This window comes from candidate division KSB1 bacterium, from assembly GCA_034506335.1.
In the GTDB taxonomy this organism is placed as follows: Bacteria; Zhuqueibacterota; Zhuqueibacteria; order JANLFK01; family Oleimicrobiaceae; genus Oleimicrobium.
The window spans coordinates 230,687-284,019 of record JAPDPR010000001.1 but is presented as its reverse complement, the minus strand read 5'-3'; the positions used below and the strand labels follow the sequence as shown (position 1 = coordinate 284,019).

The following is a 53,333-nucleotide window of genomic DNA, read 5'->3' as shown; positions in this document are numbered from 1 at the left end:
TGGACCTGGAGCCCACGGCTATTGCCGACCTTGAGGTCATCACCGGCACCTTCAACGCCGAGTACGGCAGGGCAATGAGTGGCGTGGTCAATGCAGTGACCAAGGACGGTGGGAGCGAGTTACATGGTGCCCTCTCGGCGGATTTGGCCAACTACCTCACCTCGCACAAAGATATCTTCATCGGCCTTCGTGATGAGGAGCTGACGCGCAACCAGGACTACAAGGCGCAACTGAGCGGTCCCGTGTTCAGCGACCGCTTGACCTTCCTTGCTGACTTTCGTTACCAAGACAACAAGAATCACCTCAATGGCGTCCGCCGCTTCCGTCCATCCGACTACAGTAATTTTGAGTCGGACAACCCGGCCCTGTGGTACTCTGAGCATACCGGCGACAGCGCGTATGTACCCATGAATCGGAGCAAGAACCTCTCCCTTATGGGCAAGCTGTCCTGGCGCCCATCGGCGAACTTGAAAGTGGGTCTGCTCTACACCCTCAATCGTGACGAGTGGCACGACTACAATCATGCTTTCAAGTACAACCCCGACGGCATGGCGGCCACCCACCGCGACGCGCACATGGGGGCCCTCCAGCTGAACCACATGCTCTCGCCGCGTCTCTTCTACGAACTCAAGTTGTCCGGTGTCTACCATGACCATGGCTGGTATGTATTCAAGAACCCTCTGGACAAGCGCTACGTACACGACAAGTTTCTTCGGGACACCGGCCCTGGCTTTTACACCGGCGGACAACAGAAGGGACACGACGAGCGCTTGATGCGTGAGCAATCGGTCAAGTATGACATTACCTATCAGGCCACCGCGCGCCATAGCCTGAAGAGCGGTTTTCAAGTGACCCGTTACGACCTGCACAACCGCTACAAAGAAATCCGCAACCTTTACTACAACACCGATTTGGAAAGCCAACTCTATGTGCCGGTCGTACTCCCTGATTCCTCCATCTACAGCGACTTTTATCGCGTCAAGCCGCTGGAGTTCTCGGCGTACGTGCAGGACAAGATGGAGTTCGACGAGATGGTGATCAACCTGGGGGTACGTTATGACTACTTCGACCCCAGGACGGTCTACCCTTCGCAGCCTCGGAATCCTGCAAATCAGCTGACCTTCGAGGATCCCTCCCGGCAATCAACGTATCCCAAAGCAGACCCGAAGGTACAGGTGAGCCCCCGTTTTGGGCTCTCTTATCAGTTGGGCAAGACCGCCCTCCTTCGCTTCAGCTACGGGCACTTTTTCCAGATGCCACCGCTGTATGCCTTGTACCAGAACCACGACTTTCGCGTAGCCCCCACCGATTTTGTCACCGTGATGGGCAACCCGCAGCTCAATGCCGAGAAGACGGTGCAATACGAGGTGGGGCTCTGGCAGGAGCTCATCCCGGGCATGGGGATCGAAGTGGCCCTCTTTTACCGCGACATCTATAACCTATTGAGCGCGAAAGTAATCACCACCTTCAATCAAATTGAATACGGCCTGTACAGCAACAAGGACTATGGCAATGCCAAAGGGCTGGAGGTCAAGTACGATTTTCTGCGTGGACCCCTTTCTGCCTACCTGAACTACACGCTGCAGTACACGCGAGGCAATGCGGACTATCCCACGCAGACTTTTGATCGCGCCGGCAACAGCATGGACCCTGTGGTGCGACTTATTCCCATGAGCTGGGACCAGCGGCACACGCTTAACGCCACCGTGGGCTACAACACGCCGCGTTACGGTGTGACCCTGACCGGCTATTACAACTCCGGTGCCCCCTACACCTGGGAGCCCTTGCCGGAGAGCATGTTGGCCCGCGTCAACCTTTACCCCAACAATGCCTGGCGCCCGGCACGAGTGAGTGTCGATATGAGCAGCTTCTACACCGTTCCGCTCGGCGCGGGCGTCCAATGCCGTTTGACCCTGAATGTGTACAATCTTCTGGACCGATTGAATGAGGTGTGGGTGAACAGCCAGACCGGGCGCGCTTACACAGCGGTGGTTCGCCCATCGGACATTGCAGGGCACCGGAGCGACTTCAACGACTACATGGACCGGGTGCACAACCCGTCGATGTTTGCGCCGCCACGACTGGTCAAATTCGGTCTGGGCATCGTGTTCTGAAGGCGCGGGGTTGGCGCACCGCGATTGGCTCATGAGGCGTCCTTCCAAACAACGAGGTGACGGTCACATGCAGAAAGCAGTAAGGCTGATGGTATTCCTCCTGGCATTGGGCTGGGTGTTGAGCGCTGCGCTCTTCGCCCAGGGGAGGAAGTACGAGGGCCCGGACGATCCCGCCGGCGACATTGCCGCCATTCGAGAAGGTTACATGACTGGCAATAGGGTGTACATCTATTTCAAGAACACCACCGAGCTTGCGAAGTGGGTGTCCGGTGTGGTGGGTTCGCAGTGGTCGCGCTGGCCGAACAACATGAGTGGCGTGCGCATGACCGACGGCGTTGGTCTGCTCATCGGCGCGCGTGTGTATGTGGAAAACGACTCCATCCCGGTCACAGACCCCGTGCAAATCAGGACCCGGACTGACCTTGACACGCTCTACTTCTTGCAAACCAGCTACCGTGAGGAGATGGACCGCGACCCCACCGGCACCATCGAGTGGGGACTGTACCCGGTGTTTGGCTACTTCAACGAAGCGGGCGAATACCCGGCAATGAGCAATCGCCCAGAGTCATGGCCGCCCGAAGGGTGGCCCTACACCGGGCGCCTGCTGCACTGGCCGGGCGAATGGGACGGACGTTTTGGCCGCGGCAAGATGGAGGCCGATCTGGAGACTTACTTTGTTGCCAATGATGCCCAAGACCAGGAGTACTTAGGGCCCGAAGACCGGGTCAAGTACTATCCCCGACCTGGCGTCCGAATCGGCGACATCCGTCCGCAGGTGACCATTCAAAAAGGCAAGCCTTGGGGGGGAATCGGCATCCGCGTCGAGCAGCGCGGCTTCCAGTGGAACAACCCCCAAGCACGGGACGCCATCTTTTGGGAGTACACCATCGCCAACATCTCTGACTATGACCTGCCAGAAGTGTGCTTCGGCTACTGGGTGGACAACGCCATCGGCGGGGAAAGTGACGATGAGCTGGGGTTCTTCGACAAGAAGGTGGATATGGCGTACTCCTGGGACGTGGACGGCATCGGCCAGGGGGGCTTGCCTACCGGGACCATGGGGTTCGCCTACTTGGAGAGCCCGGGCATCGGCTGGGACGGCGTGGACAACGACGAAGACGGGCTCATTGACGAGCGACGGGACAACGACGCCACGCGTCTCATTGGCCCTACGGAAGGCATTGCCAACCTCAACGCCTTCCTGTCGTTCTACAACCTGAAGGTAGATGACCTGCGTCCCCACTGGGATGCGGACGAGGACCAGGACTGGCAGGACGGGGAGGACCTGAACGGGGATGGTGTGTACCAGATTACGGAGAACCCGGGTGACGATGTGGGGTTGGACGGCGTGGGCCCGGCTGAACTAAACTACACCGGCCCAGACGAGGGGGAGTGCAACCACCGCCCGGACCGCGTGGAGGGGCAGTCCGAGCCCAATTTCGCTGAGACGGACGTCTCCGAGTCAGACATGATCGGCCTGACGGCCTTCCTCATGTTCCCCGTGCCCAGCCACGCCTCCGACTATCGCTGGTTTCGCGGGGACAAATCCATGTGGGAGATCATGGCCTCCGACACCCTCGTAGAATACTACGGCAAGATCTCCAACCTCATCGAGGTCTTCGCCTCCGGGCCTTTCCCACTCTACAAGGGCCGCACCGAGCGCATCTCCATGTCGGAGTTGCACTCCTACGACCCCTTAGAGGGTCTGAATTCTGCCACGCACAGTGCCCCGGCGCTCTTTGAGGTCAAGCGCATCGTCCAGGTGGTTTACGAGAGCGACTACCGCTTCGCCAAGCCACCGGAAATGCCCACCTTGAAAGCGACGCCCGGCGACGGCTATGTGATCCTGACCTGGGACAACGTGGCCGACACCCGGACCCGTGACCCGTTCCTCAAGAACGTCAACGACTTCCAGGGCTACAAGCTGTTTCGCGCCACCGATAAGAAGCTCTCTGACTGCGAGGTCATCACCGATGGCTACGGCACGCCCATGTTTCGTAAGCCCATCTTCCAATGTGACTTGAAAGACGGTAAGCGCGGCTTTACCAACTACGGCCTTGTCAACGGGGCAGGCTACTACCTGGGCGACGACACGGGCATCACCCATTACTTCATCGACCGCGAAGTTCAAAACGGCCGCACTTACTACTACGCGCTGGTTGCGTACGATTCCGGCGCGGTGAACATCGGTCCGGGCATTGCCCCGTCGGAGAATAGCATTTACATCGACCTTGATGAGGCAGAGGAGGTGCGCGCCGTCGGCAAGAATGTGCAGATTGTGACCCCACACCAGATGGCTGCTGGCTATGTGCCTCCTACCGTAGGGAGCCAGAGCGAAGGCGTGGTGTTCGGGTGCGGCTCTATCGCACCGGAAATTCTGGCAGAAAAGAGCCTCAAGCCGGGCCACACGTACAAGGTGACCTTTAGCGTCGACACGCTCACCGCGGTGGAGGGCTATGCCCACGGGCTTCTCTACACCACCAGCGGCCTGCACGTCTACGACGCCACTGACGGAGGGACGCTGGTGTATGAGGAGACCCCGCTCCGTTTCGCATACAACAACATCGTGCGGGTGGACACCGCCGGGAGCCATTTCTCCCATTTTGTGGTGGGCAGAGAGATTTACACGGACATCTTTGACGGGGTACGCCTCAAGATGCTCCATCCGGTGCTGACAGCGGAGTTGGACGGCGCGCGGAGTGGGTGGTTGGTGGGCTCGAGCCCCATGCGGCTTGTGCAGACCCCAGAAAGCAGTACATTCCCTTGGGACTATGAGATCGTTTTCACAGGCAACGACTCGGCATACGTGGGCAGGGTGAGTACCAAGACAATGCGGGACGAGACCGGCCAGCGCATCAGCCGTTCGGCACTCCTAGTCAACCTCCCCTTCAATTTCTACGTGGTTAATCGCTCGTTTGCTGGTGAAGGCGGTGAGCCGGAGCTTTTGGACCTTGTAGTGCACGACAGGAACGCAAACCTGCGCTTTGACATTCTCCAGGACCGCGTGCTGGTGGGGCCCGTCACAAGCGACAAAAAGTGGGCCGGCACCGCCTTCATCCTGGATTTCAGCGCCGCGGGCGATAGCAGCAAACTCCCCAAGCCCAATGATGTGTATCGGGTCACTTTCAGGCGTCCGTTCTTCTCTGGTGACACCCTTCGGTTCACCATCAATGAGGCAGGTCCCTTGGATGTGGCCGCACTCCGGGAGACGATGCGCACTATCAAAGTGGTCCCCAATCCGTATGTGGCCACCAACGCCATGGAGCCGGCGGTGTCCAACTGGCGCTTGAATCAGCGCCGCCGGCTGATGTTTACCCACGTCCCGGCTAGATGCACCATCAAGATTTTCACCGTCAGCGGCGTGCTGGTGGATGTGCTCGAGGTGGACAATCCCATCGAGAACGGCACTGCCCACTGGGATCTGCTCACGAAGGAGGGTCTGGAAGTGGCCGCCGGCATGTACATCTATCATGTGAAGGCGCACGCCACTGGTGATGAACAGATGGGCAAGTTCGCGATTATCAAGTAACCCATGAGCGTATGGCAACCCAAGCAACATACGAGGGTAGCACGATGAACAGCAAATGGCAATTGGTGGCGGCGATGGCGGTAGCGCTGGCTTGTGTCGCAGGGGTGAGGCCCTCCCACGGGCAGAGGCCCCATCGAGCTGGTACCACCGCCGCCAACTTTTTGGAGATCGGCTTTGGCTGTGCCGGCAGCGCCATGGGCGATGCCTACGTGGCAGTGGCTAAAGACCTTTCTGCCACCTACTGGAACCCCGCAGGCCTTGGGTATATGGAGCGCAGCGAGGCACAGTTCACCTACCAGCCATGGCTTCTGGATATCAATACCTCCGCCGCGGCTGTTGGCCTGGTGTTACCTCGCCTGGGGACTTTTGCCCTGAGCCTTTACCACACGGGCTACGGCGAGATGGAGGTCACTACGGTCGCCAGCCAAGAGGGCACGGGCGAGACCTTCAGCGCCACTGATTTCGCCTTCGCCTTCTCCTACTCCCGACGGCTGGCACAATGGTTCTCCTTCGGCGCCTCGGCCAAATATGTCTCCTCGCAGATCTGGCACGTGGGTGCCTATGCCGTGGCGGCGGACCTGGGCGTACTCTTGAACACCCACTTCTTCTCGCCCACCGGCGACCGTGCCGATGGCATGAGTATCGGCATGAGCATCTCCAACTTTGGCACAAAGATGCGCTACGACGGCATGGACCTGCTTCAGCCCATCGACATCCTCCCGCTGGAGCAGGGCAATTACCGCGATGTGCGCGGCCAGTTCCGCCTCGAGGCGTGGGAGTTGCCTCTGCTGTTCCGCATTGGGGTGGCCGTGCACCCCGTGGTGCGCGAGCGACATCGCCTGAGCCTGGCCCTGGACGCTCTTCACCCAAACAACAATAGCGAATCGATGAACATTGGCGCGCAGTACCAGTATATCCTGCCCACTACCGGCTCCTTTTTCCTGCGGGCCGGCTACAAGGCCCTGTTCATGGAGGATTCTGAGTACGGCTTGGCCCTGGGCGCGGGCGCCACGCTGTACATGATGCATAACACAGCTCTGAAGATTGAGTATGCCTACCGGGGTCTGGGCATTCTGGGCAAGGTGCATGCGTACACGGTAGGAGTTCTGTTCTAGTGACGCTCTGCATGGCGAGAAAAAGGCAGGTGCTGGGCGTCGTTGGCGTAAGTACGGCAGCCGCGCGAGCCTCCCTGTGGATCGTCGTAGTGCTGACTTCGTTCGTGATCCTAACCTGCAGCAGGCAAAAAGAAGAGTCGCCAGGGGAGATCTTGGCTCGTGTCGGGGACAAGGTCATCACCCTGGATGAATTCCTGCGTCGCGCTGAGTACACGCCTCGTCCCGCCTACTGTCGGGGCGACAATTACATCCACCGCAAGATTGTCCTCAACACCCTTATCGCCGAAAAGCTGCTGGCCATGGAGGCTGGCGCTGACGCTGAGCTGCTCCACAACGACCACTTCCGCGCCTATCTGCGCGGCCGCCAGGAACAAGCTATGCGCCAGTGGCTGTTCTACAAGGACTTTTATGCCAAGGCCAGGCCCAAGCCGGAACAGGTGAGGGAACGTTTTGGGCTCACTACGCGAACCTATCGCGTTGCCTACTACTCATTCAGCGGGGACAGCCTGCTGGCCTTGGTCAAGGACAAACTGTCTGCTGGGGGTAACTTCGCGGAGGGATTCCAGCTGATAGGGGGCATCGGCCAGGCACCGGAACGGGAGGTGGCATGGAATCAGGCCGAACATGAGGCAATCAGGCGAGCGCTATTCTCACGGCCGCTCGCCAAGGGCCAGATCATCGGCCCTGTTGAGGCTGAAGACGGTCTCTACACCGTCATGCAGGTGCAGGGATGGACTGAAAAGGTTCTCCTTTCTGATACCCAGCAGCGCCAGCATTGGACGGATGTGGAGGCCAGCGTTCGGCAGGAGCAAGCTGAGCAGGCCTACCTCAAGTTCGTGCAGCGTCTCATGAGCGGCAAGAAGATGGTTTTTGTGGAAGATACTTTCTACCGGTTGGCCGCAACACTTGCCCCACTCTTCCTCGCAAGCCCCCAGCAGAAGAGGCTCGTCTTCAACCGTTTCTTCTGGCAAAAGGACAGCGGGGATGTGGTGCTGGACCACGACCCGATGCAGGATATCGGCCGACTTCGCACCATGCCCCTCATGCAGTTGGACGGACAAACTTGGACTGTGGCAGACCTGGAGCAGGAGCTTGAGGCGCACCCGCTGGTCTTCCGGACGCGCCACATTAGGAAGGGAGAGTTTGCGGCGCAGCTGAGGCTTGCAATCGCGGACCTCATCCGGGACAAGTACATAGCCCAGGCCGCCTACAAACGCGGCTACCACAAGGCATTGCCCGTGCGTCGCACCGTCCAGATGTGGCAAGACCACATTCTGGCCCTTCACCAACGCAATCAGTATTTGCGCTCCATGGGCCAGGACGTCGAACTCTCCCGCGTGGATACAAGGGTCATTGAGCGGTACCTAAACCCCTACATTCGAGAGCTGCAACGTAAGTACGGCGACCAGATTGAGATCAACATGGACCTTTTCGAGCAGACAAAGCTCTCGCGCATCGATATGTTGGTGCTGCAGCGTGGGGCGCCATACCCGGTGGTGGTGCCCATGTTCCCTTTGCTCACCACTCTTCACCCAATAGACTACGGCCGAAAAGCGGGCACGTAGGAGCCTGTTTCGCGGGTTTTGCCCCAGGCAGGACGGGGATGAAAGCAAGAGTTCTACCGGTCGTTGCCATGCTCTGCCTCTTGGTTGCTTCAGTGGCAGCCAAGAACTACAAGGGGGCAGAACTGCGCACACGCGAGTCTTTTCTCTACGGGCGCTTTGAGGCGCGCTACAAGGCATCCGCGGGCGACGGGCATGTTTCCACTTTCTTCACCTACAATGATATCGATCCGACCGCCAACTGGAACGAGATTGATATAGAAATCCACGGCCGCTACACAGACGACGTGCAGGTGACGACCATCACTCCCCGTCAGATGATCCACCTCCGTCACCAGTGGGTACCCTTCAACACGCACGTGGATTTTCACGTGTATGCCTTTGAGTGGACTCCGGACTATGTGGCGTGGTTCGTGGACGGCGAGGAGGTGTATCGGCAGACCGAGGAGCATGTGCTGACCTTGCGCCGCCCGCAGAAGATCATGATGAACATTTGGAATCCTGCTTATCACGACTGGGTGGGGCCTTGGTCAGACGCCATCTTGCCTCGATTTGCTTACTACGACTACGTGAGCTACGCCTCCTACACGCCGGGCGCGGGAAACACCGGCACAGGGCACAATTTCACTCACCAGTGGACCGACCATTTTGACACCTGGGACCAGTCGCGGTGGGAAAAGGCCACCCATACCTTTCCTGGCAACGACTGTGACTTTGTGCCAGAGAACGTGGTGTTCAAAGACGGCGTGATGATCCTCTGTCTTACCGACCCGACCAATCTGGGCTATGTGGACAACAGACCGCCTTCGGTACTCTGGGCCAGGGCTGAAACCGGCAGGGTCGTGGTCCGTTTTTCGGAGGAAGTGAACAAAGAGGACGCCGAGAAAGTCAGCAACTACCTTATTCCGGGTGCAAACGTCACCCGGGCGGTCCTCAGCGAGGACCAGCGAACGGTCGTTCTCGAGGTAGAGGGGCTTGGGCTTAGCACTGGCAGTTTGGTCGTTATGGGGATCAGGGACCGAGCGCCCCTGCCTAATCGCGTCACTGGCCAGGTGGTGAACCTCATATTCGGTGCACCTCTGCCCCTGCCGATCAAGGTGAACGTTGGGGGGAGTGCATTCGGGGACTTTTTGCCCGACCAGGAGTGGAATGAGCGTAGCGAATATGGGTACACCGACGGCAAGCGTGTTGAAGAGCCGCCTTCTGTGCCGATTGCACAGACGGATGTGCCGCCAATTTTCCGCGCGCAACGCCACGGGTTAGTGCGCTACTGCATTCGTGTCGTGCCTGGGCGTTACAGTGTCACCCTTCTATTCGCCGAGCCGCGCTTCAGCATGCCTGGCCAGCGCCGATTTGACGTTGTGGTGGAAGGAAAGACAGCGGCGCGAGAGCTGGATCTCGCGGAGACCGCAGGCCTGCGCACGGCCTTTGCCCTGCTCAGCGAGGACGTGCCGGTGACTGATGGAGTGCTCGATATCCACTTTGCTGCTGGCCGCGACTCCACCCTTCTCTCCGGTGTAGTCGTGGAGCAGTCCACTAGCTCCTTGGGCAGGGGTCACGGAGTTCCGCCAGCAGAGGAGCTCCTTTGTGCTCCTCACCCGAACCCATTTGTGCCCCCCACGACCATCCGCTACGTACTCCCCAGAGCTGGGCCGTTCCGTGCCGAGATCTATGACCCGCTTGGGAGGATGGTGCGTTGCCTTTTCGACGGCCAGCACCTCAATGGCGCCCACGCACTTCTGTGGGACGGCCTGAGCTCGGAAGGGATTGCTCTTCCGAGCGGCGTCTACTTCCTTCGCCTGAAAACCCCTACATCGAGTACCGAGAGGAAGCTGACGCTCGTCCGGTGAGAGGGGGGCGGAATGGACACCCGGTTTTGTCTCCTCCGATTTGACTCCAAAGGGAGTGGGGCACCTAATGCCAACGTGGGTTCAGCAGCTGCCAGCGGAGCAAGGGGAACTGCTCAGGGGTGAGGGCTGCGCGGGAGGCACACTAGTTGTCGCCCCTCCAGGGGACTTTGACCATTTGCTCTTCTCCACAACCTCCTGCCAGGAGAATGACGTGCATTCTTTCATCGCGCTTTTTCTGCATGGCAAAATCCAGAGGTCGGACACAGAGGCCCTTGCCGATCAAGGTTTGAAGCCGCTATCGCATTGTCCCGGGGAGGCTCGCGTGTGGCGCCAGGGGATGCCAGCCGCAAGCCACCCCAGGCTAAGGGTCCCCAGACTGGCCCACAGCGCACCGGTAGGGTAGCGCGTCTGGAGGTAGACCGACCCCTTTCCTACCACAGCCCTGCTCGGGGGACCATACGGGAGACCATAGCGGGCGCAGAGCTCTCGGACCCCAGGCAGGTGAGTGACCGGCACGCCGAGGGCAAGGAACCGATGGGCCACACCGCAGCAACCGATCGGGCGATGGATGGTTGGCAACACGAGCCCAGGGCGCAGCGTGTGAGCACAGCAGGAGGGCCCCACATTCGCCTGGCTGCCGCCCACGTTTACAAACGCCTTGATCTTGCCCGCGGCTTGATAGCGCCGCAGGCGCGCGGCAACGCTTGCCTGCAGTCCATCTGGCAGAAGCAGCTCCACATTGGTGCGCCTGGCTGCTTCACGGGCCATGGCTCGCCCCTGGTCGCTGAGCCCTCCGCCGGTGTCCGCTTCCGCCCCAATGGTGGCGAGCACCAAACGTGTGGCAATCAAGCGGTGCTCCCATAGAATTCGCTTCATGTCGCGCCAGGTGAGGTCCGGGCGATTCGCCCCCCAGCTTGAGGCGCCCAAGCTGCTGCTCACCACCGCGCGCACCTAGAGCTTCGGTGCCGGTGATGGCCGCAATGCACAACGCGGGGAAGGAGCCGGAAAAGCCCATTGCCACCACGTTCCCGGAATCGACCCCTGCCTGCCGCAGGAGGCGCACGATCGGGGCCGCAAAGTGAGGATTGGCACTGCTGATCTTTGCCTCTATGCTGCCGAGAGTTGTAGTCAGCGGGGTATACTCCTCGCCGATGATCGGTCCCGGCCATAGCCGCGCGGATGCCCCGCTGCCCGCATTTGCATCAATGAGTTGCACGCATTGCTGCATGCGTCGTGCAGCCGCGCACATGGCTCCTCTGTCCGGGTGCTCCTTGAGTCTGCGGGTCGCATGCACCAGGAACAGACAGAAATAGGCCAGGAGCAACAACCCATTCAGCGCAAGGTGCCCGGTTCGAATGCGTCGCCCTCTCATGACTGATTGTCCTCCGGCTCCGGAGCCGCTATGCCCCGTAGTGAAGCAAAAAACCAACTTGGCGGTGACCGCAACGATGTTCAGGGCTCGCAGCGTGGCAACCACCCCCTGACGGAATATCTCATAGGCGATGAGCCCGGGGATAATGTAGCCGATGATCCGCAGCTCGGCTCCCACTTCTGGTACCATGAGGAACAGCGCGTCAGCGCCCCGACGCAACAGAAACCCTACAACCACCGCGGCCATGAAGGCACACCCCCCAAACAAGAAAAGGAGATGCGACAACAGGTGCAGGGCGCCCGGTGTGACAAAAGCCACCAGCAGTGTGGCAAGCAAGCTCCCCGGCTGGGTCAGATGCAGGGCGATGTGGCCTGGCACCACAGGGCCCCAGGTTACAGCTCCAAAGAGTCCATAATGGATGAAACCAAGCAGCATGCCGATAGAAAGGCCTTCGACGACCACAGATCCCTCCGCGCATTTGACCTCCGGCTCGCGGTTGCGGCAAATATGCCACGCGGCGGCGCAAATTGCAACCTGTTTTGCCAAGGACAAGGCAAAGGCATTTGCTCCTTGATATTTGGCCCATAACTGTGTATATTTCAGCACCGTGCCGAACGGTTCTGAAAGCGCGCACGGAGTTGGTGCACAGTTGTGCTGTGGACCTGAGGGTGTGGAGGAGCGGCGATGCCAAAGAAACGCATGCGACTGGCGGTTTTGACCGGTGGAGGCGACTGCCCAGGTCTGAACGCGGTCATCCGCGCGGTGACCAAAACTGCGCTGCTGGAATACGACATGGAAGTGGTGGGCTTCAAGGACGGGTTCGAGGGGCTACTGGAGAACCGCTATATCGACCTTGACTACGAGGCGGTCTCTGGTATTCTCACCCGTGGGGGGACCATCTTGGGTACTTCGAACCGCGCAGACCCCTTCAACTATCCCATGCTGGAAGGGGGGAAGATGGTCTATCGTGACCGCTCGGACCAAGCGATGCAAAACTTTGAGAACTTGGGTCTGGACGCGCTGGTGTGCATCGGTGGTGACGGTACCATGGCGGCGGCCGCGCGTATGATGGACAAAGGCTTGCCTGTGGTCGGGGTGCCCAAGACCATCGACAATGACCTTTTCGGTACCGATGTCACCTTCGGCTACGACTCGGCAGTGGCCACCGGCACCGAGGCCATTGACCGCCTGCATACCACGGCCCAGTCTCACCATCGGGTGATGGTAGTGGAGGTGATGGGGCGCTATGCGGGCTGGCTGGCCTTGGCTATTGGCATCGCCGGCGGCGGCGACATTATCCTGATCCCGGAAATTCCCTACGACATTGATATCGTCTGCGAACGAGTCAGGGAGCGCAACTTCCGTGGCAGCCGGTTCAGCATCTTGGTGGTGGCCGAAGCGGCAGCACCAAAGGGCGGCAAAATGGTCGTGCGCGAGCTTGTTGAAGGGAGCCCAGACAAAGTCAGATTGGGGGGGATCGGCAGCGTGATCGCCAAGGACATTGAGCAACGTACCAAGGTGGAAACGCGCGTTACAGTGCTGGGGCACCTTCTGCGCGGGGGCGTGCCCACTGCCTACGACCGCATTCTAGCCACCCGTTTCGGCGTGGAGGCGGTGCGCATGGTGGTCAACGGCCAGTTCGGCCACATGGTGGGCATCCAAGGCGGCGAGTTGAAGCATGTGCCCATCAAGGAAGTCGGAGGCAGGACGCGAAAGGTGCCCTTAGATTCGCCATTGATCATGGTGGCCCGGAGTGTGGGAACTTGCTTGGGAGACTGAGCGACAAGAAAGCACGCCAAGGAGCAGCGCATGGCAGAGAGGCGGGTGGCTCTTGGATTGGACTTTGGCACCGAATCCGCGCGGGCCGTGCTCGTAGATGTGGCCTCCGGCCAGGAACTGGCGACGGCAGTGGCACATTACCCTCACGGGGTGATTTCAGAGGAGCTGCCAGGCACCCACGTCAAACTGGGGGACGAGTGGGCGCTCCAGCACCCTTCTGACTGGGTGCAAGCGCTGGAGCGCGTGGTGCCCGAAGTGGTGCGCGCGGCCCAGGTCACGCCCGCCGAAGTGGTGGGCATCGGGGTTGATTTTACCTCCTGCACCGTCCTTCCCACTACCCCTGACGGCACACCGCTCTGTCTCGCCAACGGGTATGCGGCACATCCTCATGCCTGGCCGAAGCTCTGGAAGCACCACGCAGCGCAACCTGAAGCTGATCTCATTAACCGCGTTGCCAGTGAGAGAGGCGAGGCTTTTCTGGCCCGATATGGGGGCAAAATCTCCTCCGAGTGGCTCTTTCCCAAGGCGCTGCAGATGTTGCGCGAGGCCCCGGAGGTCTACCAAGCAGCAGCGCGCATCATCGAAGGCGGCGACTGGATGGTGTGGTACCTGACTGGCCACGAAAAGCGCAGTGCCTGCCAGGCTGGCTACAAAGCCCTGTGGGACAAGCAGACCGGCTACCCCTCCTCAGATTTTTTTGCCGCGCTAGACTCTCGCTTTGGCAAGGTGGTGAGCGAAAAGTTGAGCACCGACATCTATCCAGTCGGCGCGCGTGCCGGCACGTTACGTGCCGAGGTGGCCGGGCGCTTAGGCCTCAGGCCTGGCATTCCGGTAGGCGTCGCCATCATTGACGCTCACTCCGCGGTGCTTGGCACAGGGGTGGCTGAACCCGGAAAGATGGTTTTGGTCCTGGGGACTTCAACCTGCCACATGGTACTTGGGCCCAAAGTGCAGGCCACGGGCATCGCGGGCATCGTGGAGGACGGCATTGTGCCGGGCTACGTGGGTTACGAGTCCGGCCAGGCGGCGGTGGGCGACATCTTCGCGTGGTACGTGCGCCATCACTTGCCGGGGGGGCTCCAGCAAGAGGCGCAGCGCAACGGCCTGGACCCTTACCAGACGCTGGAACAGAAGGCTGCCCGGCTCCGTCCTGGACAAAGTGGCCTGCTGGCCTTGGACTGGTGGAATGGCAATCGCTCGATCCTCATGGACGCTGAGCTTTCCGGGCTGGTGGTGGGGTTCACCTTAGCCAGCAGGCCGGAGGAGGTCTACCGCGCCCTGATCGAAGCCACGGCCTTTGGCACAAAGAGAATCATCGACAACCACGAGGAGCAGGGAATACCGGTGGCGGAACTCTATGCGTGTGGCGGCATCGCCGAGAAGAGCCCCTTGCTCATGCAGATCTACGCCGACGTGACCGGACGGGAGATTCGGCTGGCTGCTTCTGCGCAGGCCACTGCCCTCGGGGCGGCGATCATCGGCGCCATGGCAGCCGGGAAAGCTGGCGGCGGCTACGACGACTTTGTCGAGGCCACCCGCCGCATGGCTCGACAGAAAGAGATCGTGTACCGGCCAATCCCTGACCACCAGGTGGTGTACGCGCAACTGTACAGGCTCTATCTGCAGCTGCACGACTACTTTGGCCGCAGCCACACCCAGGTCATGAAAGCGCTGCGCCGCCTGCGGGCTGGGGGCGCGACTTCTGGTCAGGAGCAAACAGCTAGGTGAGGTCGCCATGACACGGAACGTGGCCGCGATCATCATGGCCGGTGGGGCAGGCGAACGATTGTGGCCCCTCACTGCCAAGCGAGCAAAGCCGGCGGTGCCCATCGCCGGCAAATTCCGCCTCATCGACATCCCCATCAGCAACTGCCTGCACTCGGAGGTCAATCGCATCTTCGTCCTCACGCAGTACATGTCCCGTTCCCTGAATCAGCACGTGGCTGCGACCTACCACTTTGACCCCTTCCGCGGCGGTTTCGTGCAGATCCTTGCGGCCCAGCAGACGCCCGAAAGCACCGCCTGGTACCAGGGCACCGCCGATGCCGTGCGTCGCAACCTTCAGTATTTCGATGCCCCGATCAACGAGCGCTTCCTTATCTTGGCCGGCGACCACCTCTATTCCATGGACTTTCGCCGGCTCATCGACTGGCACGTGCGGTGCAAGGCAGAGGTGACCGTCAGTGCCATCCCGGTTACCCGTGACGTTGCCCACCATTATGGGATTCTTAAGACCAACCGGCGTGGGCGCATCACAAAGTTCGTCGAAAAGCCTACAGACCCGGCGGTCATCGAGTCCCTGGTGGTTCCACAGGAATTGTTGGAACAATTCCGCGTGAAACCCAATGGGCGCGAACTTATCGCCTCCATGGGCATCTATGTCTTCGAGCGCCAGGCCTTGTTCGATATCCTCTCCGAGTGCCAAGAGGAAGACTTTGGCAAGGGCATCATCCCGTATGCCATCAAGACGCGCCGCGTGTACGCCTACATGTTCGACGGCTACTGGGAAGACATCGGCACCATCCGGTCGTTCTACGAGGCGATGATAGACCTAACCCGACCGGTGCCCAAGTTCAACTTTTACACGCAGCGTGCGCCCATTTTTACCCGCCCGCGTTATCTGCCGGGGGCCAAGATCACCGCAAGCCACATCGAGCGGGCCATCCTCTCCGACGGGTCCATCGTTGAAAACTGTGAGATCAAGGACTCCATTCTCGGCATTCGCTCCATCATCCGCTCCGGTACGCGCATTTATGGTTCGATTATCATGGGGGCGGACTACTACGAGACCGACCAGGAACGCCAGGAGGCTCTTGCGCGAGGCATCCCAGAGGTCGGGATCGGCCACAACTGCCTCATTGAGCGGGCGATTATCGACAAGAACGCGCGTATCGGCGCCAATGTGCAGATCGTCAACCGCCACAGAGAGGGGTTTGTCAAGGCGGAGAACTTTGTCATCCGCGACGGCATTGTGATCGTCCCCAAGAATGCGATTATCCCACCTGGCACAGTAATCGGCTAATCCAAGCTGCCGGTGCTCGCGGGAGCTTGCATGCTCCTTGTCCCCATTTGTAGGACAACTTTTTGCCTCCATGGCCCGTCTAATTCAACGGTAGCCGTAGGCCGCAGCCATGAGGTAATATGACTGACCAGGCGCTGATCGAGCGGTTTTTGTCTGGCGACGTGGGAGCCTTTAATACCCTGGTGTGGCGCTGGGAAAAACCCATCTACAACTTCGTCTATCGGTATGTGGGTAGCACAGAGGCGGCCCGAGAGGTCACGCAGCAGACTTTTGTCCGCGCCTATACCGGTTTGCGCCGGCTCAAGGATACCGCCAAATTTGCCACCTGGCTACACCAAATTGCCATTAACCTCAGTAGGGATGAGCTCAGAAAGCGGCGCCCCTTTCTCTCTCTTGAAGGCATGAGGATGGACCAGAACGAAGGCGAGCAGGTGCCGGCCGAGCTGTGGGACAACCCTCAGGACAGACCCGACGCTTGTGCGCATCACAGTCACCTTTCGCAGGTACTGCATCGAGCCCTTCTGTCGCTTCCGGAAGAACAGCGAGTGGTGATTATCATGAAACAGTACCAAGGACTCAAGTTCACCGAGATCGCAGAGGCGTTGGCGCAGCCGGTGAATACGGTTAAGTCCCGCCTTTACCATGGCCTGTTGACCTTGCGCCGGCTTTTGGAACAGTGGGGTTATGCCGAGGAGGTGCTAGGTAATGACCTGTGAAGAGTGCCGCAATAAACTCCCTGACTACCTGTACGAGGAGCTGGAAGAGGAGGCCAGCGCGCAGGTGCGCGCGCATCTGGATGCTTGTCAGACCTGTGACGCGGAATTCCACCGCTTGCAGGAGACGCGGTCCATTTTGGCCCAGTGGCCGGATGAGGACCCACACCTGGGCCTAACCTTTGTGGACGTGCGGCAGCCCCTCGTGCCGCACCTTCTGGAAACGTTTCGTGGATGGCGGCGCGTCGGTTTGGCCGTAGGTTTCGCACTGGTGGCTCTTTTCTTGCTCCTGGCGGTGAGCAACACCACGGTTTCCTACCAGGAGGGTCGTTTCACCTTCAGCGCCAGCCTCTTGCGGCGCCCTGCGCCGACGGTGACTCTGGAGATGCTGGAGGCACTCCATCGCGCCACTCTCGAGGCGGCGGCAGAAATGGTGCGCGCCAGCGAGCAGCGTCAGCGTCTGGACTTTGCCCGCACGCTGAACGATTTTGCGCGGCAGATCGAATACCAGCGCCAGATTGACTTGGGCCTGGTAGGGCGCGGACTCGAAGACCTCCATCTCCGCACCATGACGCGGCTGGAGCGTACCGACCGCATGCTTGAAGAGATTGCCCGCATGGCCTCGTACGAGCAGCGCCTCTGGCCAAAATGACCACCGGACGGAAGGCGAGGAGCTCGCTGGGGAGAACGAACCGGAAGGAGATAGCCAATGGATTCCCCGAAAAAAGGCCTACTATCGTACCTCCCGCTGTTGACCGTTTGGTCCCTCCTGTGGGTGGCGACCGACTGGGGTTGGGCCCAGGCGCAAAAGCCGAGAACCATCAACGTGTTTATCGATTGCCCTGACTATTTCTGTGACCAGGAGTTTTTTCGCACTGAGCTCAACTACGTCAACCATGTCCGGGACCGCAAAGACGCCGATGTGCACGTGCTCATCACCTCCCAGGAGACCGGCGGCGGAGGGACCGAATTCACGCTGAACTTCATTGGCCTGCGCACCTTTGCTGGGCGGGAGGACACCCTTCGCTACGTCGCAGGACAGCGCGCCACCGAAGACGAGATACGCCGCGGCCTGGTGCGCCACATGAGAATCGGTCTCATCCCTTACTTGATGCACACGGAGGCCGCGGAAAGGCTGGCCGTCTCCTATACCGCCCCACCAGACACGGCCGCCAAGAAGGTGGTGGACCCATGGAAGTATTGGACGTTCAGCCTCTATCTGCGGGGTTATAGCAGCGGAGAAAAGTCGTACAAGAACCACTACCTCTCCACAAGTCTTTCTGCAAACAAAACTACTGATGCCTGGAAAGTCCGACTCTCAGTGACCGACTACTACAGTGAGAGTCGGTATGAGATTGGAGATGACTACACAGTGGTCAACATTCAGCGCGGCGGCGGGGCTAGGGCAATGGTGGTGCGCAGCATCGATGACCACTTGTCGATTGGCGGGCGTGCCTCTGCGTGGTGGTCTACCTATGACAACATTGACCTCGGACTCCGCGTTGCACCGGCTGTGGAGTTCGACTTTTTCCCCTATAGCCAGTCCACGCATCGCCAGCTCACCTTCCAATACGGGCTCGGAGCTCAAAAATGCCGCTATCACGAAGAGACTATCTTTTTGAAAACGGCTGAGAACCTTTTTGACCAAAGCTTGACCGCGGCCTACGTGATCAAACGCCCATGGGGATCGGTGAGTTCATCCTTGGAGGCGGCGAACTATTTGCACGATGCAAGGAAGTACCACCTGGAACTCAGCGCCTCCCTAGAGGTGCGGGTGTTCAAAGGACTCCGCTTCACCACTGGTGGCTACGTTACCTTTCTGCGCGACCAGCTCTCGTTGCCCCGGCGCGGCGCTTCCCTGGAGGAAGTGTTGCTCCGTCAACGGCAGCTAGAAACCTCCTACAACTATTTTGTCAGCTTTGGCATCAGTTACACGTTCGGCTCAATCTATAGCACGGTCGTCAATCCACGTTTCGAGACGCCTGGGATCATATTTCGCATGTGACGGCGGAGCCTCGGGGCCTGGGCCCTGAGGCGAGGCAGGAGAAGGAGAACGAAGGTGAAGCACGTGATCTGGCTCAGACCTACCCTGAGCGTACTCTGCGTTGTGCTGCTGGGCGCGTGTCGTGTCCCCTTTTGCCATGCCCAGCGCGTTTCCACGGAGGACCTCAGGACCATGGAGCGGATTCTGGACCGCCTGCTTTTGGGCCAGGCACCTTCCGCTCGCACGGAGACCAGGGGACTGTGGTTGGAGGGTCACGGTGTCCTATTCAGCGTTCCGTACACGGTGACCCAGTACGCGGTGGAACTCGACAGTGCCCGTCCCCCGGACCGGAGCAAGGCCTACCCAGATGTGGCAGGGCTCATCGAACAGGTGACGCAAAAGAGGCAAACCACCATAGGGCGGGCGGTGGATTCAGCGAAGACGGCACTTGCGGTTTTTTTCTCCCGCTGGGCAGGTGCCATGAACAATCTCCGGCCGGAGCATCGCGTGACGGTTGTGGTAGATTTTCAGCTCACAGGGTTCTACGTTCCCACTATGCGGCGGGGAAGAGATGCCCACTCCCCCACGCAGACCCGCCGCTTAATCGCCTCGGCGCGCTTCGCCGACATACTGAGCATGCGCAGAGGTGGTGGTTCGCCGGCGCTGGCAGTCCGTGCCCTCCGTTTCATAGAGGAAAAGGGAGAGGGTCCTGTGGACTCGGAGCTCGCCATCTTGGCGGACGTCGTGGACAGCTACCTGCGTTCTTCGCTAGGAAGCACTCTCTACGGCGGACCGACCCGCGCCCTGCGGGTGCCTGAACTGGGGGTGGTGCTCATGTGCGGCTACCGTGTACCCACCCATTCCGCGGTCACGGGTTTGGACGAAACCTACCGCAAAATGATGGAAAGCCAAGCCAAGGCGATGGAAATGCAGAAGCAGTTGGAGGAAGTAGGGAGGGCCCTGCGGGCATTAGGGCTCGCCCAGCGCGAAACGGAATTGAGACTGCCGGCGTCTTCCGACACAGCAGGGGCGGATACCGCCCAGGAGGCGAAAAGGAGCCGCCAAGAGCGCCAAAGGGCTGCACAAGAAAAGCTGGCCCGGGAGGCGAGACTGGCCAAGGTGGAAAACGACCTGGTCGCCCTGTTGGGGCGCTATTGTCCGGCCTTGTCGTTCCTGTCAGATCAGGAAGCCGTGTTGGTGCTGCTGGAGGTGGGGGCATACAGCGACCCGCAGGCCACTCGCCTGCAAATCGGCGTGAAGATGCGCGACGTGCGCCGGCTGGCGCGCGAGGAAATCACCCCGCAGCAATTCCGCGCCCTGGCCACTGTTACCAGGGAGTGAGGAAACCCGCAGGGGAAGGTCTCTTGCGCGAGGGCTGCGCGATGCACAGCTTCCCCCCAGGACCGGCCAAAACTTGGGATCTTTAAGAACCTACCGACGCCGCAGTACAGAGCCTCGTACCGCCAGGGCTTGGCAGTACTATTGCGGGAGCAGAAAAATCACCGCGCAGAAAAAAAGTACTTGACACGGGAGGGCGGTTTTTATATATTATGCACGCAACCGAGCCTGACCCCCTGATACCGGTAACCCCCCTAATCCCGGTTCAAGTTCAAAGCTCGGTTGCGACTTAAGAAGCCGAGCTTGATACTCCGAAACCGGTAACCCCCCTAATCCCGGTTCAATCAAAGCTCGGTTTCTTTTTTGCCCTGGTAAGGGGCAGGTTGTGCGTCAGAGGCTTTTGCGTGATTGGAGCGGCAAGTTCGCCTCCGATTTTGGTAATGGCGGCTTGCCTTTGCACTATATTATGGGGTAGAAGTGCTTGGAAGGAGAGTGTGGCATGGGAAATCGTAAGAACAAACATAGGCGACTGATACGTGGCGTGCTCGCAGCGACAGCAGTCGTCGGCTTCGTTGCCATTGGGGGGCTGGTGCTGCGCATAGTAGGATTCGCGCCAAAACACCAAGTTGAAGTATTGGAGGAATCGATCCAACAACTACGGGCTTCGCTCAACGCTGACAGCATTCGGCAGTACAATATCCAGAAGGTGATGGCCATCATCCAGATGTACAATCCGGCGATGCCATCAAGCCAGCGCTATGAGATCGCCAACGAGATCTACAACATGTCGCTGAAGTACACCAATTTGGACATCGACCTGCTCTGCGCGGCCATCACCCATGAGACCGCTGGCACGTGGAATCCGGAGATCGTTTCACCTGCTGGGGCCATGGGTCTGATGCAGATCATGCCGGCCACTGGCATGTTTTTGGCCAGCTACGAGGGCATTACCTGGAGCTCGCCGGAAGAGGTGCTGTTTAACCCTATCTACAACATCCGGCTCGGGGCCCGCTACCTAGCCAGCCAGATCGAGTACTACGATGTGGACGGTGGGTTGGCCGCCTACAACGGGGGCGAGAAATGGGCTGCCCTGTGGGTAAAGAGTGGGAGGGATGATAAGGTCTTGCCGCGCGAAACACGGGAGTACCTGCCGGCGGTGTTGTCACTCTATGGCGAATTCGCCAATATGAAATTCTGAGCGCCAACCCTGCGCAGAAGCTGAGTCTCAAAAAGAAAAGAGGCCGGTGCTCAGGCACCGGCCTCGTGCGTTCATGCCCCGTCTAATAGCCGTAGTAGCCGCGGAAGTCCTTGATTGAGGCCTTCTTTTTCAGGTCCGCCAGCCACTCCTGGAATGCGCGGTTCCTCTTCCTCTGCAAGAGCTGGTTTCTGAGCACGGCTTTTTGCTGCTCAAAGTCCGCGTTATTGAACTCCTCCCTCTCCAGCACCTGGAGCAGGTAGGAGCCCCGCCTCCCTTCGATGGGTTTTGACACCCTGCCGATGTCCGTCCCGAAGGCGGCACCAAGGAATTGAGGTTCGCGCCCCACGCCAGGCACAAAACCCCCCATGGTAAACCAGTCGGTGGTTTTCACTTCAAGCGAATCTTGGGCAGCCACCTCTTCGAGGCTCATGCCTGCAGCGATCTTCTTGTAGGCCTCCTCGCACATGCGTTTGGAGCGCTCTCGATTGCTCTGCTGCACCAGAACCGCCCGGATTTGCGGCTCGACGTCCTCAACCGGGCGCATCCGCTCCTTCTGAATATCCGTCACGACCAGCACGACGAACCCACGTGGTGTTTTGATGGCGCCACTTGTAGTTCCCTTGGGGGCGGCGAAAATGAAACGGGAAGTCTGTGGGTCTCGCCCCAATTCTGGAATGAAACCACCCGCGGCAAAAAAGTCACTATGGTGGACCTCGAGATTCTCGGCTTTGGCAAGAGCATAAAAGTCCTCACCCTCACGCAATCGATCAGCAAAGGTCCGGGCTGCATAGTTAGCGTTTTCGATTGTGGCGCGGAGCGGACCGAACTTGAGCAGGACATGCCGCGCCTTCACCTTTTCCGTGCCATCCTCCTTCTTCTTGTCCTCCACCTTTATGATATGCAGGCCGTGAACTGTGCGCACTGGCCCAACTACCGCCCCTATCGGGGCTGCAAAGGCAGCTTCCGAGAATGGCTGCACCATCGTTTCCCGGTCGAAATAGCCTAAATCGCCACCTTTGTCTGCAGTGCCTTGGTCGTCAGAGTAGGTCTCCGCTAGGTCAGCAAAGTCCTCGCCCTGCCGTGCCCTGGTGAGGATCTCTTCGGCGAGCCGATAGATTTCGGCAGTGTCGGCCGCAGTGGCTTGCGTGCTGAACAACACATAGTCAATTTTGCGCTTCTCCGGCTCCAGGAAATCGTTGCGATGGGCGCGGTAGTAATCGAGCACCTCCCGGGGGGCAACCTGTGGCTCCTCCTGGCCGTGGGCGGTCGGGTCGAAGAAGACGTACTTCACGCGTGCGCGTTGCTTCTGCTGCTGGTACTCGCGGCGGATTTCGTCGTCTGTCACCCGCACGCTTGCCACAATGGCCTCTTGCAGCTTCTGGCGCGGAAGGTACAGACGCAGAGCCCGCTCCACATTGCGCCAGTACTCGGCAAAACGATCATCCTGCAGAGCCGCCTGGTAGCGGCGGAGGTCAAAGTTGCCGTCTTCGCCCTTGAACACCTCCTGCTCACGTACGAAGTCAGGCGGCTGCTCAAAGATGTGGTGCTTGATCTCGTCGTCTGTCACCTGGAGGCCGAGCCGTTCGAGCTGTTGCGTCAAGAGGACATTCTCCACCAGGAGATCCCATACGCTGCTGCGGATGCTTTCAATGCCGTACTCATCCACGTCAGAACCGGTGCGCTGGCGGTAGGCAGTCAGCTCGTTTTCCAACGCATTGTCGTACTGCTCCCGCGTGATGTCCTGACCATTGACCACGGCGATGACGCCCTGTTGGAACCGGCTTGAGGTCCCGCACTTAAGCCCACCCATCCCCCACTCGAACACGATGGTGGCAAGGAACGCAAGGACCAGGATCATCAGGATGGTCTTCATACTTTGACGCATTTTGGTCATGAGCGGCATACGCGCTATCCTTTCGCGAAGTGAATCCTCATGTGCCCATAGCCCTGCTGCCGCAGGGGCCCGCTACAAAACGGTTGAAATATACGCCTGGCCCTGCAGAAATGCAAGGTCTTTTTCCTCTTGCGCCATGGCGCTTGGGGAAGGGCCGATGAGGGAGGCACTTGTGCGGGGGTAGCAGAGCGACGGAAGACCCGTGGTCAGCATGCCATAAGTGGTGTGGGAGCTCAGCAGCCCCAGTCTACAGCCCTTTGCGCGCCAGGACAATGGCCTTCTCAAGCTGAAGGTCCCTCTGGCGAAGGATGTCCGTGACGCTTTGCTCGACCACAACGTCGGGGATGACCCCATTCCATTCGATCATCTCCCCATCATGGCGGCGGAAGTACTTGACCGGTAGCCTCAGCTTCTTCCCACTGGGCAGGACAAAGAGCTCGGTGTCGCCGCCACCGCCACCGGAGGTGTCACCGACCACCGTCACAGATGGCAGCTGGCGCAGAAGCTCGGTGAAAACCTCCGCAGCACTGAACGAAGCGCCGTTGATCAGCACCACGAGCTTGCCTGTGTAATGGCGAGCTGCTGGCTGGATGGTGCCGGAGCGCACACTGCCGTCCCAATAATATGCCGTCTCCACGACCGGCCGATCGATGAGGCGAGGGAGTATGTACCCGTAGGTCTTGCCGCTGCCACCAGTGTTGTTCCGGACGTCAACGATTAGGCCGAGCGTGTGGAGGAGGCGTTCCAGTGGCTCGTCCACTTCTCTTACCCAGTCGCCCTTGGCGAAGGTGCTGAAGCGGATGTACCCCACAGCTTCATCGACGAGCCCCAACTCGATCTTGTTTTCACCTACTACTGAGAGAGGTTTGGGGAAGTACTTGCGCAGGAGGACCGGGTCAAATGCCCGGGCATCTCCGGCTCTCGGGGGGCGGTAGTTGACCATGGGATAGCCCGCCTCGCTTTGCACTTCAATGTGCCCATCCCGGAGTGGCACAAAGAGCGCAAAGAGGAGCGGATAGAGTTCGTCCCCCCGAGCACAAGCTGCTCTCGGCTCGAAGGCCACACGGAGGCTGTCCCAGTTGACATTCTTGAAGGTGAAAAAAGGATAGTACTCGTCCGCAAAGCGCCAGGCAGCTTCAAAGTCCTGCAGGTTCAGTTCTGGGGCGCCTTCGGGGACAAGAATGTCTGCGCAGGAACAGAGCACGGAGGTGAGTACCACTACCAGCGGGTATGCCAAGCTGGTCGCTTTCATAGGGCTACCACGATACCAAGATAAATCGTATCGGCGGCAAGGAGCAGATAGTCCCATGCCGAGAGGCGTAGGAGCGACAGCCGGTATCCTGCCCGCGCATTCACCGGCCCCCAAAGAGGGCAGAGGAGGTTCACTTCTGAGAGCGTGAAAAGAGCCTGCCAGGGGGCGAGGGGCCTCACCAGTGACGACTTGCTTTCACGCAGGTCGATCAACTTGCCACCCACTGCGAGGAGGCTCACTTCAGACCTGGCCTCCATTCGCAGGTGGTCTGTGAGCTGGGAGTGGAAGGCAAGAGATGGCCCGACAAGAACGAGCGCCGCAGCGGAGTAAGCGTCGAAGAAGCTGGCCCCGCCTCTGGCGATGCGCTGCACGCGTGAGTAGAGAACAAGCCCGGTACTCGGCCCCAGGAGGAACTGGGTACGCCGACCGAATGGGCGCCACTGGCGCACAGGATAGACCCATGCCAGCCGTAAGGTGCCGGTCAGGACTTGCGCGGAAACCCCATAGTTGCTCACCACCCCGGTGGCCACGTCAAGACAGAGCCCAGCGCGAGGCATGCCGTTTCTTGCGCGCCAGCTAATGGCATACCACCACGCGCCCCCTGTGTACTTTTCTTGTGAAAGAAGCTCATCGCGGACCGCGTGGTGACAGCCGCCGGCCGCCACGCCGATTTCTCCTCGCCTGGCGAGGAAAGACGCATGGGTCTCCTTGGTGCTCGCCTGGCTTGCCAGGCCCCCCACTGCCAGCAGCACTCCTGCCGCCCACGACTTCCAATGCAAAGGCCCCATTGCCACAAGCTCCTCTTGGCTCGACACACTCGCCAGGACGGGGCGAATGAGCTCTGCCAGTGATGCGGGCAAAGCCTCCATGGCAGAACCCGAATGGCAACGATAGCGTTCGGTCAAAGGTAACAGTATCGCCGGAAAAAGTCAAGCTATTTCAACCCCTTTTTGGCCTTGACATTTTGGCAGAACTGGGGTATATTTAAGCCGGCAGTTGGACGCAGGACCGAGGCAATGAGCCGCTTTGAGTTAATCACGGAGCTTGAACCAAAGGGCGACCAGCCCAGGGCGATCGCCGAGCTGACCGAGGGCATCCTCCGCGGCCAGCGCTTTCAGACTCTGCTGGGCGTGACCGGCAGTGGTAAGACGTTCACGATGGCGCATGTCATCGCGAACGTGAATCGCCCGACTCTGGTCATCTCTCACAACAAAACCCTCGCCGCGCAGCTATACGGCGAATTCAAGGGCTTTTTCCCCAACAATGCGGTGGAGTACTTCATCAGCTACTACGACTACTACCAGCCTGAGGCCTACGTCCCGCAAACGGACACGTACATCGAAAAGGACACCTCAATCAATGAGGAGATTGACCGCCTGCGTTTGAAGGCCACCAGTTCACTCTTGTCGCGTCGGGACGTGATCATCGTCGCCTCCGTGTCCTGTATCTACGGCCTCGGAAGCCCTGAGGACTGGCAGGCCTTGCTGGTATTCATCGAACGCGGCCAGCACATTGAGCGCGATGAGCTGCTCTCGCGTCTTGTGGATATCCATTACACGCGGAACGACATTGCCTTTGGGCGCGGGACCTTCCGCGTGCGCGGCGATGTGGTGGAGCTCATCCCTGCCTACGAGGAAGACGCGCTGCGCATCGAGATGTTCGGTGACGAAATTGAGGCCATTTACAGCGTGGATGTGCTGACTGGCGAGGTCAAGGCTGAATTAGAGCGCACGGCCATCTATCCGGCCAAGCACTATGTGACCACCTACCCCAAGTTGGAGCAAGCTATCAAGAGCATCGAGGCGGAGCTGGAGGAGCGACTGGCCTACTTCCGCGCCCACAACAAGCTCCTTGAGGCCCAGCGCCTTGAGATGCGCACGCGCTATGATTTGGAGATGCTGCGCGAGCTCGGATACTGCCCGGGCATCGAGAACTACTCGCGCCACCTCTCCGGGCGCGCGCCGGGTGAACGTCCCTACACCCTTCTGGACTATTTCCCCAAGGACTTTCTGCTTTTCATCGACGAGTCTCACGTGACCATCCCCCAGATTCAAGGGATGTACCACGGGGACCGTTCGCGCAAGGAGACGCTGGTGGAATACGGGTTCCGCCTCCCATCGGCACTGGACAATCGCCCCCTGCGCTTCGACGAGTTCGAATCCCTCATTAACCAGGCGGTGTTTGTGTCCGCCACGCCGGCCGAGTATGAGCTGGAGAAGTGCCAGGGAGTGGTGGTAGAGCAGATCATCCGCCCCACTGGCCTGGTGGACCCCGAGATTGTGGTCAAGCCTGTCAAGGGGCAGATCGATGACCTGGTCAAAGAGATCCGCGAGCGTGTGGCCCGCAACGAGCGCACCCTGGTCACTACGCTCACCAAACGCATGGCGGAGGACTTGACGGACTACCTCGCCGGCCTGGGGATCCGCGTGCGCTACCTGCACTCGGAGATCGATGCCCTGGAGCGGGTGGAAATCCTGCGGGACTTGAGGCTAGCGGAGTTTGACGTTCTGGTGGGGATTAACCTCCTGCGGGAAGGGTTGGACCTGCCGGAGGTCAGCCTCATTGCCGTACTGGATGCGGACAAGGAGGGCTTCTTGCGCTCTGAGCGTTCGCTCATTCAAGTTGCTGGAAGGGCGGCGCGCAACGTGGCCGGCAAGGTGATCTTCTACGCTGACCAGATAACTTCCTCTATGCAACGCGCCATTGAGGAGACCAACCGCCGGCGCATTATTCAGCAGAAGTACAACGAGGAACATGGCATCACGCCTACCACCATATACAAGTCGGTGGAAGATGTATTGGGCGCTACGCGGGTAGCCGACGCCAAAGCGAGCAGGTGGGCACGCGAGGCCGAGCGCACACAGTCGCTGACTGCGCGCTGGAAGAAGATGACCCCCATGGAGCGGGAGCAGCTCCTGGAGCAGTTGGAGGCGGAGATGATGGAGGCGGCCCGGCGCCTGGAGTTCGAGCGCGCCGCAGAATTGCGCGACCAGATCGACGCCCTGCGCGGGCGGAGCAGAAAGCTTAAGGTGCAATTCTAAGCCCTGGGGGATACCATCCCAATACGCACACACGGACGAAGACTATGAAGGTACTGGTGGTCGGAGGAGGTGGGAGGGAGCACGCCCTGGTCTGGAAGCTGGCCCAAAGCGACCAGGTGCGCAAGCTCTACTGCGCGCCTGGCAACGCGGGCATCGCCCAGGTGGCCGAGTGCGTGGATATTGCGCCCACCGATATCAGGCGGCTGGTGCAATTTGCCCGTCGACGCAGAATCGACCTGACGGTAGTGGGCCCTGAGGCCCCGCTGGTCGCCGGCATTGTGGACGAATTCCAGCACCACGGCCTGCGCATTTTCGGCCCCACCGCTGCGGCCGCCGAGCTGGAAGGGAGCAAGGCCTTCGCCAAGGAGTTTGCGCGACGGCATGGCATTCCCACCGCCGCGTTTGCAACCTTCACGGACCCCGAAGCCGCCTGGCGTTACATCGACCGGCACCCGCTGCCCGTAGTGCTCAAAGCCGACGGCCTGGCTGCCGGCAAGGGCGTCGTGGTCTGCGAGAGCCGCGAGCAAGCCCGCGTCGCCTTGGAGGCGATCATGGTCCAGCGAGCCTTCGGCCAAGCAGGGGAGACGGTGGTGGTGGAGGAGTTCTTAGAGGGCGAGGAGGCCTCGCTCCTGGTAGTGACCGACGGCGACAGCTACCGCTGCCTGGCACCTGCCCAGGATCACAAGCGGCTCTTCGATGGAGACCAGGGCCCCAACACCGGCGGCATGGGTGCCTATGCGCCTGCGCCTGTGGTTGATGCGCAGCAACGTCGCCTCATCGAGGAACAACTGGTGCGACCCACTATTCAGGGGATGCTCCAAGAAGGGCGGCCCTATTGCGGTGTCCTCTACTTCGGGCTGATGATCACCCCCCAAGGACCGCGCCTGTTGGAATACAATTGCCGCTTCGGTGACCCGGAGACTCAGGCGGTGTTGCCACTCTTGGCAGACGATCTGCTGGTGCTCATGAATGCCGCCATTGATGGCGAGCTGGCGAAGGTGTCCATCAAAGAGAACACCGCCGCCGCGGTGTGCGTGGTCATCGCCTCTGCAGGCTATCCTGGTTCCTACGAGAAGGGCAAGCCCATTGCCGGCCTGGATCGCCAGTTTCCCGAGAACGTACTCATTTTCCACGCCGGAACGAGGATGGCTGACGGCCAGGTGCTCACCGATGGCGGGCGAGTACTGGGCGTCACGGCCGTGGAGGAGAGCATCCCGAAGGCGATCCGCACCGCCTACGGCGTGGTCAAGCAGATCACCTTTGATGGCGCCTACTATCGCAAGGACATCGGCGCGCGCGCTTTGCAACGGTTGCAGCGGACGTAGAGCAGGAAAGGGACGGAGCAGATGCGGATACTGGTCACGGGAGGAGCGGGTTTCATTGGTAGCCATGTGGTCGATGCGTACATAGCGGAGGGTCACCAAGTCACGGTCGTGGATAATCTGAGCACGGGGAGGCGCGAGAACGTCCACCCCAAGGCGCGTTTCTATGAGATGGACATCCGGGACGCCGCGCTAAACACGGTGTTTGCCGAAGGGGGCTTTGACGTGGTCAACCACCATGCGGCGCAGATGGATGTGCGGCGCTCGGTGGAAGACCCAATCTATGATGCACAAGTTAACGTACTGGGCACCATTAACCTCCTTCAGAACTGCAAGCGCTACGGTGTGCGTACCTTTCTTCTCGCCTCCACCGGCGGCGCTGTGTATGGGGAGCAGAACGTTTTCCCTGCCGACGAAGAGCACCCGACGTGGCCTGCCTGCCCCTATGGTATCACCAAGCTGGCGTGCGAAAAGTACGTTCATTTCTACGGCACCACCTATGGCATGCGCTACTTCATTCTGCGCTATGCGAATGTATACGGTCCGCGCCAGAATCCCTTTGGGGAAGCGGGCGTGGTCGCCATTTTCACCACTCGTCTGCTGACCGGGAAAGAAGCGTTCATCCATGGCGATGGTAAGCAGACGCGTGACTATGTGTACGTCGATGACGTGGTGCGGGCCAACGTGCTGGCCTTGGGTGCTGCCAGCAGCGACTACGTCAACATCGGTACCGGGATCGAGACGGATGTGAACACCATCTTTGCCAAACTCAATGGGCTATGTGGCGCGCATCAGAAAGAGGTGCACGATGCGCCAAAAGAGGGCGAGCAGCGGCGGAGCGTGCTTAACATCGCCAAGGCCAAAGAGGTACTGGGGTGGGAGCCTGAGGTGAGCTTGGATGAGGGTCTACGGCGGACCGTGGCCTGGTTCCGAGCGCAGCTGCAGACGGCACAGGTGTGAGCGTTGGACGACCAGGAGCAGACAACGGCGTCTTGGGCGGAGGAGACAGGCTTTGTCGCGGTCTCCCAGGCGATGCAGCGCGTGCTGCGAGCGGTGGAGCAGGTAGCACCCACCGACATTTCGGTGCTCATCACTGGGGAAAGCGGCACGGGCAAGGAGCTCATTGCCAAGGCCATTCATGCGGCAAGCCTGCGCAACGATCACCCGCTGGTGGTGGTTAACTGCGGCGCCATCCCAGAGGGGATACTCGAATCGGAACTGTTCGGACACGAGAAAGGTTCCTTCACCGGCGCAATTGGGACCAGAAAGGGGTACTTTGAGATCGCCGACAAGGGCACCATTTTCCTGGACGAAATCGGCGAAATGCCTCTTGCCACCCAGGTCAAGATCCTGCGCGTCCTGGAGTACAAGGAGTTCATGCGCGTGGGCGGCAGTAGCACGGTGAAGGTGGACGTGCGGGTCATTGCCGCCACCAACAAAGAGCTGGAAGCCGAGGTCAAGAAAGGCACTTTCCGCCAAGACCTCTTCTTCCGGCTGAATGCGGTCACGATTCACGTGCCCCCTTTGCGGGAGCGGCGCGAGGATATTCGACCAATGGTCGATCTATTCGTGCGCCGCTTCTGTCGCGATAACCACATCGAGTTTGAGGGCTTCACTGAATCCGCCTACCACATGTTGGAAAACTATCCGTGGCCCGGCAATGTGCGCCAATTGAAGAACCTGGTGGAGAGCATCATCGTGTTGGAAAAAGGAAAGCGTGTCTCCGATCAGGTTCTGGCGCGCCACCTGCTGCCCCCTGGCGAAGGAGAACGCAGTTTGCCCGTGCCGGTGGGCAAGACGGTGGAACAGGTGGAACGCGAGTTTATCTACCGCGCGTTGGTGGAGTTGCGCAATGAAATCGCTGAGTTGCGCCGGCTCATCTACGACGGCCTCATCGCACCCCGCGGCCTGATGCCATGGCGAGGCGCCCACCCAGAACCGGTGGTGGATGTGGCCGTAGACGAGCAGCATGAGGAGACTGTCCACGCCCTGCGCGACAGCGAACGGGAGGCGATTCGTAAAGCGTTGCAGGCCACCAACAATAATCGCCGAAAGGCGGCAAAGTTGTTGGGCGTGTCGGAACGGACCATCTATCGCAAAATCAAGCAGTATGGTCTTTAGAGCTCCATACATTTCTGTACTGGCCCTGGTGGCGATGCTGCTGCCGTCTTGTGCCTACTACTCTTTTTCCCCAGGGAGCGCCTCGCACATCAAGACCATTGCCATCCCCTTGTTCGAAGACCGCACCGCCGAGTTTGGCATCAGGGAGCAGATGACCGAGGCCCTGGTGCAAGAGTTCACGCGCGACAACACCCTGCGCATCGTAGAGCGAGATGCCGCGGACTCGATACTGGAGGGGGTCATCGTCTCCGTGACCGACCGGGCTGGCCCCTATGACAAGCAGGAGATGGTACAGGAGCTGAAGGTTTACATTACGGTGGACGTGCGTTACTTTGACGTGAAGAAGAACCAAGAGGTCTGGAAGGATCGCTTGACCCAGTGGGGGGCATACGACCCGAATGCGGGTGGCACCGCCGCGCGCCAGGAGGGGGTGAGTGAAGCTATTCGCAAGCTGGTCACTGAGATCCTGAACAGAACCGTAGCAGGGTGGTAGGGCGGAGGCTTCCCTGCAGGAAGTTGTCAGCACATAGGACCCTTCTGCTGTATGAAAAACCGTGGCGGTCGAGGTGGGGCCGCAGAGGGTCAGAAGGGGTACTCGATCTAAGGCGGGGATGCACATATGACAACACCTCCACACATTGCACAAGAAATCATAGCCGAGCTTGAACCGGTGCTTGCTCAGCACCCGGACTCCATGCGCTTTGCCCGACTGGCTGATGCATACATCGCCGTCGGCAGGCCGGACAAAGCGGTGGCGGTGTGCGAACAGGGCCTGAAGTACCACCCTCGCTACGTCACTGGCAGGCTGGTGCTGGCAAGGGCCTTCATTGCGCAACGCGAACAGACCAAAGCCTTACACGCGCTCAAGGCGCTCCTGGACCAGGACCCGCGCCACCCTCTGGCGTGGAAGTGTTATGGAGACTTGCAGCACAGCGTGGGCAAGGACGAACCGGCGGAGCTGAGTTACGCGGAGCTCTTGAACCTGGACCCTTGGGATGAAGATGTGCGCGCCGCATACAACGCTATGCGCCAACACAGGCTCTCTCCCTCCGAGGAGGAAGCCGCCGCGCCGGCGCCTTCAAGCACCGCCGCCGAAACGCCGACCTTAAGCCCTCAGCCTGACGCGGTAGAGGACCGGTTCTCGTACATCCTGGACGACATCTTTCACGAGGAGCAACCCCCTCCTGCAACGGTGGAAGAGGAGGAAACTCCCGAGTCTGAAGCTGTGGACATCCAGGAGTTTTTTTGGCCCGAGTCGGAGGCGCCTGAAACTGGCCTGGAGGAACTTGAGCCAAGGATCGAGGAACCTCCAGTCGAACCAAGCACTTCTGAGTCTGTGAGTGAGCAGCTGTTCGAGAGGGTGGAGGAGCCACCTCCTGTCCCGGAGGCGCTGGCAGAAGAGCCTCCTGCGCCGGCTCCTACGCCCCAGGAGCCCACTGCCGAAGAAGAACGTATCGTCACGCCTACGCTGGGTGAGATTTATGCGGCCCAGGGCCAATATGCAAAGGCCATCAGTGTATTTACGATTCTGGCACGCAAGCACCCAGACAACCCCCGGTTCCGCGAGAGGATTGAACAGCTGCAGCGGAAACTGGATGAGTCCACAGGCAAGGAGTGAGCCGGCCTTTCCTGGCACTGAACGGCCTGCTTCTGCCGCGGGGGGACGCAGGTCCTTCCGCTGGCGGTGGGGGTCAAGTGTGACGGCTCCCTTCGAGACCCACCCCGAAAAGGGGACGTGAACGGTTCGGCTGCTGGCGCAGGCCACGCCGCACCCGACAGATGGGAGCGCTTGGTCCGTTGACTGCTGCGGTGCGGAGGCTGGCGCTGACAGGCCTACGCTCCCGTCTTCTCCATGCGAGCGAGATTGAGTTTCATTATAGAACGGGATGTATCCTGTTGGGGAAGCCCCTTGCACGGAAGGTGCGCGCGAACTCGGTGCAAGACGGACCTTTAGAAGCCACTTTGCGGGTAGCGGGCTGAGGTAATAGCGTGATGTGCCGACGCTGTCGTTGGGTTGTTGTCGTGCGTCCACAGTGTGACCTGTCAGAAGGTGCCGAGCACAAACCTCTCGTGGCGATGCCCGGCACGACGTGTTTGCCCAATTCTGTCGCGTCACGGGAAAGGGCACACGCAATGCTGTGGTGTGGAGGTCACTAGGGGCAATTCGGGTGGCAGTCTATGAGCTGGAGCAGCCACCTGCGCTCCCGAGGCAGCCAAGGACTCTCTCGCCTATCACCTTGGTCACTGTTAAGCGCATCGTGGGGAAGGTCTTTGCCAGAAGGGGGATCGCGAGAGAATAAGGCAGTGGTTTCACTCTGTGCCGAGTCGTCTGGGCACCCTGCTGCAAGGGGAACAGAAGGTACGCCGTTGTGCTGCTGGTATCCTCATCTGGAGGGAGGCCCCGGGGCGCTAGCGCGGAAAGTGAGGTGTGGGCGGTGAAGATCTTGATGCTTTTGCCACAGCCATTCTTTGAACCCCGTGGTACTTCTTTTAGCTCGCTCCATCGCCTGCGCGCCTTGGCCGACATGGGGCATCATGTGGACTTGCTCACCTACCCTTTCGGCCGCGACATCAGCCACCCCAACGTGCGCATCGTACGCATCCCTAGGCTGCCCTTTGTCCGAGGCGCACGTGTTGGGCCATCGAAAGAGAAGCTGCTCCTGGATCTGGTGTGGATGATCCCTTGGTCGGTGCGCATGGTGCTCCACACTCGTTATGACCTGATTCATTCCCATGAGGAGGCTTGCTTCTGGGGCGCAGTTCTGGCAAAGTGGCGCGGCATACCCCATCTGTACGACATGCATTCCAGCCTCCCCCAGCAACTTGTGAATTTCCGATATACCACTTCGGGCTTGGCCCTGGGATTCTTCCGCTGGGCGGAGAAGAAGACCCTGCGGAATGCTCGGGGCGTAATTGCCATTTGTCCAGAGTTGGCTCGGCACGCTGCCACGGTGGCGCCCTGCACCCCGATCACAGTTATCGAAAACGTTCTTGAAGTGGCCGACCCGCCCAACTCGGTGCGCAAGAGCCCTGAGGAATTGCGCCGGCAGTACCACCTTGACGGACGCAGGGTGGTGCTCTATACGGGGACATTTGAGCCATATCAGGGCATTGACCTGCTCATTGACGCGGCGGCTGAAGTGGTCCGACGATTTCCTACCGCGCTCTTTCTGTTGGTGGGGGGCAGGCCGGAGCAGGTCACTCACTATCGTCGACAAGCTGAGGAGCGCGGCGTTAGCGCTCACTGCCTTTTTGCAGGGGCAGTGCCCCCAGAGCGCATCAAGGACTTTTACCGGGTGGCCGACGTGCTGGTAAGCCCCCGCTTCGAAGGGACGAACACGCCGCTCAAAATCTACTCTTACCTGCGCTCCGGCGTGCCCATTGTGGCCACTGATCACCTCACCCACACGCAGGTCTTGAACAACCGGGTGGCCATGCTGACGGGTATCTCGCCTACTGCGCTGGCGGACGGCATTGTGAGCGTGCTGGGCGACGCGGCCCTGGCCACGCGGCTGGCGCGTGCGGCACGAGCACTTGCCGAGGAGCGTTACAGCCCTGCTGTATACCATGATAAGCTTCGCACCCTGCTGGAACAGGTGGTGGATGGTCCATCCAGACACCATCGTTGATGCTCAAAAAACGGTTTGGGTCATTCGGTTCTGGTAAAGGAGAGCTCTGATTGCATGGAACGGAATCCGCAAGCACTGTCCGACCACGTTTTTGATGTGCTCATCATCGGTGGGGGGATCTATGGGGCCACCGCCGCCTGGGAAGCATCGCTCCGTGGGCTGTCGGTCGCGCTCATTGAACGCGGCGATTTTGCGTCCGGTACCTCTGCCAACAGCCTGAAGATTATCCACGGTGGCCTGCGTTACCTCCAGCATCTGGACCTGAAGCGGGTGCGCGAGTCCGTCAGGGAGCGCCGTATCCTCCTCAGCATCGCGCCCCACTTGGTTCATCCCCTCCCGTGCGTGATGCCCACCTACGGCCACCTGATGAAGGGAAGTGAGGTGATGCGCCTTGGTCTTCTGGCCAATGACCTCCTCAGCTTTGATCGCAACCGCCTTGCGGACCCAGACAAGTGGATCCCCGCTGGGCGGGTGATCTCCCGCAAGCAGGTGCTGGAACTTTTGCCTGGCATCGACCCCGCTGGGGTCACCGGTGGGGCGTGCTGGACCGATGCGCAGATGTACAACTCTGAGCGCGTAACTTTGGGTTTCTTGTTTTCGGCGGCAAGAGAGGGGGCGCAGCTTGCCAATTACGTGGAAGCTACCCGCCTGTTATGCAAAGAGGGGCGGGTGATAGGTGTGCACGCTCGCGACTCGCTCAGCGGGGCGACCTTCGATATTCGTGCCAGGGTGGTGGTCAACGCCGCCGGTGGCTGGGTCAACGAACTGCTAGCCGCCAGCGGATTACCCCAGGTGCCAATGCGCCTTTCCACCGCCATGAATATCATCGTGCGCAGGCAGTTGCTTGATGGCTATGCTGCAGGCGTGTACGGCCGCTTCAGCTATCCCACCCCCAAGGGCGGGCTGTACGGTGGTCGCCATGTGCTCTTCATGGCGCCGTGGCGGGGGCGGACTATCATCGGCACTTTTCATCGCCCCTACCATGACGCCCAGGTGCGCCTGGTGGTCACGGAGCAAGAGGTTGAGCAGTTTCTGCAGGAAGTGAATAGCGCCTACCCGGGTGCGCCGCTGCACGCTGAGGAGGTGCTCTTTGTGCACAAAGGCTTCTTGCCTATGGATGGGATCAATCCCAAGACGGGCGAAGTGGTGCTCACCAAGCACTATCGGCTGCACGACCATGGGCGCGCCGGCGGTCCTGAAGGCCTCATCTCAGTGGTCGGCGTCAAATACACCACTGCGCGGGATGTGGCGGAAAAGCTGATAGACATGGCGTTGCGCAAGCTTGGCCACGAACCGACTCCCTCGGCCTCGCGCGCTCGGCCCCTAATGGGAGGGGAGATCACGCGTTTCAGCTCTTTCTTGGAGGAGGCAACGGCCCGCACGCGGGATTCTATCACGCCGGAGCAAGTACGGCACCTGGTGTTTACGTATGGTTCCGAATACCAGCGAATTCTTGCCTACGGACAGGAGGACGCGGAACTGCTAAGGCCAGTGCACGGAGCAGGCGAGGTATTGCAGGCAGAGGTGGTGCACGCAGCGCGCGAGGAAATGGCTTGCACCCTGAGCGACGCCTTGCTTAGGCGTACCGACCTTGGCAGCGCCGGCTACCCCGGTGACGAGCCTGTGGTGTCGTGTGCCAAGTTGATGGCGAAGGAGCTGAGATGGTCCCCGCAGCGACTGGCAAAAGAGACTGACGAGGCCCGGCGCGCCTGTCGACCCGAGTACGAAGCCGGGCTAACCGCGGACAGGACTCCTGCGAAAATGGTCATCCGCTCCCAGGAAAAGGTGCTGGAACGGGCAGGGCAGAAAGGTTAGGTACTACCCTTGCTTGAGGAGGCGACCATAGAGCACCCTCGGGCCACGGTGCGGCGAATCTTGGGCCCATTTCACTTGGCCCTCTTCCTGACCGTCGCCCTGGTCAACCTGAACAGCACTCCTGTGGTGGCAAGCATCGGCCCAGGTGCCTTGCTCCTTTGGTTACTCGGTTTTCTCCTTTTCTTGCTCCCAGAAAGCATCGCCGTTTTGGAGCTCTCCCGCCGGTATCCACGCGAAGGGGGCATATACAACTGGACCAAAGCCGCTTTCGGTGATGCTCATGCCTTTGTGTGCGGGTGGTGCTACTGGACCAATAACATCTTCTACGTCCCCACGCTCCTCTTCTACGTTATTGGCTTCACTGCTTTCATAGGCGGCGAAAAGACTGCCTACCTAAGCCAGACGCCCGCGGCGATGGCGAGCATCTCCTTATCCCTGCTGGTGCTTATCACCCTTGTGAATATCCGCGGCTTTGAGGTGGGGAAGTGGGTACAGGGCATCGCAGTGTTGGCCACAGTCATGACTACCGCCGTGGTAGTCGCGGTAGGCATCCTGGCTGTTCAGCGACGCGGGATGGCCAACCCACTGTCCGTATCCGCGCTCACTACGCCGTTACACGATTTGCGCGCTTTTTCTCTGCTGAGCATCGTCTGCCTCAACTACGTGGGCCTGGAGCTGGGCTCAGTGCTCGGTGATGAAATCAAACGACCATCTGTTTCCATCCCACGGGCGGTTGTGGTTGCCGGGGTGTGTACTGCGGGTCTGTACCTCCTTTGCACCTTCGCCCTGCAGGCGATTGTTCCCGCGCAGAAGATCGGCCTGATCGAGGGGCTCTTGCAGGGGGTGAGCATTGCTGCAGCCGACCTCAAGCTCCTTTGGCTGGTGCCACCTATTGCCATTTTGATGAGCCTCAACGCGGCAGGCAATACCTCGGTGTGGTTAGCAGGGTCGGCGCGCATCCCGTTCGTAATCGGCCTGGACCGCTACTTGCCCAGCGCCCTTGGGCGCACCCACGCGCGTTACCTAACCCCCTACGTATCGCTCCTGGTGCAATGCGCCGCTTCGGGTCTTTTCATCCTCTTTACCGCGGTGGGTTCGACCGTGAACGAAATGTATCTGATTCTACTTCAGGCCACCACGATCTTGCAGCTCATCCCTTACCTCTACATGTTCGCGGCCTTGCTGAAGGTGCGCGTGACCCCGCACTTGGCTGCGGCGGAACAGGGCTTTTTCAAGCGCGGATGGGTGTGCGTGCAAGGGGGCACCCTAGGCCTGACCGTCACCACCGCCGGCCTTGTGCTCGCATTGCTCCCGAGCCGTAGCGTCAGCCACGTTGGTGTTTTCGAGGTGAAGCTCTTGGTCTGTGTGGCAGCTTTCCTTATTCCCGCCAGGGTTGTATTCCAGCACCATCGCCGCCAAATCGCCGCCAAATCTCTGGCGCCCCAACCACTAGAAGTTCTGGCTGAGTAGCCCGCGGAACCGTAGGCTCACCCAAGCGCAAAGGTAGAGGTGTCCCTGATGAGCGGGAGCGCTGACGAAGCGCCACGCCAGTTTCTGCCTCTGCGGCATGAATGTGCGCGGCGGGACAACCCCCAGGCCAAAGCTTGCGCAGTGAGCTGTCGCATACCCCGAGACGGGAAGAGGCCCGGCAAAGCGCTTTTTTGGACGCACGCACCTGTCTGCCTGAAGTGTGCCTGAACGTGCGAGCAGAAATATGTGCCTGGGCAGTCATTTTCGAAAAGCTAGGGCCTCAGGGGGAGTGGCCCGGTGAGTGTTTGGGGCTGAGCGCTGCCGCGAGACCGCGCTTTTAGGGGTTGACAGACCCCCAATTGTTTACTATATTTCAGACTGCGCGCGCGGCTAGCTGTCTTCACGAGCTGCTCCCCTCTGCGGTTCCCGCTAGGGACAGCGCGCTAATGCCACCTGGGAGTCGTTGATGGCACGCAAGAGCAAGAAAGCGGTCGCATTCTTTTGTCCCCAGTGTCGCTTAGACCGCCCGATGAAGCGCGCCGGCAAGGGTCTGGGGGGCGAAATTATCTGGTTGCGCTGCACCGTGTGCGGCAAGCGAACCCTTGTGAACCGTCAGGAGTGGGAGGACCTCCTGGCCGGCCGCGAACGTAAAGATAGGCCCACCCTTCAAGAGTATCACCCCAGCGCCACATTTGCCATCGGTCAAGAGCTCTACCACCCCGTCTGGGACGACACTGGACAGGTCATTCGCAAGGAGGTGACTAGCGGTGGACAGCACATGATAGTGGTGGCTTTTGCCCGTCTTGGTGAAAAGAAGCTCGTGGAGAGCCTGGGTGTCGCCTAAAGGCGCTCCGACGGCGCCGATGCCGGCCCCTGTTCGTATGAGGCTTCCCTCACGTGGTGACCAGCTTTCGCAGCCAGCAAAGGAGGTGAGACGCCACGCCCCTACCGCAGTTGTGAGCCACACGCTGTCAAGCGATGAGTGCGACCCTGAGTGCACGCGGAGCGGGCTGTAATGCCCGACGATCCTGTCGCAAGGTAGGTCTATGGCCAAGAAGAGCTACGTTACAGAGTCCCACTTTAAGCAGTCGATTGAAAAGTACCTAGAGGAGATTGGCAACTACTCGCCACTCCCTCCTGAGCAGGAGATAGAGTTAGCGCGACGCATCCGCAATGCGGACACCGAGGCATTGGAGCAGCTCGTCAAAGCAAACCTACGCTTCGTGATCAGCGTCGCCAAGGAGTATCAGGGACAGGGGCTACCGTTACAGGACTTGATCAGCGAGGGGAATTTGGGGCTCATCAAGGCCGCACAGCGATTTGACGAGACGCGCGGTTTCAAGTTCATCTCCTATGCCGTGTGGTGGATCCGGCAGTCCATTTTGCAGGCGCTTGCCGAGCAGTCGCGAGTGGTGCGGTTACCACTCAATCGTGTGGGGGCGATCAACAAAGTGGGGCGCACCTTTGAGGCCTTGGAGAAGGCCTATGGCCGCGAACCAAGCATGGACGAGATTGCTGATGAGATGGACCTGAGCACGCAGGAGGTGGCCGACGTGCTCAGAAACGCTGCCCGCCACATCTCCCTGGATGAGCCGCTCAGACAGGAGGAGGGGACCAGCCTCCTGGACGTCTTGGAGAGTGACCGCTACGATCCACCGGATGGCACGCTCATGCGCGAGTCACTGCGCAACGAGATCGATAAGGTGTTGGCCACCCTGCGTCCCAGGGAGGCCGAGATCCTCCGGCTATACTTTGGCCTTGATGGTGACCGCCCCTTGACGCTGGAGGAGATAGGTGAATACTTTCGCCTCACTCGGGAGCGCGTGCGGCAGATAAAGGAGAAGGCCCTGCGCCGCTTACGGCATCGCTCGCGCTTAGAACCTCTGCGCAAGTACTTGGGTTGAACTGGACCACGGGGCCCCCATCACGGTGGTGGGGGCCCTCCTGTCTTCTGTCGATCCCTCAAGCGGGCACAAGGCAAGAGAGCGCCTGCGGCAGGAGTTCAAAGGTTACGGGCGCTCGACCGGGTTGCTCCCCGTCCAAGTCCAGCAGCACCTCGTCACCCGAGGTCACCGTCACCCGCCGGCCGCGGAAATAGCGCACCTTGGGGTGGGCGCCCAGGGTACCGCGATAGAGTCTGGGCACATTGCCAATGACCTCCAGCCTACCCACATCGCCGATGACCACCACCTCGAACAGCCCGTCGTCGGCGCGGGCCTCGGGTGCCACCCACATGCCACCTCCAAAGTATTGGCCATTGGCGACAACCACCGCGTTCACCGTGACGATCTCGTCGATGACCTCATCGATCGTCAAGTGCACCAGTTTGTTAGAGTACGTTGCCAGTGTGGTCACCAAGCCACCCAGGTAGGAGAGAAAGCCTCCGAGGGCCTTGCTACTGCGGTTAACGCGAGCTACCACCGCGCCGCTGAATCCCACATCTCCCACGTTGACAAAGAGGCGCTGGTTGTGTCCTCCCTGATGATCCACAAAAATTGCCCGCCCGAGGTCCACACGCCGCACCGTGCCTCCCGCAAGCACCTCGGCGGCACGCCGAATATCAGGTGGAATACCCAAGGTCTTGACAAGGTCCTTCCCAGTTCCCAGGGAAAGGATTCCCAAGCGCGTGTGGGCGAGTGCTGCCGCAAGGCCATTAACCACCTCGTTGACCGTGCCATCGCCCCCTGCGGCGACTACCAGGTCGAAGCCTTGCGCCGCGGCCTCCCGCGCTAGCTCGATAGCATGGCCGGCTCGCTCCGTGAAACGGACCTCAAAAGGCTCCTTCAGGACATCGCTCAACACGCGAGCACAGACGGGCCACTCACGACCGGCCCTGCCGTTTGCCGCCTTGGGATTGACGATGACGCACAAGGGCATAGATGTGAAACGCCTCGATTGTTCCGACCTCTCCATCTGTTCAACGCTTCCGGCTGCCTGGCTTGACAAGTGGCAGGCCCCGTTTGCACAACGGGCATTTGTCCGGGGAATAGGTGACGACCTCAAGGCGCATGACCGAGAAGAGGTCAACCTCAAACTTGGCTTTGCCGCCACTGCGGTCCACGATGGCGCCAAGGCCCACCACCTCGCATCCGGCCTCGGTGGCTAAGGCCATGACCTCGCGCACTGAGCCGCCGGTGGTAATGACGTCCTCCACAACCAGCACTCGCTCACCTGGTTGCAGCTCAAAGCCACGACGGAGGCACATCTTGTCTTCTTCGCGCTCGGCCCAGATGGAACGCCTGCTCAGCTGCCTGCCCACCTCCTGCGCCACCACGATTCCGCCAATGGCGGGCGCAATGACTACATCCACGTCCGCATCGGCAAAATGCTCCGCGATCTCGCCGCAAAGGGCTTCGGCGTAGTGGGGGTACTGCAGGACCTTGGCGCACTGGAAGTATTGAGGGCTGTGCAGCCCAGAGCTCAGCAGGAAATGCCCTTCCAACAGCCCGCCACTGCCCCGGAATATGCGCATGACTTGTTCTCGTTCCACCATGAGCCTCCTGTGTTGAAAGTGTCACGTGTACGTGCCAGGACGATCCTCACCGGCTCCGTTTGCGAGCCCGCGCGGCATTGATGGCATCGCGCAAGGATTGTGCCTCGGCGCGCGCAGCTTCGGCAAAATCCCGCCCGGAAGACTTGAAGATAATCCCCCTGCTCGAATTAAACAGGGCTAGACCGCCACGGTCATCTGTTCCATTCGCGACGGCCGCTTCCAGATCTCCTCCTTGGGCCCCGATCCCAGGGATGAGAAAGGGTAACGTAGGAGCAAGGCGTCGTACCGCCGCCAATTCATTGCTGTGGGTCGCACCCACGACCAGGCCGCAATTGCCCAGCCTGTTCCAGCGGTTTACCACGGTGGCCGTGTATTCGAACAAGCGCACCTGGCCATCGGAGAAGTATTGAAAATCCTTAGCCCCTGGATTCGACGTCAGACACAGGAAAAACACCCCGTGCCTCGGGCTGGCAAGAAACGGTTCCACCGCGTCGTAACCGAACAGCGGATTAGCCGTGGCAGCGTCAAAGTCGAGGAGTTCAAAGATCGCCTTCGCATACAGACGGGCCGTATTGCCGATATCGCCGCGCTTGGCGTCGCCGATTGCCAGACAATCAGACGGGATCGCCGCGCGCAACTGTTCCAGTGCATGCCACCCTTCAGAGCCGTGGGCTTCGAAAAAGGCAAAGTTGAGTTTGTAGGCGGCCGCGAGATCGTGGGTGGCCTCAATGACGGCGCGCCCAAATTCGACCATGGCCCTCGTACCACCCCCAAGGTGGACTGGCAGCCGCTCCTGTTCGATGTCCAGACCCACGCAAAGAAGGCTTTCCTTCTCCTGGGTCACCTGTTGCAAGCGATCGGCAAATGTTTCTGCCACTGAAAAGCCCTCCGCAAGGCAGTTGGACAATTCATTGTTCCAAGTTAGCAGAATCACCGCAAATAATCAACAGGAAAATGCCAGGGCGATTTTTTCCCTTGCTTCTTTGCTGGATTTTCCGGAAATTCTCACTACGAAAAGCACCTCTCATCGCAAAGCGGTAAGCAAACCAGGGAGTGCGCAATGCTGGCCGATGTCCAGGAAGCGAAGCCTGCCCGTCGCCGGAGGGCTCGACACACCAAGATTTTCCTCGGCCTGGTGGTCGGCGCCACCTGTGGCGTGTTGTGCAATGTGTTTTTCCCCCAAGCCCCCGGTGTGCAGACGGTGCAAAAGTACCTCACCGACCCGTTGGGGCGGATTTTCCTGAACATGCTGATCATGGTGGTCATCCCTCTGGTCTTTTCCAGTCTTGCCCTGGGCGTGGCGCAAATAGGGGACCTGCGTCAGTTGGGTCGCGTGGGCTTGCGCACCATGTGCTACTTCCTGTTAGTCACCGCAGTGGCGGTCATCATTGGTTTGGTGCTTGTGAACCTCATCCGCCCGGGTGACCGCCTGCCGCAGAGTACCAAGGAGCAGCTTCTTGCTACGTACTCGACCCAGGCAGAGGAGGCCAAAGGGGCGGCCGAGCAGGCGCAATTTGGCATTCAGACTTTGGTGAACATCGTACCGCGCAACCCCTTTGCGGCGGTGGCCAAGCCCAACCCGGACATGCTCGCACTGATTTTCGTGTCCCTCATGGTAGGGGTCGCTCTCACTCTTGTGGCCAAGCCCAGAGCATTGCCTCTTATCCACCTCCTCGAATCCGTCAACGACGTGACCATTGCCTTGATCGGCATCGCCATGCGGTTGGCGCCGTACGGCGTGGCCGCGCTCATCTTCAGCGTCACCTCTCGCTTTGGTTTTGACCTGCTCTCGGCTCTGGCTGTGTACGTCGTGACGGTACTGGGTGGGCTGGCGATCCACCAGTTTGCGACATTCTCGGTCTTGATCGCCACATTCGCCCGCTATAGTCCGCTCAAGTTCTTCCGAAAGGTACAGACGGTCATGCTCACCGCCTTTTCCACCAGCTCCAGCAGTGCCACTCTGCCGACGACCATGGCCGTGGCACAGGAGAACCTGGGCATTCCGCAAAAGATTGCTGGGTTTGTGCTCCCGCTGGGTGCCACGATGAACATGAACGGCACGGCGCTCTTTGAGGGGGTGACGGTGCTGTTCTTGGCGCAGGTGTTCGGGGTGCAGCTTTCGTTCGGAGTGCAGGTGGTGGTGGTGATCATGAGCGTGCTGACTGCGGTCGGAGCAGCCGGTGTGCCGTCTGGTTCCATCCCTCTTCTGATCATCGTTTTGACCATGGTCCGCGTGCCAGCGGAGGGGATCGCAATTATTCTGGGCGTGGACCGCATCCTGGACATGTGCCGTACAGTCCTGAACGTCACGGGGGATATTACCTGTGCCGCCTATGTGGCGCGTGCAGAAGGGTACGCGTTGAGGGAATAGCGCCACAAGGAGGCACTGGGACCCAGCAAATGGGAGGAGCGGAGGATGAGTGGTGGGGATCTCAGGCGCGGCGTCCGTTCATTGGTGGCGAGGTGGGCTTGCTTGTGCTGGGCGACACAGGCATTTGCGCAACTGAGTGTCATTTCCACGGCGCCAATGGATGGCACTACTGCCGTGAGCACCAGCCCAAGGATCACGGTGGTGTTCACGCACCCGCTGGATGCCGGCGCGCACTTTATCACGGCCGGGTCGTTCGTCAACGACGGCCTGAGTCCACGCGAAGCGGTCCTGCAGGGACCTATGCGTTCCTTAAGCATTGACGGTAAGGCTCTATTCCTGGAGATCACGCTGAAGGCCGGCAGCAGGGTGCAGTACACCGTCCTGGGCGCCCGCAGTGTGACAGGTGAGATGCTGGAACCGCCCTATACCCTCGCCTTTACTACGGCGGACTCTCTGCCCAAAGGCTCGATATCCGGGACGCTGACATGCCCGGAACGTAGTCCGGTGGGGTCTTTCGTGGCGTTGATGAAAGGGGACCCTTTTGACGGAAGAACCCTCCTGGACATCGCCAGAAGCGGCAGGTTCTACCTCTGCGCGGACAAGGCGACCTGCGCCGCAGTTGCCCAAAGGGGAGATGGCCTCTTTGCGGTAAAGTATGTGCCGGCTGGCACCTGGTATCCCATTGCAGTTAGAGACCTCAATGGCGATGGGGAGTTGAGCCTTTTCGATGACGCCTGGGGCATGGTGGATGCCAATTTCGACCTCAAACCCGATAGCCTCGTGCTGGGTGACGGTGAGGTGCGAAGGGGGCTGGACCTTGTTCTGAGGCCTTGGCTGGTGCCGCAGACAGCGCGCGAGGCGATCAGCAGCCAATCGGGCCTGGCCCGAACATGGGCCGGTGATGCAGCGCCTTTCTACCTGGTGAGCAGAGCAGCGGAGAGCACGGGGAGGGCATGGGAATGGCAAGCCCAATTCCATTCGGCAGACCGGGACTCGCATCGGTCTGTAGTCTCGGTGGGGAGGCTCTGCGGTTACGAGTCCGGCCCGCCGCACGGCGATCTCTTCCAGAGCCTTCCCCAAGGATGGGTTGACAGCCCTGCGGTCATGGACAGTGCCTGGGCGGCCCTTGAGCGCTTGCTGCTCACGCCAGTCTCCATCGATAGCGTGCGCATGGAACTCGGTTGGTCCAGCCGCCACCTGCCCTTGCCCTACGCGCGCCCAGAACACCTCTGGGGCCTGCACCTGGAACCTTTGTGGCGCGTCCACTGCTATGGTGAGGGGGGGATGTTCAGAGAAGTCCTGATCGAGCCGTTTGCGGGGCAGGTGGTCAGGGTGTTTTCCCGGTGCACATTGAGCGCGCAGGAGGCGCTCGCGGCGGCCCAGGAAGCAGCGAGCACCGCACTGGGCGGCACACCAGTCCTGAGCTACGCCGGCGGCAGCGTGGGGGAGGACGGGTGCGCCTGGCAGTGGAGGTTCCGTTTTTCCGCCACCGCTGGCAGCAGAGTGGACGTGGCCGTCACGCCTTACGGTGTGCGGGAGGATACGCTGCGAGTTGAGGGCCTCAGGCAGTGGCAGTTGCCGCAGTACTGGATAGACAGCAAGCAGGCGGTGGAAGCCGCACGTGCCGCCGGAGGGGAAGAGTTTCTCGGCCATGTTTCCGGGGGGCGTATCAGTGCCGAACTCCTGTGGCTTGACCCTCTTTCGCCCCTCGAGCCGGTCACCGAGCTGGTTTTGACGCCCGCGCCTGCGCCGCCGGAGGAGTTGCTGGCGCGTTGGGCACTCGAGGTGGCCCCACGGGCGCCATTAGCGGCAGAGCTTGGCGCAGCCTGGCGGGTGCTTTTTGCTGGAAACGACAGCCGGGAATTCCTGGTGGTGCTTGTGGACCCGGCCACGGGCAACGTCATGCATCGGTTCCCCAGCGGGCCGAGAACAGCACTGGAGGCGCTTGCGCCCGCACAAACAAGGGCTCAGAACTGGGGACCACGCACGGGATTGGCGGCTGTGCTCTCCTGGTCAGAGGATGTGGACTCTTCCGGAGCGTGTGCCGCATGGGCCTATGTCTTCTCGCGACCCGGCCCCGATAGCGGACTCGTGCTGGTGAGCGCCGACGGGATGGTGGTTGCCGAGCTGCAGGTCTTCGCCTCGCCCAGCGTCGCCCACCTGCCACTGCCCTGGATGGACAGCCGAGAGGCGCTGCGCGCTGCTGAGCACGCGGGCGGTAGGAGCTTCCGCGAGCGCTATCCCGGCGCCACATGTACTGCGGTGCTGGGGCGCGGCTGGCTTGCTGCCCTGCCTGGCCGCGCGGCGTGGGTTGTGACCTACACGGCGCCAGGTCAGAGCGAATCTCTCGAGATTGTCCTGGATGCCGCAAACGGGGAGCTGCTCCTAGACGTGCCGCGGCAGTCACAGGTCCCCATGCCCACGTCGTGTGCGCTGTATCCAGCTTTTCCTAACCCGTGTAGCGCAGAGGCGAGCATACGATTTGCGCTTCCTGCGCCGGCACCAGTGTTGGTGCAGGTCTATGACCTGAGCGGGAGGTTGGTTTGGAGCTGGCGCCACCATGGCCTCGCCGCAGGGGAGCATTCCGTACGGTGGCCTGCACGTTCCCCCTCGGGGTCGCCCCTTCCGAGCGGACTCTACCTGGTGAGGCTGCAGGCGGGCAGCCAAGAAGGGTGGCAGAAGGTCCTTCTCTGTCGGTAAAGGCTTGGGGAAAGAGGGCATGGGTCTGGATTGGCATTCCTCGCGAACACCTTGGCGCGGGAATTGATCGCTCAGGTGCCGGAAGGAACAAGTGTGACGAAGTTTCTCGGGAACCGCTCGTAGCAATGGGGGGAGAGCCTGTGAGTGCGTCAACGCGTAAGGAGAGAGTGGCGTGCGCATAGGAATCGTCGGTCTGCCGCTCTGCGGCAAAACCACGCTTTTCAACGCCCTGACTCGCGGCCATGCACGAGTTGATAGCTTCCTCGGGGCAAAAGAGGAGGCACATGTGGGCGTAGTCAAAGTCCCGGATCCCCGGCTGGATTTCCTCGCGCAGCTTTTTCAGCCGAAGAAGGTCACTCCTACCACCGTCGAATACACCGACCTTGCCGGGGTAGAAAAAGGGGCGAGCAAAAAGAGTGGGCTTGGTGACCAGCTCTTGGGCAGAGTGCGAGTCTTCGATGCGCTGCTGGTGGTCCTGCGCCTCTTTGTCGACCAAACGGTGCCGCACCCGGAAGGCAGTATCGACGCCAGGCGCGACTTTGGCCTCCTTGCCATGGAGTTCCTCCTCTCTGACCTGGGCATCGTGGAGCACAGGTTGGACAAACTACGAAAGAGTGTGCTCAAGACGCACAGCGCAGATGAGCAGCGTGAAGTCGTGCTCATGGAGCGCTGCCTTGCGCTTCTGGAGAAGGAGCAGCCCTTACGCCAGCTTGATCTCAGCGCAGAAGAAGAGCGGCTTGTCCGCCCTTACCAGTTTCTCACCCGAAAGCCGATGCTGGTGGTGCTGAATATCGGCGAAGCGCAGCTTCCTGAAGCGCAGGCTATTGTAGCTGCACACGCAGATCTCATTGGAGGCCCTGGGTGCATGGTGTCGGCTGCCTGCGCTAAAATGGAAATGGAACTGGCCGAGCTCGAACCGGAGGAAGCCGCAGTCTTTTGCACGGAGATGGGGATTGAAGAGCCGGCCATGTCCAGAATCGTGCGGCAGTCCTACGAGCTGCTTGGCTTACTGACCTTTTTCACCTACGTGAGCGACGAGGTGCGTGCCTGGACGATCCCACGCGGCGCCACGGCCAGGCAAGCAGCTGGCGCAATCCATAGCGACATTGAGCGCGGCTTCATTCGCGCGGAAGTGGTCAGCATAGCGGACCTCCAAGCGCAGGGCTCGCTGGCCCGCTGCCGCGACAAGGGCCTCCTCCGTCTGGAAGGGAAGGAGTACATAGTCCAAGACGGAGACGTCATCACGTTCCGCTTTCACGTGTAGGCACGACGACCGGGAGGCATGAGAAGGTAAAGCAAGGGAGAACAGGAGTGGCGCGGAACGGAAACAGGTGGAAGATGGCGCTGGGGATCGCGTTGAGCATTTTTTTCCTGTGGATCGCCTTTCGCAAAGTGGACGCCCATCGGATGGCTGAAGCATTTCGGCAAGCCAACTATTGGTACCTGCTGCCCGGGGTAGCTGCCCTCTTCACGGCCCACTGGCTGCGGGCCGTGCGCCACCAATACCTGCTGGACCCTGTGAAGCACATCCGCCTCTGGCCGCTCTTTTCGGCCCTCATGGTTGGTTACTTCGCCAATACGCTCTTGCCGGCGCACTTGGGGGAGCTGGTGCGTGCCTATGTGATCGGCCGAAAAGAAAAGCTTTCGGGGAGCGCCGTCTTTGCCACGATAGCGTTGGAGCGGGTCATCGACATGGTGTCGTTGCTGCTGATCACCGCCTTGACGCTGACTCTGAGGCCTTTCCCGCCCTCCGTGGCCATCCCCAGCGAGGTGGGCACCAGCGGATACCTGATGTTGGGCGCCACGGCCGCGTTGGTGCTCTTCTTAGTGCTGCTAAAGGTAAAGACCGAGCCAGCGCTGCGTCTGGCGAACTCTTGCTTGCGCCCATTTGGCCAGGGCCTCCGTGAACGCGCTCTCCGCCTCCTGCGCGATTTTGTCGCCGGCTTGATGCCGCTCCGCCGATCCGCAGACTACCCAGTGGTGGCGGTCATATCGGTGCTGCTTTGGGTGGGGTACCTGGTGAACCTCTACTGCGTGATGCTCGCATTTGGCCTAGCCGGCTCTGGGGTGGGATTGTCTGCAGCACTGGTGGTGCTGGTCATCACCACCATAAGCATCGTGGTTCCCTCCTCGCCCGGTTACGTGGGTACCTACCACTACCTGGCCGTGTTGTCGCTCACCCTGTTCGGGGTTGACAAGAGCGTGGCCCTGAGCTTTGCTGTGGTGGCCCATGCCACAGCCGTGTTCAGCGTGACCATGGTCGGCATGGCGTGCGCGTGGAGCGAGGGGGTCTCGCTGAGCGCGATGTCGCGTCGGGAGCACCTGGCTTCTCACGGATACGACGGGCAGAGACCGGCAGGTTGCTAGGCAGCGAACCGACTATTGCAGGCCCCCCGGGCAGGTGCGGAGCGAGCTTTTAGGGGAAGCATTGCGCACCACGAGGGGTGCGAGCGCGATCGGGGCCGTTGCAAAGGAGCAAGAGGGCGAGTGCCTGTGTTGTCTGCCCTCGTGGTGGCGAGTTGGGCGCATGGCTTCCTTGTTGATGGCATCTTTCTCGGGCCCACTATGCCTGTGCAGCCTTTCGCCAGGGTCGGGTCTCCCACCTTTCCCCGAGGCTCTTCTCACCCACCCCTTCCTACACGAAGCGTGCGACGCTCTCGTGTTCTCCTTGTTCTGCCACGCTAATGACTACAGGGAGGCTGTCGCGCACCTGTTCTATGTGGGTTATGACAAATATCTGCCGGAAGCGCGCCGACAGCGTGTTCAGTGCGTTGAGGATCAGTTCGCGCCGATGTTCGTCCTGGGAGCCAAAAATCTCGTCCAGGACGATGAAATTCATGGGTGTCACGCCACTCCGCTCAGCTACCACTTGGCTGATGGCGATGCGCAGGCAGAGATTGGTGAGGTCCTGCTCGCCGCCGGAAAAGCGGGCCAGAGGGTAGGGCGTCGTACCATCGTAAAGGCGGACGTTGTATTCGTGGTCCAGCTCCAGGAGCGAATAGCGTCCTTGCGTGGTAAGACGAAGCAGCTCGGAGGCTCGCGCGGCAATCAACGGGCGCAAGCGGTTGGCAAGTTCCTGCCGGAATCGGTCGAAGTGATAGTCTAAGAGGTCCAAATAGCGCGCCTCATCTTCAGCCTCGGCGATTGCCTGCAACTGCCGTTGGTGCTCATCCAATTCAGCCAGGACCCGCTCCTTTTCCTTTGTCAGAGAGAGAAGCTCCTCGCGCACCTGGTAGTGCTCATCCTGGTGCTTTTCTACCATCTGTGTGCACCTCTCTACTTCTTCACGGGCCTGCTGGTAGGCCTGCTCGTCGAACCCGACAGAGTTGATTTCCTCGCGCAGTTCGGCAAGCTCTGCGGTTGCCGTTTCGATGGAGCGCTGCAGCCGTGTGACTTCCGCCTCCACACGCGGGCGCTGGTTCACCGTACCTTGGAGGGTGAGGGCCTGATTATGCAAGTCGGTCAGCTCGTCTAAGCGCCGCTTGAGGGTTTGGTGGGTCTTCTCATCATAGGCGATGGGTCCGAGGGCGGCGATCTCTTGCTCCAAGACCCTACACCTTTGTTGGTGCTCGGTCAGAAGCCTCTGCGCCTGTGCCAACTGCTTGGACGCCTCGAAGGCGGACTGTCTCTTTGGCAAGAGCTCCTCCTGGAGGCGACGGAGTCTGGCAAGCTCCTCCTTGCTGCGGGTGCGCTCTTGAATGGCGAGGCGTTCCTGCTCCTGATAGCGACGGTAGTCCTGGCGGAGCTGCTCCAGCTGCTGCGTAAAGTTGCGGAGCACAGCGGCGTGCTGCTCGCCGAGGGGGCGGGTGCAGACAGGACAGGGACCCGTGGGCCCCAACTGTTCCACTTGTTCCCTTTTGTGCCGCAGATCTATGCCTCTGTTCTCGACTGTTTTCCGGTCTGAGGCCAATTGTCGAATGTGTTCCTCGGCCTTTTCGAGTTGCCTCTCGAGTACTCCGATGCTGGCGCTCACTTCCTCCAGTTGGGCGGTGAGTTGGCCCAGCGTTGCCGCCGTGCTTTCCAGCTCGGCGATGGAACTTGAAAGGCTTTCCATCTGCTGCCGGAGGCGCGCCAGTTCGGCTTCCTTTGCTTGGCGTGAGGCAAAGGCGGTCGCGGCCTTGTCCAGACGCTCCTTCTCGGCACGCACCCCAGAGAGCTCTTTCAGTTGAGGCGCCATCTGCTCCAGTCTCACCTTTGCTTGCTCTAGCTCTTCCAGCTGGCGCCTGGCGCTGGCCAGAGATTCCTGCCATTGCCTTATGGCGCCAGTGAGGTGCTCCTGGCGTGAGGAGAGCTGGACAAAGCGGTCGCGCGTGACACTCAGCGCCTCGAGCTGGGTCTTGGCCTTGCGCAACGCCTGCCGTGCCTTTTCCAAAGCGGCCTTTGCCTGCCCTTCCTGGACCTTCTTGTCAGCAATGCGCGCCTCGAGCTGGGCGAGTTGCTCCCGGAGGAGCCTTTCGTCCTTGAGACTCGCCCTAAGGCCATCGCTGTAATCGCGGCGCCTGTTGCGATCCTGCCGTACCTGCTCCCGGATGCGGTCAATCTGCTCGATGTTGATGAGCCGGTTAATGCACTTGAGGCGCTCGGCCGTAGCGAGGCGCGAAAAGGTGTCCAACTCCTTTTGTCTGGCAAACACCGAAGCAAAAAACGACTGGTAGTCCAGGCCCAGGAGCTTTTCCACAAATTCGGTGACGCCAGAATCTTGCACGGCTGCGGGCGTTTCGACCCCGTCCCTGTAGATGGCCGCCTCGGCAATCGCATTTTTCCCCTTTAGTTGGCGCACGACTCGGTATTGATGGCCTGCACATGAGAACACCAGCTCTGCAGCGCACACGTCGCGCACTGAGGCGAATTGGGAGCGGACGTCGGACTTGTCGGTGCGCACGATGCGGTTGCCATACAGCGCCCACCCCAGCGCTTCGACGATCGTGCTCTTGCCGGCCCCGTTGGGCCCAATGATGCCGATCAAGTTCTCGGGAAACTCCAGCTCCAAAAATCGAAAGCGTCGATAATTGCGCAGCTGCAGAGACTCGATGACCATCGGCCTGATTCACCCTTCCTTGGGTCACTCGACGTACGTGTTGATCAGCCCGGGAACGGGTCGCCCACGCGTATCGGTTACCTGAAGGAAAAAGCCCCAGCTCCCCCCCGTGTGCGCCGACTTGATGAGCACGCGGTTGCGGCCGGCGCGGAGGTGAACAAGGAGGCGATCCTGTCCAATCTCTGCCGGCCTTTGCTGGCGATGTACGTGCACCATCTCCCCGTTCACCCACAGCCGATACCCGCCAGTGGAGCCCAGGGCAAAGAGCACCTGCATCTCCTTGGGGCTTTCCAGCTCGGTCACGGCATAGGCGGCTACATCATGCCCGGACCAGATGGTGTTGCGCAAGTTGATAAACACTGCGCCGGTGGACCGACGGGGTGGACGCCACTGCCACTTCTGCCAACGTACCTGCCCAAACCTGCCCTGGTAGCGCGCACCGAGGTCAATTTCGTACTCCGGCGGTTCCATCCGGTCCAACGCCTGCCCATCAAGATTGTCGAAAGGTCCTATCAGGTGGTATGCCTGCAGAAACGTCGCCGGGAAGACAAACTCCGCCGGGTAGTCAAATTCCTGGTTGTTCCAGCGCAACGAATTGTTCAGCTTGAAAAATACGCGGTCGACGCTGAAGCGCGTCGGAGGCGTCACGAGGAACCGAACCGTGAACACCTCGCCTGGCAGCAGTTTCCCCTCTACTATCTCGCTTCCTTGCACACAGTGCTGCCACTCCGGGCTCACTTCCAGTCGGCTACGCACCAGGATGGGAGGTGCAACCGCGCCAGAGGCGAAGGTGCAGGAAATAGGCAAGGTGGCCTGGCCGCCGAGCACCTCGCCCAGCCGTGGGCATGCCACAAGCTCAAAGAGCTGCTCAAGGAGAGCGCGGTGTCTCCCCGTATCTGGCAAACGTGCCACACGCTCTGCGAGGCCACGCAGGGTCGCGGTAGTTCCTTCAAGTTCATTGCGCAGCAGCTCCTTTCCCGCCGTCCCACTTACAGCCCCCTTCCAATATGCGTGGACCCGCTTCTTTAGGGTCCACACCTCACGCCTCAACGGCGCCCACACAGATTCGGTCGGTACCAGCTTAGCCACCCTTTCTACCTGGTGCAGGCAGTGTTCGGCAGTAGCCAGGAGCTGCAAATACTCGGCGTCCGCTGTGCAGTTTACCGAGATGACTATCGGCTCGCTCGGGGAGCGAAGTCCGGTTTTGACCAGCACCCAACGAGCCTTCTTGTCAAAATGCCACGCCTGTTCGCTGGTGTCAAGAACCCTTTTGCTCCGCGCCTGGGGCAAGTTGCGGCCGTTCAAGGCTACCCCTGCCGGCTTTGGAAGCCCAACTAACCGAACCACATAGGCCCGGGCCTTCGGCGCACTGGGATAACTCCCGGTTGCTGGCCCCAAGGTCACCCTATGGTGCCCGGAAATGATTTCGTAGATGATAGGCGTGATGCGGTATTGGCCGCTCTGGAAGGCCAGCGTCTCGCCGTCATCTTCGTAGAGCGCAAACGAGCCGGCAGAGCCCGTGTAGACGTCGATGCTGAGCGTCTCAGGGGTGCCGCTGCGCGCTTCGTTGGCCTGGGGGATGATAGCGCCTGCGCGGGCAAAGAGCGGCAT

At 60.3% G+C, this 53,333-nt stretch carries 37 protein-coding genes and 1 pseudogene (1 of these 38 cut by a window edge); 28 read left to right on the top strand and 10 right to left on the bottom strand.

The genetic code is table 11. The features are described from left to right. The 5 genes from ONB25_01175 to ONB25_01155 all read left to right on the top strand — a co-directional run. The coding region (locus ONB25_01175) for a TonB-dependent receptor (protein MDZ7391500.1) at positions 1–2,114 on the top strand (2,114 nt) is incomplete at its 5' end. A gap of 67 nt (positions 2,115–2,181) precedes the next feature. After that, complete coding sequence (locus tag ONB25_01170) at positions 2,182–5,643, top strand: hypothetical protein (protein ID MDZ7391499.1); 3,462 nt, start codon at positions 2,182–2,184, stop codon at positions 5,641–5,643. A 44-nt stretch (positions 5,644–5,687) separates the two neighbouring features. Further along, on the top strand, positions 5,688–6,758 hold the full coding sequence (locus ONB25_01165; protein ID MDZ7391498.1) for a PorV/PorQ family protein: 1,071 nt from the start codon (positions 5,688–5,690) through the stop codon (positions 6,756–6,758). Between the two features lie 11 nt (positions 6,759–6,769). Next, positions 6,770–8,323: a hypothetical protein gene (locus tag ONB25_01160; protein MDZ7391497.1), complete on the top strand. Its 1,554-nt coding sequence runs from the start codon at positions 6,770–6,772 to the stop codon at positions 8,321–8,323. Between the two features lie 38 nt (positions 8,324–8,361). Beyond that, positions 8,362–10,170, top strand: coding sequence for a family 16 glycosylhydrolase (locus ONB25_01155; protein MDZ7391496.1), 1,809 nt, complete (start codon positions 8,362–8,364; stop codon positions 10,168–10,170). 279 nt (positions 10,171–10,449) lie between these two features. On the opposite strand, the gene pgsW is transcribed toward ONB25_01155, so the two are convergent. Both pgsW and ONB25_01145 read right to left on the bottom strand, forming a co-directional pair. Beyond that, entirely contained in the window at positions 10,450–11,109 is a 660-nt protein-coding gene (gene pgsW / locus ONB25_01150; GenBank protein MDZ7391495.1) for a poly-gamma-glutamate system protein, read from the bottom strand. A gap of 535 nt (positions 11,110–11,644) precedes the next feature. Next, a pseudogene (locus ONB25_01145) lies at positions 11,645–11,977 on the bottom strand (poly-gamma-glutamate biosynthesis protein PgsC). A gap of 249 nt (positions 11,978–12,226) precedes the next feature. Between ONB25_01145 and ONB25_01140 the strand changes: the two are divergent. The 8 genes from ONB25_01140 (at position 12,227) to ONB25_01105 (ending at position 21,576) form a co-directional block, all read left to right on the top strand. Further along, entirely contained in the window at positions 12,227–13,321 is a 1,095-nt protein-coding gene (locus tag ONB25_01140) for an ATP-dependent 6-phosphofructokinase (protein ID MDZ7391494.1), read from the top strand. 30 nt (positions 13,322–13,351) lie between these two features. Further along, the gene (locus ONB25_01135) at positions 13,352–15,049 is read left to right on the top strand and encodes a ribulokinase (GenBank protein MDZ7391493.1); all 1,698 of its coding nucleotides are present in this window, start codon (positions 13,352–13,354) and stop codon (positions 15,047–15,049) included. Between the two features lie 7 nt (positions 15,050–15,056). Further along, complete coding sequence (locus ONB25_01130; GenBank protein ID MDZ7391492.1) at positions 15,057–16,343, top strand: glucose-1-phosphate adenylyltransferase; 1,287 nt, start codon at positions 15,057–15,059, stop codon at positions 16,341–16,343. Positions 16,344–16,462: 119 nt separating this feature from the next. Continuing rightward, positions 16,463–17,059, top strand: a complete 597-nt coding sequence (locus ONB25_01125) for a sigma-70 family RNA polymerase sigma factor (GenBank protein ID MDZ7391491.1) — start codon at positions 16,463–16,465, stop codon at positions 17,057–17,059. Beyond that, positions 17,049–17,708, top strand: a complete 660-nt coding sequence (locus ONB25_01120; GenBank protein ID MDZ7391490.1) for a zf-HC2 domain-containing protein — start codon at positions 17,049–17,051, stop codon at positions 17,706–17,708. The genes ONB25_01125 and ONB25_01120 overlap by 11 nt, the downstream gene beginning before the upstream one ends. Before the next feature lie 57 nt (positions 17,709–17,765). Beyond that, positions 17,766–19,061: a hypothetical protein gene (locus ONB25_01115; GenBank protein ID MDZ7391489.1), complete on the top strand. Its 1,296-nt coding sequence runs from the start codon at positions 17,766–17,768 to the stop codon at positions 19,059–19,061. Between the two features lie 54 nt (positions 19,062–19,115). Further along, complete coding sequence (locus tag ONB25_01110) at positions 19,116–20,381, top strand: capsid morphogenesis B protein (protein ID MDZ7391488.1); 1,266 nt, start codon at positions 19,116–19,118, stop codon at positions 20,379–20,381. Between the two features lie 496 nt (positions 20,382–20,877). Next, the gene (locus tag ONB25_01105) at positions 20,878–21,576 is read left to right on the top strand and encodes a transglycosylase SLT domain-containing protein (GenBank protein MDZ7391487.1); all 699 of its coding nucleotides are present in this window, start codon (positions 20,878–20,880) and stop codon (positions 21,574–21,576) included. Positions 21,577–21,658: 82 nt separating this feature from the next. Here ONB25_01105 and ONB25_01100 read toward each other — a convergent pair whose 3' ends face one another. From ONB25_01100 to ONB25_01090, 3 genes are all read right to left on the bottom strand, one after another. Continuing rightward, positions 21,659–23,461 (bottom strand): peptidylprolyl isomerase, encoded by a 1,803-nt coding sequence (locus ONB25_01100; protein MDZ7391486.1) that lies wholly within the window; start codon positions 23,459–23,461, stop codon positions 21,659–21,661. A gap of 256 nt (positions 23,462–23,717) precedes the next feature. After that, positions 23,718–24,722 carry a S41 family peptidase gene (locus ONB25_01095; GenBank protein ID MDZ7391485.1) on the bottom strand — a complete coding sequence of 335 codons (1,005 nt, stop codon included), beginning with the start codon at positions 24,720–24,722 and terminating at the stop codon, positions 23,718–23,720. Further along, the gene (locus ONB25_01090) at positions 24,719–25,510 is read right to left on the bottom strand and encodes a hypothetical protein (GenBank protein ID MDZ7391484.1); all 792 of its coding nucleotides are present in this window, start codon (positions 25,508–25,510) and stop codon (positions 24,719–24,721) included. The genes ONB25_01095 and ONB25_01090 overlap by 4 nt, the downstream gene beginning before the upstream one ends. A gap of 228 nt (positions 25,511–25,738) precedes the next feature. Here ONB25_01090 and uvrB point away from each other — a divergent pair, with 228 nt between their 5' ends. From uvrB to ONB25_01035, 11 genes are all read left to right on the top strand, one after another. Then, the gene (uvrB, locus tag ONB25_01085; GenBank protein MDZ7391483.1) at positions 25,739–27,763 is read left to right on the top strand and encodes an excinuclease ABC subunit UvrB; all 2,025 of its coding nucleotides are present in this window, start codon (positions 25,739–25,741) and stop codon (positions 27,761–27,763) included. Positions 27,764–27,807: 44 nt separating this feature from the next. After that, entirely contained in the window at positions 27,808–29,088 is a 1,281-nt protein-coding gene (gene purD / locus ONB25_01080; GenBank protein ID MDZ7391482.1) for a phosphoribosylamine--glycine ligase, read from the top strand. A 21-nt stretch (positions 29,089–29,109) separates the two neighbouring features. Next, positions 29,110–30,045: a GDP-mannose 4,6-dehydratase gene (locus tag ONB25_01075; GenBank protein MDZ7391481.1), complete on the top strand. Its 936-nt coding sequence runs from the start codon at positions 29,110–29,112 to the stop codon at positions 30,043–30,045. Positions 30,046–30,048: 3 nt separating this feature from the next. Further along, complete coding sequence (locus tag ONB25_01070; GenBank protein ID MDZ7391480.1) at positions 30,049–31,206, top strand: sigma-54 dependent transcriptional regulator; 1,158 nt, start codon at positions 30,049–30,051, stop codon at positions 31,204–31,206. Further along, a complete protein-coding gene (locus tag ONB25_01065; protein ID MDZ7391479.1) occupies positions 31,196–31,699 on the top strand; it encodes a penicillin-binding protein activator LpoB in 504 nt (167 codons plus the stop codon). Before ONB25_01070 ends, ONB25_01065 begins: the two co-directional genes overlap by 11 nt. 126 nt (positions 31,700–31,825) lie before the next feature. Continuing rightward, entirely contained in the window at positions 31,826–32,824 is a 999-nt protein-coding gene (locus ONB25_01060; protein ID MDZ7391478.1) for a tetratricopeptide repeat protein, read from the top strand. A gap of 817 nt (positions 32,825–33,641) precedes the next feature. After that, the gene (locus ONB25_01055; protein MDZ7391477.1) at positions 33,642–34,835 is read left to right on the top strand and encodes a glycosyltransferase; all 1,194 of its coding nucleotides are present in this window, start codon (positions 33,642–33,644) and stop codon (positions 34,833–34,835) included. A 54-nt stretch (positions 34,836–34,889) separates the two neighbouring features. Then, positions 34,890–36,650 carry a glycerol-3-phosphate dehydrogenase/oxidase gene (locus ONB25_01050; protein MDZ7391476.1) on the top strand — a complete coding sequence of 587 codons (1,761 nt, stop codon included), beginning with the start codon at positions 34,890–34,892 and terminating at the stop codon, positions 36,648–36,650. Between the two features lie 9 nt (positions 36,651–36,659). Continuing rightward, entirely contained in the window at positions 36,660–38,120 is a 1,461-nt protein-coding gene (locus ONB25_01045; protein ID MDZ7391475.1) for an APC family permease, read from the top strand. A 466-nt stretch (positions 38,121–38,586) separates the two neighbouring features. Then, positions 38,587–38,964 (top strand): hypothetical protein, encoded by a 378-nt coding sequence (locus ONB25_01040; protein ID MDZ7391474.1) that lies wholly within the window; start codon positions 38,587–38,589, stop codon positions 38,962–38,964. A gap of 202 nt (positions 38,965–39,166) precedes the next feature. Continuing rightward, positions 39,167–40,024 (top strand): RNA polymerase sigma factor RpoD/SigA, encoded by an 858-nt coding sequence (locus tag ONB25_01035; GenBank protein MDZ7391473.1) that lies wholly within the window; start codon positions 39,167–39,169, stop codon positions 40,022–40,024. Between the two features lie 58 nt (positions 40,025–40,082). Here the strand turns inward: ONB25_01035 and ONB25_01030 are convergent, their stop codons facing one another. From ONB25_01030 to pyrF, 3 genes are read right to left on the bottom strand one after another with little or no spacing between them, the layout of a single operon-like run. After that, on the bottom strand, positions 40,083–41,033 hold the full coding sequence (locus ONB25_01030; GenBank protein ID MDZ7391472.1) for a diacylglycerol kinase family lipid kinase: 951 nt from the start codon (positions 41,031–41,033) through the stop codon (positions 40,083–40,085). 4 nt (positions 41,034–41,037) lie between these two features. Then, positions 41,038–41,613 (bottom strand): orotate phosphoribosyltransferase, encoded by a 576-nt coding sequence (gene pyrE / locus ONB25_01025; protein MDZ7391471.1) that lies wholly within the window; start codon positions 41,611–41,613, stop codon positions 41,038–41,040. A gap of 46 nt (positions 41,614–41,659) precedes the next feature. Then, the gene (gene pyrF, locus ONB25_01020; protein MDZ7391470.1) at positions 41,660–42,490 is read right to left on the bottom strand and encodes an orotidine-5'-phosphate decarboxylase; all 831 of its coding nucleotides are present in this window, start codon (positions 42,488–42,490) and stop codon (positions 41,660–41,662) included. Positions 42,491–42,673: 183 nt separating this feature from the next. On the opposite strand from pyrF, the gene ONB25_01015 reads away from it, so the two are divergent. The 4 genes from ONB25_01015 to ONB25_01000 all read left to right on the top strand — a co-directional run bounded on the left by ONB25_01015 (position 42,674) and on the right by ONB25_01000 (position 49,051). Further along, entirely contained in the window at positions 42,674–43,984 is a 1,311-nt protein-coding gene (locus ONB25_01015; protein ID MDZ7391469.1) for a dicarboxylate/amino acid:cation symporter, read from the top strand. Positions 43,985–44,029: 45 nt separating this feature from the next. Beyond that, positions 44,030–46,684 (top strand): T9SS type A sorting domain-containing protein, encoded by a 2,655-nt coding sequence (locus ONB25_01010; GenBank protein ID MDZ7391468.1) that lies wholly within the window; start codon positions 44,030–44,032, stop codon positions 46,682–46,684. Positions 46,685–46,856: 172 nt separating this feature from the next. After that, positions 46,857–47,948, top strand: coding sequence for a redox-regulated ATPase YchF (ychF, locus tag ONB25_01005; protein MDZ7391467.1), 1,092 nt, complete (start codon positions 46,857–46,859; stop codon positions 47,946–47,948). Positions 47,949–47,995: 47 nt separating this feature from the next. After that, positions 47,996–49,051, top strand: coding sequence for a flippase-like domain-containing protein (locus tag ONB25_01000; GenBank protein ID MDZ7391466.1), 1,056 nt, complete (start codon positions 47,996–47,998; stop codon positions 49,049–49,051). A 268-nt stretch (positions 49,052–49,319) separates the two neighbouring features. Here the strand turns inward: ONB25_01000 and ONB25_00995 are convergent, their stop codons facing one another. Next, complete coding sequence (locus ONB25_00995; protein MDZ7391465.1) at positions 49,320–51,722, bottom strand: SMC family ATPase; 2,403 nt, start codon at positions 51,720–51,722, stop codon at positions 49,320–49,322. 24 nt (positions 51,723–51,746) lie between these two features. Then, on the bottom strand, positions 51,747–53,333 hold the final stretch of the coding sequence (locus tag ONB25_00990; GenBank protein ID MDZ7391464.1) for a DUF5110 domain-containing protein. The gene runs 1,653 nt beyond the window's last position; only the last 1,587 of its 3,240 coding nucleotides appear in the window; its start codon lies beyond the right edge, outside the window; its stop codon occupies positions 51,747–51,749.

Excerpts from the sequence above, each read along its gene's own strand:
- ONB25_01170 (MDZ7391499.1), top strand. The coding sequence starts at position 2,182 with ATGCAGAAAGCAGTAAGGCTGATGGTATTCCTCCTGGCATTGGGCTGG.
- ONB25_01165 (MDZ7391498.1), top strand. The coding sequence starts at position 5,688 with ATGAACAGCAAATGGCAATTGGTGGCGGCGATGGCGGTAGCGCTGGCT.
- ONB25_01160 (MDZ7391497.1), top strand. The coding sequence starts at position 6,770 with ATGGCGAGAAAAAGGCAGGTGCTGGGCGTCGTTGGCGTAAGTACGGCA.
- ONB25_01155 (MDZ7391496.1), top strand. The coding sequence starts at position 8,362 with ATGAAAGCAAGAGTTCTACCGGTCGTTGCCATGCTCTGCCTCTTGGTT.
- ONB25_01140 (MDZ7391494.1), top strand. The coding sequence starts at position 12,227 with ATGCCAAAGAAACGCATGCGACTGGCGGTTTTGACCGGTGGAGGCGAC.
- ONB25_01135 (MDZ7391493.1), top strand. The coding sequence starts at position 13,352 with ATGGCAGAGAGGCGGGTGGCTCTTGGATTGGACTTTGGCACCGAATCC.
- ONB25_01130 (MDZ7391492.1), top strand. The coding sequence starts at position 15,057 with ATGACACGGAACGTGGCCGCGATCATCATGGCCGGTGGGGCAGGCGAA.
- ONB25_01125 (MDZ7391491.1), top strand. The coding sequence starts at position 16,463 with ATGACTGACCAGGCGCTGATCGAGCGGTTTTTGTCTGGCGACGTGGGA.
- ONB25_01120 (MDZ7391490.1), top strand. The coding sequence starts at position 17,049 with ATGACCTGTGAAGAGTGCCGCAATAAACTCCCTGACTACCTGTACGAG.
- ONB25_01115 (MDZ7391489.1), top strand. The coding sequence starts at position 17,766 with ATGGATTCCCCGAAAAAAGGCCTACTATCGTACCTCCCGCTGTTGACC.
- ONB25_01105 (MDZ7391487.1), top strand. The coding sequence starts at position 20,878 with ATGGGAAATCGTAAGAACAAACATAGGCGACTGATACGTGGCGTGCTC.
- ONB25_01100 (MDZ7391486.1), bottom strand. The coding sequence starts at position 23,461 with ATGCGTCAAAGTATGAAGACCATCCTGATGATCCTGGTCCTTGCGTTC.
- ONB25_01095 (MDZ7391485.1), bottom strand. The coding sequence starts at position 24,722 with ATGAAAGCGACCAGCTTGGCATACCCGCTGGTAGTGGTACTCACCTCC.
- ONB25_01090 (MDZ7391484.1), bottom strand. The coding sequence starts at position 25,510 with ATGGGGCCTTTGCATTGGAAGTCGTGGGCGGCAGGAGTGCTGCTGGCA.
- uvrB (MDZ7391483.1), top strand. The coding sequence starts at position 25,739 with ATGAGCCGCTTTGAGTTAATCACGGAGCTTGAACCAAAGGGCGACCAG.
- purD (MDZ7391482.1), top strand. The coding sequence starts at position 27,808 with ATGAAGGTACTGGTGGTCGGAGGAGGTGGGAGGGAGCACGCCCTGGTC.
- ONB25_01075 (MDZ7391481.1), top strand. The coding sequence starts at position 29,110 with ATGCGGATACTGGTCACGGGAGGAGCGGGTTTCATTGGTAGCCATGTG.
- ONB25_01065 (MDZ7391479.1), top strand. The coding sequence starts at position 31,196 with ATGGTCTTTAGAGCTCCATACATTTCTGTACTGGCCCTGGTGGCGATG.
- ONB25_01060 (MDZ7391478.1), top strand. The coding sequence starts at position 31,826 with ATGACAACACCTCCACACATTGCACAAGAAATCATAGCCGAGCTTGAA.
- ONB25_01050 (MDZ7391476.1), top strand. The coding sequence starts at position 34,890 with ATGGAACGGAATCCGCAAGCACTGTCCGACCACGTTTTTGATGTGCTC.
- ONB25_01040 (MDZ7391474.1), top strand. The coding sequence starts at position 38,587 with ATGGCACGCAAGAGCAAGAAAGCGGTCGCATTCTTTTGTCCCCAGTGT.
- ONB25_01035 (MDZ7391473.1), top strand. The coding sequence starts at position 39,167 with ATGGCCAAGAAGAGCTACGTTACAGAGTCCCACTTTAAGCAGTCGATT.
- ONB25_01030 (MDZ7391472.1), bottom strand. The coding sequence starts at position 41,033 with ATGGAGAGGTCGGAACAATCGAGGCGTTTCACATCTATGCCCTTGTGC.
- pyrE (MDZ7391471.1), bottom strand. The coding sequence starts at position 41,613 with ATGGTGGAACGAGAACAAGTCATGCGCATATTCCGGGGCAGTGGCGGG.
- ONB25_01015 (MDZ7391469.1), top strand. The coding sequence starts at position 42,674 with ATGCTGGCCGATGTCCAGGAAGCGAAGCCTGCCCGTCGCCGGAGGGCT.
- ONB25_01010 (MDZ7391468.1), top strand. The coding sequence starts at position 44,030 with ATGAGTGGTGGGGATCTCAGGCGCGGCGTCCGTTCATTGGTGGCGAGG.
- ONB25_00995 (MDZ7391465.1), bottom strand. The coding sequence starts at position 51,722 with ATGGTCATCGAGTCTCTGCAGCTGCGCAATTATCGACGCTTTCGATTT.